The organism is Nocardioides sp. NPDC127514 (assembly GCF_040302125.1).
Taxonomy (GTDB): domain Bacteria; phylum Actinomycetota; class Actinomycetes; order Propionibacteriales; family Nocardioidaceae; genus Nocardioides.
Genome location: NZ_JBEORF010000013.1, coordinates 114,466 through 155,079, shown reverse-complemented (window position 1 = coordinate 155,079; position 40,614 = coordinate 114,466). Strand labels below are relative to the sequence as shown.

At 69.1% G+C, this 40,614-nt stretch carries 34 protein-coding genes (1 of these 34 only partly in view); 14 read left to right on the top strand and 20 right to left on the bottom strand.

Going from position 1 to position 40,614, the window contains the following annotated elements:
- Nucleotides 1–134: 134 nt before the first annotated feature.
- A complete protein-coding gene (locus tag ABTX24_RS12575) occupies nucleotides 135–3,548 on the bottom strand; it encodes a bifunctional proline dehydrogenase/L-glutamate gamma-semialdehyde dehydrogenase (protein WP_350839977.1) in 3,414 nt (1,137 codons plus the stop codon).
- Nucleotides 3,549–3,630: 82 nt separating this feature from the next.
- Here ABTX24_RS12575 and ABTX24_RS12570 point away from each other — a divergent pair, with 82 nt between their 5' ends.
- Complete coding sequence (locus ABTX24_RS12570; protein WP_350839975.1) at nucleotides 3,631–4,548, top strand: LysR family transcriptional regulator; 918 nt, start codon at nucleotides 3,631–3,633, stop codon at nucleotides 4,546–4,548.
- Between the two features lie 6 nt (nucleotides 4,549–4,554).
- On the opposite strand, the gene ABTX24_RS12565 is transcribed toward ABTX24_RS12570, so the two are convergent.
- Together ABTX24_RS12565 and ABTX24_RS12560 are read right to left on the bottom strand one after the other, a co-directional pair.
- A complete protein-coding gene (locus tag ABTX24_RS12565; RefSeq protein WP_160025880.1) occupies nucleotides 4,555–5,223 on the bottom strand; it encodes a TetR/AcrR family transcriptional regulator in 669 nt (222 codons plus the stop codon).
- A gap of 73 nt (nucleotides 5,224–5,296) precedes the next feature.
- Nucleotides 5,297–6,811 carry a flavin-containing monooxygenase gene (locus tag ABTX24_RS12560; RefSeq protein ID WP_350839973.1) on the bottom strand — a complete coding sequence of 505 codons (1,515 nt, stop codon included), beginning with the start codon at nucleotides 6,809–6,811 and terminating at the stop codon, nucleotides 5,297–5,299.
- A gap of 275 nt (nucleotides 6,812–7,086) precedes the next feature.
- Here ABTX24_RS12560 and ABTX24_RS12555 point away from each other — a divergent pair, with 275 nt between their 5' ends.
- Nucleotides 7,087–7,887 (top strand): hypothetical protein, encoded by an 801-nt coding sequence (locus ABTX24_RS12555; RefSeq protein ID WP_350839971.1) that lies wholly within the window; start codon nucleotides 7,087–7,089, stop codon nucleotides 7,885–7,887.
- Between the two features lie 84 nt (nucleotides 7,888–7,971).
- On the opposite strand, the gene ABTX24_RS12550 is transcribed toward ABTX24_RS12555, so the two are convergent.
- Nucleotides 7,972–9,150 carry a CaiB/BaiF CoA transferase family protein gene (locus ABTX24_RS12550; RefSeq protein WP_350839969.1) on the bottom strand — a complete coding sequence of 393 codons (1,179 nt, stop codon included), beginning with the start codon at nucleotides 9,148–9,150 and terminating at the stop codon, nucleotides 7,972–7,974.
- Between the two features lie 159 nt (nucleotides 9,151–9,309).
- On the opposite strand from ABTX24_RS12550, the gene ABTX24_RS12545 reads away from it, so the two are divergent.
- Nucleotides 9,310–10,728, top strand: coding sequence for a serine/threonine-protein kinase (locus ABTX24_RS12545; protein WP_350839967.1), 1,419 nt, complete (start codon nucleotides 9,310–9,312; stop codon nucleotides 10,726–10,728).
- Nucleotides 10,729–10,894: 166 nt separating this feature from the next.
- Nucleotides 10,895–12,343: a glyceraldehyde-3-phosphate dehydrogenase gene (locus tag ABTX24_RS12540; protein ID WP_160025883.1), complete on the top strand. Its 1,449-nt coding sequence runs from the start codon at nucleotides 10,895–10,897 to the stop codon at nucleotides 12,341–12,343.
- A gap of 63 nt (nucleotides 12,344–12,406) precedes the next feature.
- Here the strand turns inward: ABTX24_RS12540 and ABTX24_RS12535 are convergent, their stop codons facing one another.
- The 4 genes from ABTX24_RS12535 to ABTX24_RS12520 form a co-directional block, all read right to left on the bottom strand.
- Entirely contained in the window at nucleotides 12,407–13,657 is a 1,251-nt protein-coding gene (locus ABTX24_RS12535) for an ATP-binding protein (RefSeq protein WP_350839965.1), read from the bottom strand.
- Between the two features lie 145 nt (nucleotides 13,658–13,802).
- Entirely contained in the window at nucleotides 13,803–14,543 is a 741-nt protein-coding gene (locus ABTX24_RS12530; RefSeq protein WP_160025885.1) for an amino acid ABC transporter ATP-binding protein, read from the bottom strand.
- Nucleotides 14,540–15,409 carry an amino acid ABC transporter permease gene (locus ABTX24_RS12525; RefSeq protein WP_350839963.1) on the bottom strand — a complete coding sequence of 290 codons (870 nt, stop codon included), beginning with the start codon at nucleotides 15,407–15,409 and terminating at the stop codon, nucleotides 14,540–14,542. Before ABTX24_RS12525 ends, ABTX24_RS12530 begins: the two co-directional genes overlap by 4 nt.
- A complete protein-coding gene (locus tag ABTX24_RS12520; protein WP_350839961.1) occupies nucleotides 15,409–16,263 on the bottom strand; it encodes an ABC transporter substrate-binding protein in 855 nt (284 codons plus the stop codon). The genes ABTX24_RS12525 and ABTX24_RS12520 overlap by 1 nt, the downstream gene beginning before the upstream one ends.
- Nucleotides 16,264–16,326: 63 nt before the next feature.
- Between ABTX24_RS12520 and ABTX24_RS12515 the strand changes: the two genes are divergently transcribed.
- Both ABTX24_RS12515 and ABTX24_RS12510 read left to right on the top strand, forming a co-directional pair.
- Nucleotides 16,327–18,327 carry an NADPH-dependent 2,4-dienoyl-CoA reductase gene (locus ABTX24_RS12515; protein WP_350839959.1) on the top strand — a complete coding sequence of 667 codons (2,001 nt, stop codon included), beginning with the start codon at nucleotides 16,327–16,329 and terminating at the stop codon, nucleotides 18,325–18,327.
- 17 nt (nucleotides 18,328–18,344) lie between these two features.
- The gene (locus ABTX24_RS12510; RefSeq protein WP_160025889.1) at nucleotides 18,345–18,764 is read left to right on the top strand and encodes an HIT family protein; all 420 of its coding nucleotides are present in this window, start codon (nucleotides 18,345–18,347) and stop codon (nucleotides 18,762–18,764) included.
- Here ABTX24_RS12510 and ABTX24_RS12505 read toward each other — a convergent pair whose 3' ends face one another.
- Complete coding sequence (locus tag ABTX24_RS12505) at nucleotides 18,765–20,015, bottom strand: glycoside hydrolase family 1 protein (RefSeq protein ID WP_350839957.1); 1,251 nt, start codon at nucleotides 20,013–20,015, stop codon at nucleotides 18,765–18,767.
- Nucleotides 20,016–20,030: 15 nt separating this feature from the next.
- Between ABTX24_RS12505 and ABTX24_RS12500 the strand changes: the two genes are divergently transcribed.
- The 3 genes from ABTX24_RS12500 to ABTX24_RS12490 all read left to right on the top strand — a co-directional run bounded on the left by ABTX24_RS12500 (nucleotide 20,031) and on the right by ABTX24_RS12490 (nucleotide 22,877).
- The gene (locus ABTX24_RS12500) at nucleotides 20,031–20,747 is read left to right on the top strand and encodes a pirin family protein (protein ID WP_350839956.1); all 717 of its coding nucleotides are present in this window, start codon (nucleotides 20,031–20,033) and stop codon (nucleotides 20,745–20,747) included.
- Nucleotides 20,748–20,829: 82 nt separating this feature from the next.
- On the top strand, nucleotides 20,830–21,360 hold the full coding sequence (locus tag ABTX24_RS12495; RefSeq protein ID WP_160025892.1) for an NfeD C-terminal domain-containing protein: 531 nt from the start codon (nucleotides 20,830–20,832) through the stop codon (nucleotides 21,358–21,360).
- A gap of 14 nt (nucleotides 21,361–21,374) precedes the next feature.
- On the top strand, nucleotides 21,375–22,877 hold the full coding sequence (locus ABTX24_RS12490) for a flotillin family protein (protein ID WP_160025893.1): 1,503 nt from the start codon (nucleotides 21,375–21,377) through the stop codon (nucleotides 22,875–22,877).
- A gap of 259 nt (nucleotides 22,878–23,136) precedes the next feature.
- Here ABTX24_RS12490 and ABTX24_RS12485 read toward each other — a convergent pair whose 3' ends face one another.
- The 3 genes from ABTX24_RS12485 to ABTX24_RS12475 form a co-directional block, all read right to left on the bottom strand.
- On the bottom strand, nucleotides 23,137–24,936 hold the full coding sequence (locus tag ABTX24_RS12485; RefSeq protein ID WP_350839954.1) for a penicillin-binding transpeptidase domain-containing protein: 1,800 nt from the start codon (nucleotides 24,934–24,936) through the stop codon (nucleotides 23,137–23,139).
- 196 nt (nucleotides 24,937–25,132) lie between these two features.
- Complete coding sequence (locus ABTX24_RS12480; protein WP_350839952.1) at nucleotides 25,133–26,155, bottom strand: SGNH/GDSL hydrolase family protein; 1,023 nt, start codon at nucleotides 26,153–26,155, stop codon at nucleotides 25,133–25,135.
- Between the two features lie 131 nt (nucleotides 26,156–26,286).
- Nucleotides 26,287–28,374, bottom strand: coding sequence for an MMPL family transporter (locus ABTX24_RS12475; protein ID WP_350839950.1), 2,088 nt, complete (start codon nucleotides 28,372–28,374; stop codon nucleotides 26,287–26,289).
- An 87-nt stretch (nucleotides 28,375–28,461) separates the two neighbouring features.
- Here ABTX24_RS12475 and ABTX24_RS12470 point away from each other — a divergent pair, with 87 nt between their 5' ends.
- Nucleotides 28,462–28,782 carry a PadR family transcriptional regulator gene (locus ABTX24_RS12470; RefSeq protein ID WP_160025897.1) on the top strand — a complete coding sequence of 107 codons (321 nt, stop codon included), beginning with the start codon at nucleotides 28,462–28,464 and terminating at the stop codon, nucleotides 28,780–28,782.
- 107 nt (nucleotides 28,783–28,889) lie between these two features.
- Nucleotides 28,890–29,528 carry a permease prefix domain 1-containing protein gene (locus tag ABTX24_RS12465; protein WP_350839948.1) on the top strand — a complete coding sequence of 213 codons (639 nt, stop codon included), beginning with the start codon at nucleotides 28,890–28,892 and terminating at the stop codon, nucleotides 29,526–29,528.
- A gap of 169 nt (nucleotides 29,529–29,697) precedes the next feature.
- Here the strand turns inward: ABTX24_RS12465 and ABTX24_RS12460 are convergent, their stop codons facing one another.
- From ABTX24_RS12460 to ABTX24_RS12445, 4 genes are read right to left on the bottom strand one after another with little or no spacing between them, the layout of a single operon-like run.
- Nucleotides 29,698–31,557: a DEAD/DEAH box helicase gene (locus tag ABTX24_RS12460; RefSeq protein WP_350839946.1), complete on the bottom strand. Its 1,860-nt coding sequence runs from the start codon at nucleotides 31,555–31,557 to the stop codon at nucleotides 29,698–29,700.
- 59 nt (nucleotides 31,558–31,616) lie between these two features.
- Nucleotides 31,617–32,429, bottom strand: a complete 813-nt coding sequence (locus ABTX24_RS12455) for an MOSC domain-containing protein (protein ID WP_350839944.1) — start codon at nucleotides 32,427–32,429, stop codon at nucleotides 31,617–31,619.
- A gap of 23 nt (nucleotides 32,430–32,452) precedes the next feature.
- Complete coding sequence (gene glmS / locus ABTX24_RS12450) at nucleotides 32,453–34,276, bottom strand: glutamine--fructose-6-phosphate transaminase (isomerizing) (protein WP_350839942.1); 1,824 nt, start codon at nucleotides 34,274–34,276, stop codon at nucleotides 32,453–32,455.
- 26 nt (nucleotides 34,277–34,302) lie between these two features.
- The gene (locus ABTX24_RS12445) at nucleotides 34,303–34,566 is read right to left on the bottom strand and encodes a hypothetical protein (protein ID WP_160025902.1); all 264 of its coding nucleotides are present in this window, start codon (nucleotides 34,564–34,566) and stop codon (nucleotides 34,303–34,305) included.
- A 213-nt stretch (nucleotides 34,567–34,779) separates the two neighbouring features.
- Between ABTX24_RS12445 and ABTX24_RS12440 the strand changes: the two genes are divergently transcribed.
- On the top strand, nucleotides 34,780–34,911 hold the full coding sequence (locus tag ABTX24_RS12440) for a hypothetical protein (protein WP_281285070.1): 132 nt from the start codon (nucleotides 34,780–34,782) through the stop codon (nucleotides 34,909–34,911).
- A gap of 188 nt (nucleotides 34,912–35,099) precedes the next feature.
- On the top strand, nucleotides 35,100–35,714 hold the full coding sequence (locus tag ABTX24_RS12435) for a YceI family protein (RefSeq protein ID WP_160025903.1): 615 nt from the start codon (nucleotides 35,100–35,102) through the stop codon (nucleotides 35,712–35,714).
- A gap of 84 nt (nucleotides 35,715–35,798) precedes the next feature.
- Here ABTX24_RS12435 and ABTX24_RS12430 read toward each other — a convergent pair whose 3' ends face one another.
- The 3 genes from ABTX24_RS12430 to ABTX24_RS12420 all read right to left on the bottom strand — a co-directional run bounded on the left by ABTX24_RS12430 (nucleotide 35,799) and on the right by ABTX24_RS12420 (nucleotide 38,720).
- Nucleotides 35,799–36,299, bottom strand: a complete 501-nt coding sequence (locus ABTX24_RS12430; RefSeq protein WP_160025904.1) for a hypothetical protein — start codon at nucleotides 36,297–36,299, stop codon at nucleotides 35,799–35,801.
- A gap of 529 nt (nucleotides 36,300–36,828) precedes the next feature.
- Nucleotides 36,829–38,469, bottom strand: a complete 1,641-nt coding sequence (gene mctP, locus ABTX24_RS12425) for a monocarboxylate uptake permease MctP (RefSeq protein ID WP_350839939.1) — start codon at nucleotides 38,467–38,469, stop codon at nucleotides 36,829–36,831.
- Nucleotides 38,466–38,720, bottom strand: a complete 255-nt coding sequence (locus ABTX24_RS12420) for a DUF3311 domain-containing protein (protein WP_350717928.1) — start codon at nucleotides 38,718–38,720, stop codon at nucleotides 38,466–38,468. The genes mctP and ABTX24_RS12420 overlap by 4 nt, the downstream gene beginning before the upstream one ends.
- Nucleotides 38,721–38,918: 198 nt before the next feature.
- On the opposite strand from ABTX24_RS12420, the gene ABTX24_RS12415 reads away from it, so the two are divergent.
- Nucleotides 38,919–40,232 carry an exo-beta-N-acetylmuramidase NamZ family protein gene (locus ABTX24_RS12415; protein ID WP_350839937.1) on the top strand — a complete coding sequence of 438 codons (1,314 nt, stop codon included), beginning with the start codon at nucleotides 38,919–38,921 and terminating at the stop codon, nucleotides 40,230–40,232.
- A gap of 67 nt (nucleotides 40,233–40,299) precedes the next feature.
- On the opposite strand, the gene eda is transcribed toward ABTX24_RS12415, so the two are convergent.
- Nucleotides 40,300–40,614: the final stretch of a bifunctional 4-hydroxy-2-oxoglutarate aldolase/2-dehydro-3-deoxy-phosphogluconate aldolase gene (eda, locus tag ABTX24_RS12410; protein WP_160025908.1), read on the bottom strand. It continues 315 nt past the right edge of the window; only the last 315 of its 630 coding nucleotides appear in the window; its start codon lies off the right edge, out of view; its stop codon occupies nucleotides 40,300–40,302.

Genomic DNA, 40,614 nt, shown 5'->3' with positions numbered 1-40,614 from the left:
ACCTCGGTGAACATCACCCCACCTGCGCCCGCACGTACTCCGCCAAGGACCCGACGGACTCGAAGACCTCGGTCGAGGCTGCCGCCGCACCGGGAGCAGAACCGGGTCGCCCGGTGCCACTCGACGCTGACTTGTCAGAAGAGGTTGTCCACCAGCGGCGTCGGCGAGCCGAAGCGGTGGGCGGTGACCGAGACAGCCTGCTCGTGCAGGAACGTGAGCAGCTCGATCCGGCCGGCCTCAACGACGGGCTGGGCGTAGAGGGCGATGTCGACGCGGCCCTGGCTCGCCTCCGCGAAGGCCTCGCGCGACCCACCCAAGAGGCGTACGCGGTCGGGTGCATACAGGCCGGAGAGGATCGATGCCCACGCGGCGGCGTCCTCGATGACGTACGTCGCACCGGTAGCCCGCACCAGCGAGGCGGTCTCGTCGTCCAGCGCCTCGGCGACGGAGACCGTCACCGGAGCCCCAGCGGCGACACCGGCGGCAAGGACGCGCAGCAGGTGAACGACCGGCCCACCCTCGTACCGGATCGTGACCGGCACCGGCGAGTAGCGCAGCACGTTGACCTCGGCGGTCAGTCGCGAGACGTCCCGGGCGGCACCGAACTCGCGCTCCCAGGCGAGAGCGTCGGACCCGGCCGCACGCTTGAGCATGTCGATCTCGTCCAGCTGTAGCCGCGCGGCCCAGTCGACGAGCGACCGTACGGCAGGAGCCGGCGTCGCGAGCTCGGTGGCGGGAGCCGGCACCCAGTCGCTGAGACCGACCAGGTAGTTGGGCCCGCCCGCCTTCGTCCCGGCGCCCACTGCGGACTTCTTCCAGCCGCCGAACGGCTGACGGCGCACGATCGCACCGGTGATGCCGCGGTTGACGTAGACGTTGCCCGCCTCCACCGACGAGAGCCACTGCGAGATCTCGGCGCGGTCGAGGCTGTGGATGCCGGCGGTCAGGCCGTAGTCCACCTCGTTCTGGATCTCGAGAGCCTCGTCGAGCGAGGAGGCGGAGATCAGGCCGAGGACGGGACCGAAGTACTCGGTCAGGTGGAACTCGGAGCCACGCTTGACGCCGGTCTTCACACCCGGCGACCAGAGCCGGCCGGTGTCGTCGAGCTGGCGCGGCTTCACCAGCCACGTCTCGCCGGGGGCGAGCGTGGTCAGCGCCTTGAGCAGCTTGCCGGAGGCCGGCTCGATGACCGGGCCGACCTGCACCGTCGGGTCCGTCGGATAACCCACGCGAAGCGAGGTCACCGCGTCGATCAGCTGATCGCGGAAGCGACGCGAGGTCGCGACCGAGCCGACCAGGATGCCCAGCGACGCGGCCGAGCACTTCTGCCCGGCGTGGCCGAAGGCGGAGTAGACGAGGTCCTTGACGGCCAGGTCGAGGTCCGCGTCCGGCGTGACCACCAGCGAGTTCTTGCCGGAGGTCTCGGCCAGCAGCGGCAGGTCCGGGCGGAACGAGCGGAAGAGCTCGGCCGTGTCGAACGCACCGGTCAGCACCAGCCGGTCGACCAGCGGCGAGGCGATCAGCGCGCGACCGACCTCGTTCTCCGGCACGTGGACCAGTCGGAGCACCTCCTTCGGCACCCCCGCGGCCCACAGCGTCTCGACCAGCACCGAGCCGCAGCGCTGCGCCTGCGGAGCCGGCTTGATCACCACGGCCGACCCGGCCGCGAGCGCAGCCGCGACGCCGCCGGTCGGGATGGCGAGCGGGAAGTTCCACGGCGGGGTGACGAGCGTCAACCGCACCGGCACCGCGCGTGCGCCGTCGACGCTGTCGAGCTCCTCGGCCAGGCTCGCGTAGTAGTTGAGGAAGTCGATCGCCTCGGAGACCTCGGGGTCGCCCTGGTCGAGGGTCTTGCCGCACTCGGAGGCGCCGACCTCGAGCCACTCGGACCGGCGCCGCTCGACCTCGACCGCGGCGGCCCGCAGCACGGCGGCCCGCTCGGCACCGGTCTTGCGGCCCCAGTCGCCCTGAGCGCCGACGGCACCCTCCAGCACCGACTCCACGGCCTCCACCGAGGTCAGCGTGTGGTCGGCGACCAGCTGGTCACCCAGCGTCGAGGAGCCCACCCGGGCGATGATCGCCTTGCCCCACTCCCGGTTGCCCGGCAGGTGCGGGTCGGTGTCGGGGGTGTTCTCGAAGACGGTCTGGACGTCATCGGCGACCGGCGAACGGCGGTCCTGGGTCCGGTTGGGCGGCGGCACGGAGTCGTCGACAGCCGCCAGGGAGCGTACGAACCGCTCCTTCTCACGCTTGTAGAGCGCCTCGGAGGAGTTGAGGTCGAAGACGGCCGACATGAAGTTCTCGGTGCTGGCGCCCTCCTCGAGGCGACGCACGAGGTAGGCGATCGCGACGTCGAAGTCCTTCGGGTGCACGACCGGCACGTAGAGCAGCAGGCCACCCACGGTCTCGCGGACCGCCTCGGCCTGGCCCTCGGCCATGCCCAGCAGCATCTCGAACTCGACCGAGTCACGAACCCCACGCTGACCAGCAAGGATCCAGGCGTACGCCACGTCGAATAGGTTGTGACCGGCGACGCCGACGCGCACGTTGGCCATCCGCTCGGGCGTCAGCGCCCAGGAGAGCACCCGCTTGTAGTTGGTGTCGGAGTCCTGCTTCGTCGACCAGGTCGCGACCGGCCAGCCGTGCAGCGACGCCTCGACGTGCTCCATCGGCAGGTTGGCGCCCTTCACCAGTCGCACCTTGATCGCCGCGCCCCCACGCGCGCGCCGAGCAGCCGACCACTCCTGGAGCCGCATCATCGCGGCCATGGCGTCGGGCAGGTACGCCTGCAGGACGATGCCCGCCTCCAGGTCGGCCAGCTCGGGCCGGTCGAGGAGCCGCGTGAAGACGTCGATGGTCATGTCGAGGTCGCGGTACTCCTCCATGTCCAGGTTGATGAACTTCTTCGTCCCGGCGGCGGAGGACGTCGCCGCGTAGGTGTAGAGCGGGAGGAGCCGCTCGACGACGTGCTCGACCGCCTCGTCGTACGCCCAGACCGCGTGCGGCGCGACCGGCGAGGAGACCTTCACCGAGACGTAGTCGACGTCGTCGCGCGCGAGCAGCTTGCGGATCCCGGCCAGGCGACGGTCGGCCTCCTTCTGACCGAGGACGGCCTCGCCGAGGAGGTTGATGTTGAGGTTCACGCCGCGCTCGCGAATCCGCTCGATCTGCTTGCCGAGCCGAGCGTCGGAGGCGTCGATCAGCAGGTGACCCACCATCTGCCGCAGCGCACGGCGCGCCACCGGGATGACGAACCACGGCGCGACCAGCGACATCAGCGCGCCGAGCTTCACGCCGAGCTTCAGGTGCCAGGGCAGGAACGAGGGTACGTTGCCGGCCAGCTCGCGCAGGCTGGCCGCAGCCACGCGTACGTCCTCGGGCCGGATCACGCGGTCGACGAAGCCGACGGTGAAGTCGAGTCCGGCGGGATCCTTGAGTACGTCGGCGAGGCGCTGTGCGGCCGGGGCGGTGGGCTTGGTCGAAGCCTTCGCCAGCCAGCCGCGAACGAGGTGGTCGACCTCGGAGATGAGCGCGTCATTGGTGGTCATAGAGCCGAGTATGCGACCAGAGTCACGTAAGATAAAGCGATGTTTCTTGGGGGTTATTCGTAAGCCAACCTGAAGGGTTGAGATGCTCGACGTCCGCCGACTCCGCCTGCTCGCCGAGCTCGCCGCCCGCGGCACCCTGGCCGAGGTCGCCGAGGCCCTCCACCAGAGCCCGTCATCGGTCTCCCAGCAGCTCGGCCAGCTCGAGCGCGAGGTCGGGGTGCCGCTGCTGCGCAAGGCCGGGCGGCGGGTTCAGCTCACCGCCGCAGCCGAGGTCCTCGTCGAGCACACGACCGAGATCCTGGCGCGGCTCGAGGCGGCCGAGGCCGCGGTCACCTCGCTCGGCGACGAGACCGCCGGCACGGTCCGGGTCGCCGTCTTCCAGTCCGTGGCTCTCGCCTACATGCCGCAGGCGCTCGCCGACCTGACCCGGCGCCATCCACGACTGCGGGTCATGCTGTCCCAACGCGCGCCCGAGCAGGCGCTCAACGACCTGGCCCTGCGCGAGCTCGACCTGGTGGTCGCCGAGCACTATCCCGACCATGGCGCACCGCACTTCGACGGTCTCGACCGGCAGCCGCTGACCACCGACCGGCTCCGGCTCGCCGTCCCACCCGAAGGCTCCGGAGAGATCTGGGACGGCATCACCTCGCTGGCCGACGCGGGTCGCGTCCCGTGGGCGATGGAGCCGCCGGGCACGGCGTCCCGCCACTGGATCGAGGAGCAGTGCCGCCGGGCAGGATTCGAGCCCGAGGTCCGCTACGAGACCGACGACGTCGAGGCACACGTCGCACTGGTCGAGTCCGGCAACGCCGTCGCGCTGCTCTCCGACCTGATGCGCGTACGCCACCGGACGGCCGTGCGGCTCATCGAGCTGCCGGGGGCGCCGCGGCGTACGGTCTTCACGGCCACCCGCACCGCCATCGCCGACTCACCGGGGATCATCGCCTGCCGCGCCGCACTGGGTCGCGTGGTGCCGGCGGACCTGACCCTGCCCGGCTGAGCTCGATCAGCCGAGCAGCTCCTCGAGCGGCTGGTCGTGGTCGATCGAGAGCCCGTACGCCGTCGTGCGGGTGTCGATCATGGCCAGCACGGCCTCCGTGACGACCGAGGTCAGATGCTCGGCGTCGGGGATGCCCTCGCCGAGGTGGACCCAGCGGCGTACGGCACCGAAGACCATCCCGATCAGCCCGTAGATCAGCGGGTCGACGGCCTTCTTGTCGATCTCGGAGACCTCCACGCCGGTCAGCTCGAAGGCGGCCAGGATCAGCTCCTTGATCCGCTCCGCGATCCGGTCGAGGCCCTGCTGGAGCGGACCGGTGCCGTTCGGCGCGGTGTCGACATCGGCCACCTGGTGCAGGAGCGGGTGCTCGAGTGCCCAGTTGACGTACGCCCCCACGGTGCGGGAGATGATCTGCCGGATCGATCCGGTCAGCTCCATCGCCGGAAAGAGCTTGGCCCACAGACCGTCGAGGATGTCGGCCTGGATGGCGAGGTCGAGCTCACGCCGGTCGGCGAAATGGCGGTAGACCACCGAGCGGGAGAGCCCCGCGGCCTGGCCGATCGCCTGCAGGCTGACGTTGACGCCGTCGGTCTCGATCAGACCGATCGCGGCATCGACGATGCGCTTTCGTCGGTCATCGTTGTGACGCTTCCAGCGAACTGCCCTGCCATCCATGGTGGGACCCATCGTAGTCCCACGTACTTCACGCCGGGTCTGGAATGCCTGTCACAGTAATCACAGAGAGGGATCAGGCGAACCGGATCACGCCGTCGGCAACCGGAGACCCGAGCGCCTTCATGTCCACGAGGTAGTTCTGCTTCGCGGTCCACGGCGCCCGGTCGCCGGCCTTCGGCATGAGGTCCAGCGATCGCTGGATGTAACCGGAGGCCAGGTCCATGAACGGCCGCTCCTCGACGCTCGGGTCGCGGGTGACCGCGGCGACGTCGTAGCCGTTCTCCCCCATGAAGTCGAGCAGCCGGATCACGTAGTCGGTGACCAGGTCGGCCTTGAGCGTCCAGGAGGCGTTGGTGTAGCCGATGGTGTAGGCGAAGTTCGGGATCCCGGTGATCATCAGGCCCTTGTACGCCATCTGCTCGGGCAGGCTGACCCGCTCACCGTCGACGGTGTAGTCGAGGCCACCGAAGAGCCTGAGGTTGAGGCCGGTGGCGGAGATGACGATGTCGGCCTCGAGCGTCTCGCCCGACTCGAGCTCGATGCCCTTCGGCACGAACGTCTTGATCCGGTCGGTCACGACCGCGGCGTACCCCTCGCGGATCGACTTCATCATGTCGCCGTCAGGGACGAAGCAGATGCGCTGGTCCCACGGGTTGTAGGGCGGGTTGAAGTGCTTGTCGACGTACGCGATCGCCTCGTCCTTGGTCATGCCGGGACGGCCGCCGCGGGCGGTGAGACCGTTGATCCACTGGTCGCGGATCACCTTCTTGACCACGCCGGGAGCGCGGCGGGCGATCTGGTAGGTGCCGACGGTGAGGGCGATGTTCTCCCAACGAACGGCCTCGTGGCCGATCTTCTCGCGCACGCGCTTGAAGGGGAGCCTGCCGAGCAGCTGGAACGGCGCCGTCTTCAGCAGCGAGGCGATCGCGTCCTGACCCGGGCGGGAGAGGATGTACGTCGGGGTGCGCTGCAGCATCGTCACCTTCTCGGCCCGGTCGCTGCCCTCGCCCGCGAGGTTGGGCAGGAGGGTGACGGCGGTCGCGCCGGAGCCGATGATGACGACCTTCTTGCCCGCGTAGTCGAGGTCCTCGGGCCAGTGCTGCGGGTGGACGAAGGTGCCCTCGTAGTCGTCGAGACCGGCGAACTCCGGCTGGTAACCGTTGGCGTAGTCGTAGTAGCCCGAGCAGTTCCACAGGAAGCCGGCAGTGATCTCGGCCGGGCCTTCGGCGGTCTCGACGGAGACCGTCCACTGCTTGTCCTCGGTGCTCCACGCGGCACCGGTGACCTTGTGGCCGTAACGGATCAGCTTGTCGACGCCGTAGTCCTTCGCCGTCTGACGGAGGTAGTCACGGATCTGGTGACCGTCGGCGAGCGCCTGCGCGCTCTGCCACGGCCGCCACTTGAAGGCGAAGGTGAACATGTCGGAGTCGGAGCGGATGCCCGGATAGCGGAAGAGGTCCCAGGTGCCGCCACTGGCATCGCGCTGCTCGAGGATCGCGATCGTCTTCCCGGGAAGGCGCTCACGGAGCTGTGCGGCCGCTCCGATGCCGGAGACGCCGGCACCGATGATCAGTACGTCGACATGCATGTGGGCCAGGTTACCCGGGAGTACGTGTTTGCGACACCCTGTACCGCGAACTTTTGCAAGCAAATCAGGGGATCACCGATTGAGGAACGGCTCGGTAACACCGACGTGCCCCCCTTACTCGCGCGCACGCGGGGTCACTACGCTGCCGTCTGCAGCTGTGGGGGCGGCATAGCATCCACAGCGATTTCGGGGTCACTCACCCATCGCTTTCGGTGGCTGAGGCTGCATGCGGACCGCATAGTGCGGTCGAATGATCTTCGAAAGGTTTTCGAGTGTTGAGTTTCGTACGCGCCAGCGCGATCGTCGCCGGCGTCACCCTTGCCGGGCTCTCAGCCGCCCCGGCGTTCGCGACTGACCCGGCCGGCAACAACGGCACGGTCAAGGTCATCCAGCACGGCAACATCGACGACGTGCCGGAGAACCAGCCCCACGTGGGCTGCACCCTCGACATCGAGTGGTACGGCTTCGACGAGGGCGAGGAGATCGAATCCACGATCGGCTTCGAGCTGCACTCGCCCACGGACGGCGGCGAGCTGACCGTTGACGGTCCGGACACGGTCTTCGTAGGCGGGGACTCCGCCAGCGGCGCGGGCACCGAGGACGGCCTCGACGCGCGCCAGACCTACACCCTGTCGGCCACCGGCCTCGCCCACCCGAAGCAGGGCTTCCACGCGAAGGTCACCATCCACACCCCGGGCAGCATCGGCAACGACACCAAGACCAAGGTCTTCTGGTTCAAGGACTGCGCGGTCGAGGAGCCCACCCCGACGCCGACGCCCACCCCGTCCGAGGAGCCCACCCCGTCCGAGGAGCCGTCCGAGGAGCCGTCCGAGACGCCGACCGAGGCCACCCCGGTCTCCGACGAGACCGAGCCCGCTGACGAGGAGTCCTCCGAGGCGCCGGTCACCGACTCTGAGGTCCCGACCAACATCGACGCCGGTCTCGCCGGTGAGAGCGACTCCGCCGTACCCGCGATGTGGCCGCTGCTGGCCATGCTCGCCGGCGCTGCCGCTGCCGGCACCGCGCTCGTCGTGGTCCTGCGTCGCCGCGCCGCCGCTCTGGTCAGCAAGGACTGAGCAAGCCCGCGTCACATAGAACGGCGCGGCGTATGACCTTCGGGTCGTACGCCGCGCCGTTTCTCGTAGGCGACCGGGTTGGTCTCAGTCCTGGAACGCGGCGCCCTTCTCGATCAGCGCGTCGGCGTCGTCGATGCCCCAGGCGGCGAGAGCCTCGCGGGTGTGCTGGCCGGCGCTGGCCGCCGGTCCCGCACCCAAGGTGGAGGTGGTCCGGCTGAACCGCGGAGCCGGGGCGGGCTGGGTGACGCCGTGGTGGGTGACGTACGTCTGGCGGGCCCGCAGGTGCGGATGCTCAGCGGCCTCTGAGGGGGTGAGCACGGGGGCGACGCAGGCGTCGGTGCCCTCGAAGATCTCGGCCCACTCGGCCATCGTCTTGGACCCGAAGGTCTTGGCGAAGAGGTCGCGCATCTCGTCGTAGCGCTCCATCTCGTACTGCCCCGGGCAGATCCCGTCGAGCCCGAGCCGGGTGACCATCTCGGCGAAGAACTTGCCCTCCAGCGCGCCGACCGCGACCTGTCGGCCGTCGGAGGTGTCGTAGAGCGCGTAGAACGGCATCGCGCCGTCGAGCAGGTTGCTCTGCCGCTGCTCGTGCCAGGTGCCGGAGGCGAGCATCCCGGAGATCATCGTGGCGAGGTGGGCGGTGCCGTCCACGATCGCGGCGTCGACGACCTGCCCCTGGCCGGTGGTCTTGGCCTCGACGAGCGCGGCCAGAATGCCCATCACCAGGTAGGTCGACCCGCCGCCGAAGTCGCCGAGCAGGTTGAGCGGGAAGTGCGGACGGGCTCGGTCCTGGCCGAGCCCGTTGAGCACGCCGGTGGTGGCGATGTAGGTGAGGTCGTGGCCGGCGGACTGGGCCAGCGGGCCGTCCTGACCCCAGCCGGTCATCCGGCCGTAGACGAGGCGCGGGTTGCGCTCCAGACAGGTGTCGGGCCCCAGGCCTAGGCGATCGGTGACGCCCGGGCGCAGTCCCTCGATGAGCACGTCGGCGGTCTCCACCAGGCGCAGGACGGTCTCGACGGCGTCCGGGTTCTTGAGGTCCAGCGCGATGCTCGGCCGGCCACGGGTGAGCAGGTCGCCGGCGCCGCCGCCGAGGACGTTGCCTCCCGGCCGGTCGACCCGGATCACGTCCGCACCCATGTCCGCGAGGATCGTGCAGGCGTGCGGCCCCGGCCCGATCCCCGCCAGCTCGACGACCTTGACCCCGCGGAGGGGACCGGTGCCCTGGCCCAATGTCACTGTGGATTGCTCCGTCGACTCAGTCATGAACTCGATCCTCCCAGAGTCCGGAACGCTCCGCCCGGCGTGACCTGATCGCGGAGCCGAGTCCGATACGCTCCGAGACACACTCGCCGGTGCACAGGAGCAGAGAAGTTGTCTCGGGAAATCCCCACATCCCCCCAGTCCGCCCCCCAGGCCAGCTCTGTGAGCCCGCTGACGGCGAACGATCCCCGCGAGATGGGTCCGTACGTTCTCATCGGCCGCCTCGGCCACGGCGGCATGGGCGTCGTCTACCTGGGCGAGGACGCGTACGGGATGAAGGCGGCGGTGAAGGCGATCCTTCCCGAGCTCACCTCCGACCCGGGGTTCCGCGCGCGGTTCGAGCGGGAGATCCAGGCAGCCAAGCGGGTCGAGAGCCGGTTCACCGCGAGGGTTCTCGACGCCGACCCCGACGCCGAGCAGCCCTGGATGGCGAGCGAGTACGTCGCCGACCCGCCGCTCAACAAGCTGATCAACTCCGGCCAGCGACTGACCGAGATCGACGTACGCCAGCTGGTCGCCGGCGTCACCGAGGCCCTCGCCGCCGTCCACGCTGCCGGGCTGGTGCACCGCGACATCAAGCCGGGCAACATCCTCTACGGCGCCACCGACCCGTGCGTGATCGACATGGGCATCGCCCGCTCCGTCGACGGCACCGCGCTGACCCAGACCGGCAAGGCGGTCGGCACCTACGGCTACCAGGCGCCCGAGCAGGTCCAGACCGGCACCTTCTCCAGCGCCGTCGACATCTGGGCACTGGGCCTGGTCGCCTTCGTCGCCGCGACCGGCCGCTGGCCGTTCAATGGCGAGATCGGCTCGATGGGGCATCTCCTGAAGGGCGAGTCGCCCAACCTGAGTCTCTGTCCGGTCTACCTACGCCCGCTGGTCGCCGCCTGCCTGGCCGAGGACCCGGCCGGACGCCCCTCTGCCGCGGACATCCTCGCCACCAACGGCGACTGGACCCTGCTGCCGGCCCCGGTCACCTCGGAGGAGGAGACCAGCATCGGCGCGCTGCCGCCGGCACTCACCACGGGCGGGATCGCTCGGCCCCCGCACCCAGGCCCGGCGTCCGCCAACACCGCCGACCTGCCGACGATGGCGCCCACGTTCGCCGATCCCGCCCAGCCTTCCGGCCGGCGCTGGAAGGTCGCGGTCCTGGCCGCGGCGGCCGTGGTCCTGGTCTCGGCCGGCGTGGCCGTCGCCGCCAACCCCGGTCTTCTGCCCGGCCAGGACGACACCCCGAAGGTCGGCGAGGTGACCCCGTCCGTCGAGCCGACCACCGGCGAGAGCAGCACCGCGCCGACCACGCCGGTCGGCGGCTCGGTCGAGACCGGGACGGATCCCGGTCTGAACGAGGAACCCGACGACGAGGGCGCGGAGGGCGACGGCGAGATCGCCCCCAGCAGCGGTACGGAGACCGGCGACGCGACGCCTTCCGAGACGCCGGACGCCAGCGCACCGGCCCCCAGCGACCCGGCCACCGACCCGGTCACCGAGACGCCGACGACCGAGCCGACCGAGACCGCGACGGTCGAGCCGACCGAAGATCCCGTCGAGGATCCGACCGCGACCGCGACTCCCTGAGGGCTCGGCCAGCTCGTTCTGAGGGCGGTTCGTAGGGGCCGAAGAGACCCCCGTCACACCGCGTCCAAGGTTGGATCGATCAAGGTGGCCGGGGGTCTCGTCACGCCGATAATCGAGCCTGGCGGGGTGTGCCGTCCCTTCTTCCCGAGCAACCGAAAGTTGAGCTGTGAGCGACACCGACGAGACCTTCAACGACTGGCAGCACCGCGAGGAGCTCGCGGAGACGATGATCCCGATCATCGGCAAGCTCTACCGCGAGAAGGATGTCACCATCCTGGTCCACAGCCGGTCGCTGGTGAGCAAGTCCGACATCTCGATCCTCAAGGCGCACCGCTTCGCGCGCCAGATCGAGGGCGAGGAGCTCTCGGTCACCGAGACGTTCCCGCTGCTCCAGGCGGTCGCCAAGCTCGACCTCGGTCCCTCGAAGATCGACCTGGGCCTGCTCGCGGTCCAGTACGCCGAGGACGAGCGTGGCCTCTCCGTCGACGACTTCGTCGCCGAGAAGCTGTCCGGCGCCACCGGCGAGAACAAGCTCGAGCGCAACGGCGGCCAGGACGTCGTTCTCTACGGCTTCGGCCGGATCGGCCGGCTCGTCGCCCGGCTCCTCGTGGAGAAGGCCGGCTCGCGCCACGGTCTGCGGCTGAAGGCCGTCGTCGTCCGCAAGGGCGGCGAGGACGACCTCATCAAGCGCGCCTCGCTGCTGCGCCGCGACTCGATCCACGGCCAGTTCGCCGGCACCATCACGGTGGACGAGAAGAACGGCGTGATCATCGCCAACGGCAACCCGATCCAGTTCATCTACTCCAACGACCCGACGACGGTCGACTACACGGCGTACGGCATCAAGGACGCCATCCTCATCGACAACACCGGCAAGTGGCGTGACCGTGAGGGCCTCTCGCAGCACCTGCGTCCGGGCATCAAGAAGGTCCTGCTGACCGCGCCGGGCAAGGGCGACGTCCCCAACATCGTCCACGGCGTCAACCACCAGACCCTGACCGGCGACGAGAAGGTCATCTCCTGCGCCTCCTGCACGACCAACGCGATCGTGCCGCCGCTGAAGCTGATGGAGGACCGCTTCGGCATCGTCCGCGGTCACGTCGAGACGGTGCACTCGTTCACCAACGACCAGAACCTGCTGGACAACTACCACAAGGCAGACCGCCGTGGCCGCTCCGCACCGCTCAACCTGGTGCTCACCGAGACCGGTGCCGCCTCCGCCGTCGCGAAGGCGCTCCCGGACCTGAAGGCGAAGATCACCGGCAACTCGATCCGCATCCCCACTCCGGATGTCTCGATCGCCATCCTGTCGCTCTCGCTCAAGAGCGAGACCTCGAAGGAAGAGGTCGTCGACTACCTCCGCGAGGCCTCGCTCACCGGCGAGCTGCGTCGCCAGGTGGACTTCACCACTGCCCGCGACGCGGTCTCCTCCGACTTCATCGGCTCGCGCGCCGCCTCGATCGTCGACGGCAACGCGACCATCGTCGACGGCGACTCCGCCATCCTCTACGTCTGGTACGACAACGAGTTCGGCTACTCCTGCCAGGTCGTCCGCACCGTGCAGTCGATCTCCGGTGTCGAGTACCCGACCTTCCCTGCCCCGGCTGCTGTCTGAGTCCGATCCTTGCTGCTGCCCCGTCCCGTCCACGAGGCGGGGCAGCACTCGATCACCGAGTTCTCAGTGACCGAGTAATGCAAGTGGAACCACGGCCACACCGTCCGGGCGCCGATACGCGCGAGATCCGGTCGTGAGGACGACGAGGTCGACGACATCGTCTGGGAGACGTTCGCGAAGCCACAGGAGATGGCGTACGTCGGTGTCGTTGACGTTGGCAGCCAGCTTGACCTCGATGCCGACCACCTGGCCGTCCGCCCCTTCGACCACGAGGTCCACCTCATGGTCACCGTTGGTAGTGCGAAGGTGCCCGACCCGAGCCTCGGCGGACTGGGCGGCAACACGAACCGACAGCGTGGCGAGCGACTCGAATAGTGGTCCTGCCAGATGTGCCCCACGTGGGGACCCGAGCGCGTCCGCGGAGAGGTTGTGAAGCCGAGCCGCGAGAGCCGGGTCGGCGAGTTGGTGTTTGGGCGCCTGCTGCAAACGGGAGATCGGACTGCGGCTGGGACTCCACCCGGACACCTCATCGAGAATCCAGATCTTCGAGAGGTGGTCGCGGTAGGCGATGGTGGTGGTCTTCGCCGGCTGACTCCCGTCCCCCGCTGTAGTCGCATCGAGCAGACGTGAGTATGCGGTCGTCGTAGACGACGCAGCTGCGTACGCGGCCAGCCACCGGCGCAGCGTTTCCGGCCGACGCACCGCTAAGCCATGATCGGGGAGGTCGCGGTCGATGATCCGCTGCAGGTACGCGTCGAGAAAGGTTCGGATCAGTCTCGGATCTGCGCCTTGAACGCTGGGAAAGCCACTACCGACGATCTCCTGGAAGTACCGCCCAGCCGTGAACGCGGTCTCGCCCTGGACCTTGCCTGACTCGCCCCGGATGAGCGCCCCGAGACTGACGCTCGGCGTCGCCGACTCGCGCTCATAGAGCGCAAGCGGTCGCATGCGCAGCGAGAGGATCCGCCCCGCACCTGAATGCGTGTCGACGCCAGCTCGTGGGGTTGCACTCCCTGTCAGCAAGAACCGTCCTGGGGGTGCGCCTTCGTCGACGCGACGGCGCACCGAGTCCCAAACGGCCGGGAGACGTTGCCACTCATCGAGGAGAAGGGTTCCTTCCAACGCATCCTCGAATCGGGGATCGGCCTCCACGAGCGACCGCTGATCGGGCTCGTCCAACATCCAGCACGCACGCGCCCGGCGGCTGGCTGTCTCGGTCTTACCGACGCCCTTGGGGCCATCGAGCGCGATCGCTGGGGCCAGCTTCAGCAGCTCGTCAAGCTCCTCGTCGACGGTTCTTCGTAGGTACGGCACGCCACCTACGCTACCTTCAGCAGGACTCGAACACTACCTTTAGCATGACAGGTACGCTACCTTCAGCAGGATGTCGGGCCCGTACGGCGACAATCTCGCATCTTGTGGAAAACTCTGTGGAAAACTCGCCAACCAGGTGCAGCACTCACCGCCGAACCCGGGCGAGGAAGGCGCGGGTGCGCTCCTCGACGGGGTTGCCGAAGAGCTGCTCCGGCGGACCCTGCTCCAGCACTCGCCCACCGTCAAGGAAGCAGACCTTGGTGGCGACCTCGCGAGCGAAGGACATCTCGTGGGTGGCGAGCACGAGGGTCGTACCCGCCTCCGCCTCGGCCCGGACGATCTCCAGCACCTCGCCGACGAGCTCGGGATCGAGGGCCGCGGTGATCTCGTCCAAGAGGAGCAGGCGCGGCCGCGTGCACATCGCGCGCACCAGCGCGACCCGCTGCTGCTGACCTCCCGAGAGAGCGTCGGGGTGGGCGTCGGCCTTGTCGGCAAGGCCGAACCGGGCCAGGAGCGTCCGCGCCCGATCAGCGGCCTCATCAGCTCGGACGCCATGGACGCGCACCTGCGCCAGCGTGCAGTTGTCGAGCACGGAGAGATGCGGGAAGAGGTTGTAGGCCTGGAAGACCATCCCGATCTCGCGGCGCACCGAGCGCGGGTCCACGAGCGGGTCGGAGATCTCCCGGCCGTCGAAGGTGATGACCCCGTCGTCGATCGTCTCGAGCAGATTCAGGCAGCGCAGCAGGGTCGACTTTCCCGACCCCGACGCACCGATCAGGCAGACCACGTCGTGCTCGGCGACGGACAGGTCGAGGTCGTCCAGGACGACCCTCCCGCGGTAGGCCTTCCGCAGCCCCTTGGCCTCCAACAACCCATATCCGGTCATCGGCCCTGCTCCTTCTCGATCTGTCGCCGCATCAGCCAGTCGGTGAGCCGGGTGAGCGGGACCGCCACGATGAGGAAGTACGCAGCCGCGACCAGCAGCGGCGTGCCGTTGAAGTTGTAGCCCTGGTAGTCCTGGGCCGCCCGGAGCGCCTCGAAGACACCCACCGCCGAGATCAGCGCGGTGTCCTTCTGCAGCGAGACGAGGTCGTTCATGAGCGGCGGTACGACGCGGCGTACGGCCTGGGGAAGGACCACGAAGCGCATCGTCTGGGTGTGGGTCAGGGCCAACGCCTCGGCCGAGGCGACCTGAGTCGGATGGATCGCCAGGATCCCGGCACGGAAGACCTCGGCGACGTAGGCGCCGTAGCAGAGCACCAGGGCGAACGTGGTCAGCCAGAACAGCGAGCTGGTGACCCCCGAGAGTCCCAGCGCCGGGATGCCGATGCCGCAGATGACGACGACCAGGATCGACGGCACCCCGCGGAAGAGGTCGGTGTAGCCGGTCGCCAGGAGCCGCAGCGGCGCCAGCCACGGTGAGGTCGTCTGGCGGGCGATGGCGACGAGGGCACCGAGGATGAGTACGCACGGCTCCGCGACCAGGAAGATCCGGATGTTGATCCAGAACCCCTCCGCGATCGCCGCGAACGACTCGCGCGCGTGCGACCAGCTCAGAAAGTAGTCCCGGACCCGGTCCCACCCGGGCGAGGAGAGGACCAGCAGCACCAGCCCGACCGCAACCACGGCGGTCACGACCGTGGCGATGGCCGTCTGCTGGAGCCGCTGCCGGCGACGTACAGCCTGTCTTTCGAGCTCCCGCTCGCTGGGTTTCCAGCTCACGCCGTTGGCCGAGCTTGTCGAGACCCCCATCACTTCAGCACGGGCACCGAGACGACGTCGGACAGCCACTCCTTCTCGAGCGCAGCGAGGGTGCCGTCCTCCTCGAGCGCGGTCAGCGCCTCGTCGAGGCAGGGCGCCAGTCCGCTGTCCTTCTCGGTCAGCAGACCGAACTCCTCCGGCTTCTCGCTGCTCTCGAACTGCCCGGTGATCGTGCTGCCCTCGATCTCGGCGGCGGTGATGTAGAACGCGGTCGGCAGGTCGAAGACGAGCGCGTCGACCTGACCGTTGAGCAGCGCCTGCTTGGCCTGGTCGCTGGTGTCGAAGACCAGCGGGTCCGTGGTCGGCTGCACGTCCTCGCGGATCGCGGTGAGCGACGTGGTCGCGGTCTGGGCGCCGAGCTTGAGGTCCTTCAGGTCGGCCAGCGACCCCGCCGCAGCGGCACCGTCCTCCATGGTCACGACCGCCTGGGACGCCGTGTAGTAGCCCTGCGAGAAGTCGACGACGTTCGCCCGCTCGGGCGTGATCGAGATCTGGTTGATGTCGAAGTCGAACTTCTTCTCGCCCGGCGTGTAGGAGGTGTTGAACGCCTGCTTGACCCAGACGACGTCGTCCTTCGCGAACCCGAGCTGCTCGGCGACGGCGTAGGCGACCGCCGACTCGAAGCCCTTGCCGTTGCTGGGGTCGTTGTCGGAGAACCACGGCTCGTACGCCGGGGAGTCGGTGCCGATGGTCAGCTCGCCGTCCTGCTTCAGCGGCAGGTCGGCGGCCTCGCAGGAGGCCGGTGCGCCGCCCTCGGCGCCGGTCTCGTCCTCGCCTCCGCACGCGGTCAGGGCGGCGGCGAGAGCGAGCGGGGCGACGAGAAGGACAGTAAGGCGAGTGCGCATGTCCGGAATGGTAAATGGAACGGGCACTGGCCGCTTCTTATTACTCGTGAGTAGCATACGGCCATGGCGTACGAATCCCTGCTCTCACCGATCACCATCGGGTCGCTCACGCTGCGCAACCGGGTGGTGATGGGGTCGATGCACACCGGCCTCGAGGACCACGCGTGGGACATCCCGAAGCTGGCGGCCTATTTCGCCGAGCGGGCACGCGGAGGCACCGGGCTGATCATCACCGGCGGCTACGCCCCGAACAAGCGCGGCTGGCTCAAGCCCTTCGCGAGCGAGATGAGCTCCCGGCTGCACGCCGCCCAGCACCGCCCGGTCACCGGCGCGGTGCACGAGGAGGGCGGCGCGATCGCGATGCAGGTGCTGCACGCGGGTCGGTACGCCTACACGCCGTTCTCGGTCAGCGCCTCGGCCGTCCAGGCGCCGATCAACCCGTTCAAGCCCGCGGCCCTCTCCGACAAGGCCGTGGACGCGACCGTGAACGACTTCGCCAAGAGCATCTCGCTGGCGAAGAAGGCGGGGTACGACGCGGTCGAGATCATGGGGTCGGAGGGCTACCTGATCAACCAGTTCCTCGCCGAGCGGACCAACCAGCGCGAGGACCGCTGGGGCGGCACCGCGACCAACCGGATGCGCTTCCCGGTGGAGATCGTGCGGCGCTCGCGCGAGCTGGTCGGTGACGACTTCCCGATCATCTTCCGGCTCTCGATCCTCGACCTGGTCGAGGACGGCCAGACCTGGGAGGAGACGATCGAGCTCGCGTACGCGCTGCAGGACGCCGGCGTCTCGGTCTTCAACACCGGCATCGGCTGGCACGAGGCTCGGGTGCCCACCATCATCACCCAGGTCCCGCGCGGGGCGTGGCTCGACATGACCGCCCGACTCAAGGCCGAGGTGTCGATCCCGGTCTGCGCCTCCAACCGGATCAACACCCCCGAGCTCGCCGAGTCGGCGATCGCCGAGGGCAAGGCCGACCTGGTCTCGATGGCCCGGCCACTGCTGGCCGACCCCGAGTTCGCCAAGAAGACCGCCGAGGGCCGCACCGACGAGATCAACACCTGCATCGCCTGCAACCAGGCGTGCCTGGACCACGCCTTCTCCAACAAGGCCGCCTCCTGCCTGGTCAACCCGCGCGCTGCGCGCGAGACGACGTTGGTGCTCAGGCCGACCAAGCTCAAGCAGACCGTGGCGGTCGTCGGCGCCGGGCCGGCCGGCCTCGCCGCCGCCACCTCGGCCGCCGAGCGCGGCTTCGCGGTGACCCTGTTCGAGAAGTCCTCGCAGGTCGGCGGCCAGTTCCGCCTCGCGATGGCCGTGCCCGGCAAGGAGGACTTCAAGGACACGCTGCGCTACTTCACCCGGCGCCTGGAGGTGCTGGGCGTCGAGGTACGTCTCGACACCGAGGCCACCACCGCCGACCTGGAGCCCTTCGACCACGTCATCGTCTCCACCGGTGTCACGCCGCGGATCCCGCAGATCGCCGGCTCCGAGGACGACCGGGTCGTGACGTACGCCGACGTGCTCGCCGACCGGGTCGTCCCGGGCCGCCGCGTCGCGGTCATCGGTGCCGGCGGCATCGGCGTCGACGTCTCCGCCTGGCTGACCCACCAGCCCGAGACCGTCGAGGAGTGGAAGGCCCGTTGGGGTGTCGGTGACCCGGCGACCTTCCGCGGCGGACTGACCACGCCGGTCCTGGACGCGCCGGCTCGCCAGGTGACCCTGCTGCAGCGCAAGTCCACCCCGATCGGCATCGGCCTCGGCAAGACCTCCGGCTGGGCCCACCGCGCCCACCTGAAGCAGGACGGCGTCAAGCAGGTGCGAGGCGCGACGTACGACAAGATCGAGGCCGGCGACGACTCCCTCACCCTCCACTACGCCGTCGACGGCGAGCCGCGCACGCTCGAAGTCGACCACGTGATCCTCTGCGCCGGCCAGGAGTCGGTGCGCGATCTGTGGACCGAGAAGCCGAACTGGCACCTGATCGGTGGCGCCGACGTCGCAGCCGAGCTCGACGCCAAGCGTGCGATCCAGCAGGGCACCGAGGTCGCCGCGGGCCTGTGACCCGATAGCCTCGGGGCATGAGCGATCCCGACTGCCTGTTCTGCAACATCGTCGCGGGCAACATCCCCTCGACGAAGGTCTATGAGGACGAGGAGACGTACGCCTTCACCGACATCGCCCCGGCGGCCGAAGGCCACACGGTGGTGGTGCCGAAGACGCACACCAAGGACGTCCTCGAGGCTGACCCGGCGGTCTTCGCCGCGACCGCGAAGACCGCCCAGGCGGTCGCGAAGCGGGCGGTCGACGTCCTGCAGGCAGACGGGGTCAACGTACTCAACAACTGCGGGCCGGCGGCGTGGCAGACGGTGTTCCACCTGCACTTCCACGTGATCCCGCGCTACACCGACAAGACCAGGGACTCGCTCACGCTCCCCTGGGTGCCGCACCCGGGCGACATGGACGCGATCAAGGCGATCGGCGAGAAGCTCGCCTTCTAGTCACCCCGTCGGGGCTCCCTCGGCGTGGGCGGCGACCATGTCGGCGTACCAGCCGAAGGAGCGTTTGGGCGTACGCACCCCGGCAGCGTCGACGTGCACCAGGCCGTACTTCCCGCCCACGCCGTCCTCCCAGTCCTTGCCGGTGAACGGCGCTTCCCAACCGTCACGGTCGAGCAGGGTGTAGGCGTAGAAGCCACGTACGTCGACGCCGCGCTCGATCGCGGCCGAGACCGCCTCCAGGTGTGCCTCGAGGTAGTCGATCCGCGCCTGGTCGTCGACCTCACCGTCGACCAACGGAGCGTCGTACGCAGCACCGCACTCGGTCACCACGATCGGCGGCATCGCGGCGCGATAGCGGGACCGGGTGATGATCAGCCACTCCCGCAGGGCGGTGGGCACCACGCCCCAGCCGGTGTCGGTGGCGGGATAGCCGACGAGCGGCACCATCCGGAACGGGATGTCGTCGCCCTCAGCGGAGGCGCCGATGCGCTGTGGTGCGAAGAAGTTGACCCCGTAGAAGTCGAGCGGTGAACGGATGACGGCCATGTCGCCCGGCATCGTGACCTCGTCGGCGAGACCGGCGATGTCACGGGGGTAGCGGCCCATCAGCATCGCCTCGAGAGGCACCGCGTTCCAGGCCAGGTCGATGAGCTTGGCCGCGCCGACGTCGGCGGGATCCTCCGAGAGCGGCCAGATCGGCTCGTGGTGGTTGGCACACCCGACCGACTCGACCCCGGCGGCTCGCAGCACCTGCACGCCGCGGCCGTGGGCCAGGAGCAGGTGGTGCATCGCCGCGACGACTCCCCAGCCCGCGCGACGGCCGGGCGCGATCGTGCCGAGCCCGTAGCCGAGGTAGCCGGCCACGTTGGGGTCCTGGACCGGCACCCACTCCGGGATCCGGTCGCCGATCAGGTCCACGACCGTCTCGGCGTAGTCGCCGAACGCGTCGACCGTGGCGCGGTTGAGCCAGCCGCCGTCGGCGGCCAGCGGCTCCGGCAGCTCGCCGGCGTAGAGCGTGGCCGACGGGCGCAGACCAGCCTCGAGCAGCTCGTCGACCAGACGGTCGTAACGAGCGCGGGCATCGGGATCGAAGACACCGCGCCCACCCGGCTGAAGCTCACGCCAGGAGACCGCGAACCGGTATCCCGGCGCACCGAGACGTTGAAGCAGCGCAACATCCTGCTCGCCCCCCGGCCGGGTGGCGTCTGCAGTGCCGAACACGAAGCCAGTCGGGAACTTGGGAAACGCCACGGCACAATCATGACTGTGACTGCCCAGATCCGCCGAGGAAACGCCCGATTCACGGAACGTCCCCCCGGCCTCCGGCCAGGAAAAATTACCTGGCACACCTACTCATTCGGTTCCCACTACGACCCCGAGCGCGTCGGCTTCGGACCGATCGTGACCTACGACGAGCACCTGCTGCGCAACGGTGAGGGCTTCGAGACCCATCACCACGCCGGCGTCACGATCGTGACCTGGCCGCTGTCCGGCGAGGTGACCCACACCGACTCGACCGGCGCCACCGGGACCGTCGCCCCCGGCCAGGTCGGTGTATTCACCACCGGCGACGGGGTCGACCACTCCGAGTTCGCCTCGGCCCCCGGCACCCGGTTCATCCAGGTGTGGATCGCCGGCAGCACCGGCACGCCGGCGTACGCCGTCCACGACGTCGCCGCGGTCGAGGGCGAGTGGAACGAGGCGGTCCGCCTGGACCAGGGGACACTGCGGGTCGGCCACGTCGGCACCGCCGGCCCTGCCGAGATCACCCTCCCGGAGGCGAGGCTCCGCCATCTCCACGTCGCCTCCGGCGCCCTCCTGCGCAGCGGAATGGCCGAGCCGCTCACCGCCGGCGACGCCTTCGAGGTGACCGCCGGCGACGACCTGCCGCCGGAATTCACGGTCAGTGCGGGCGTACCGACCGAGCTTCTGCTCTGGACCTTCGACCAGGCCGATCAACAGGCTGATCAACAGGCCGATTAAAGCGCGGACAGGCAGCATCAGACACGGATAGGGTCCGCCTAAGACTGCTGCTCAGTGTGGAGACTCTGCCGAAGGATTTGGTGTGACGACGTTCCTGATCATCGGAGCCGTCGGGCTGGGCCTCCTCCTGGTGTCGCTGGTGATCGGTGACCTCCTCGACGGCTTCCTCGGCGGCCTGCTGGACTGGCTGGCGAGTGACTCCTACTCCACCGCCGCGCTGGCCGGGTTCGTGTCGGCGTTCGGGTTCGGCGGTGCCATCGCCCACGGGCCGCTGGACCTCGGCCTGCTGCCGTCCATCCTGATCGGCTCCGTCGTCGGAGCACTCTTCGCCTGGTTCACGTTGTGGCTGACCCGCCTGCTGAAGGAGGACCAGACCGACGCGGCGCCCTCGGGGGAGGCCGCCGTCGGCCTGGACGCTGCCGTGATCACCACGATCCCGGCGGACGGGTTCGGCGTGGTGCGGGTCGCCCTCGGGGGCCACACGGTGACCTACAACGCCAAGGCGCCCGACTCCGATGAGGCGATCACGCCCGGCACCGCCGTGCACGTGACCGGAGTCCTCTCACCGACAGCAGTCACCGTCGCGCCGACGTGGCGCGAGATCACATCCTGACTGAAGGAATCCTCATGGAACTGCTGGTGCCGATCGCCGGCCTTGTCGTACTGCTCATCCTGCTTCTGCTGCTGGTCACCAGCCGCTACAAGGTCGCCGGTCCCAACCAGGCCTTCATCGTCACCGGCCGGAAGGGCAAGGCGGTGCTCAACCCCGAGACCGGCCAGCTCACCACCGACCTGTCGGGCCAGAAGGTCGTTCTCGGCGGCGGCGTCTTCGTGGTGCCGTTCGTCCAGAAGCTGGCCACGATGGACCTCTCCTCGCGCCGGATCTCGGTCCAGATCCGCGGCGCGGTCTCCGGGCAGGGCATCAAGCTCAACCTCGAGGGTGTCGCGATCGTGAAGGTGGGCGGCAACGCCGACCAGATCCGGCTGTCCGCACAGCGCTTCCTCTCCCAGCAGGAGGAGATCGAGCCGTTCACGCAGGAGGTGCTCGCCGGCGCGCTGCGTTCGATCGTCGGCGGTCTGACCGTCGAGCAGATCATCCGTGACCGGGCCGCGTTCGCGCAGCGGGTCGCCGACGAGTCCGAGTCGTCGCTCACCGGCCAGGGCCTGATCCTGGACACCTTCCAGATCCAGGACGTCACCGACGACGGCTCCTACCTGACGAACCTGGGCCGCCCCGAGGCCGCCCGCATCACCCAGGCCGCCTCGATCGCCGAGGCCGAGGCCCGTCGTGCCGCCGAGCAGGCCCGGATCAAGGCCGAGGAGGAGATCGCGATCGCCCAGCGCGCGCTCGCGCTCAAGCAGGCCGAGATCAAGGCGGAGACCGACGCGGCCGCCGCCAACGCCGCCGCCTCCGGCCCGCTCGCCCAGGCCGACCGCGACCAGGCCATCCTCACCGAGCAGGAGAAGGTCGCCGTACGCCAGGCGGCGCTGACCGAGCGCCAGCTGGAGACGCAGGTGCGCAAGCCCGCCGACGCCGAGCGCTACCGCGTCGAGCAGGAGGCGGAGGGTCGCCGCAGCTCCGAGATCGCCGCCGCAGAGGCCCGCAAGGCAGCCACCATCGCCGCCGCCGAGGCCGACGCCGAGCAGGCCCGGCTCTCCGGCGAGGCCGAGAAGGCCCGCCGTGCCGCTCTGGCCGAGGCCGAGGCCATCGAGGGCGCCCGGCGCGGTGACGCGCAGAAGTCGCTGCGTCTGGCCGGCGCCGAGGCCACCCGGGCCGAGGGTGAGGCGAGCGCTGCCGCCACCCTGGCCGTCGGTCACGCCGAGGCCGAGGCGATGGAGAAGCGCGCCGCGGCGTTCGCGTCCTACAACGACGCCGCCGTGCTGCAGATGCTCATCGAGGTACTGCCCCAGGTCGCCAGGGAGGTCGCCGCACCGATCAGCGCCATCGACAACCTCACCGTGCTCTCCACCGAGGGGGCCGGCGCCATTCCGAAGCAGGTCAACGACAACGTCATCCAGACCCTCAACATGCTCAAGACCACGACCGGTGTCGACCTCGGCGCGATGCTCCGCAAGGCCGCCGACTCCACTCCGGCGAACGGCACCGTGGAGATCCCGGCCGGGCAGTGACCGATCCACACATTGCTAACACCCGGTCACATATCCGGTAGAAAACCGACATAGACGTGACAGCCAGGAACAAGTCTGGTTATGTATCCACGTCGACGTAGGGAGGGAGCACTCCAAACCTCGACCGGGCCTCGCGGCCGAAAGGCCGCCAGGCTCGCCCCTCGAGCTTCTCTACTGTTCCCCCCGTCGGTAGAGAAACACTGAGGGAAATCGAATGTGGCCCGGCCTCACGGCCGGGCCACATCCTATTTGGCGGTCCTCAGCGCTCGTTGACCATCCGCAGGAACGCCTCGACGAGCGGGCCGGAGGTGGCGGCACCGTTCTCGCCCTCGTCGACGTAGACGGCCACGGCCAGGTCGCCCTGCGCCGCGATCATCCAGGTGTGGGTGAGGCGCTTGCCGTTGCGGTCGAACTCCGCCGTGCCGGTCTTCGCGATCACCGGCTTGCCCGGTACATCGCGCAGCCCGCTGCCGGTGCCGTCGGTGACCACACCCCGGAAGATCGTACGCAGCTGCTCGGCCTCGTCGGCGGCGAGCGGCTCGACGCCCGACGGCTTGGCGACCTGGCCCTCGACGAGGGTCGGGACCACGGTGTGACCGGCCTGGATGGAACCGATGACAGTGGCCATCACGAGCGGCGACGCGAGCACCTTGCCCTGTCCGATCAGGTCGGCGGCGTGCTCGGTCTCGCCCGCCGGCTCGGGGATCTGGCCGAAGTAGGAGGTGAAGCCGGCGTCGCGGTCGATGCCGAAGCCCAGCGAGGCGGCGGCGGAGGCGATCTCGGCGTGGCCGACCTCGCCGGCGACACCGACCATGGCGGTGTTGCAGGACTCGGCGACGGCGTGGGCGAGGGTGATCTCGCCGAGGGCCGACTTCGGGTACCAGGAGTCGTTCTTGAAGGTCTTGCCGTCGACGGTGGTCTTCGCCGGGCACTTGACCTGGCTCGTGGCGTTGAGACCCTTGCGCAGCAGGGCCAGCGTGGTCGCGGCCTTGAAGGTCGAGCCCGGAGCCGCCTGGCCGTAGGTGGCCAGGTTCATCTTGTTGTCCTCGCCGTTGGCGGCGACCAGCACGGCACCGTCGCTGGGCCGGATCGCGACCAGGGCGCTCTCGGGCTTGACGCGCTTCAGGATCTTCTCCGCACCCTTCTGCAGCCGCTCGTCGAGGGTGACGGTGAGCGACTTCCCGTCGATCGGGTCGGTGCTGTAGAGCCGCTTGAGCACCTCGCCCTCGTCACCGAGCACCGCGACCTGGAGCCCGGGCTTCCCGCGCAGCTGCTCGTCATAGCGCGCCTGCAGGCCGGAGAGACCGGCGAGATCACCCGGGAGGTAGGTGCCGGGCTTCTTCTTCATCATCTCCGCCGTGACCTCACCGACGATGCCGACGACCGGCGAGGCGAACTCCTTGGTCGGGCCGAGCGGGAGGGTCCGGTTGAGCATCGCGGCGCCCTTGATCTTGGCGATCTTCGCGGCTTTGGCCTTCGTCATCATCGGCTTGCGGATCGAGAGCGCCTCGACGAACGCCTTGTCACCGGCCGCCTTGACGCGCTTGGCGTAGCGCTTCGGGTTGATGCCGACGATCGCGGCGATGTCGCGGGCGGCCGCGGGAGCCGCCACCGGATCGATCAGGGTCTTGTCGATGCCGACCGAGACGACCGGTCGATCCGCGACCAGGGTCGCTCCGGACGTACTCAGGATCTCGCCGCGCTGCTGCTGGACGGTCTCGACGTGGAGGCTGCGTCCTTCGGCGAGCGTCGGGGCGACGACCGTCGGCTCCCAGACGAACTCCCACTTCTCGTCGGTCTTGCGGAGCTCGACCTCCGACTCGTAGGTCCATCGGCCGCCCGGCAGTCCCCACGCCCAGGTGAGGGTCGACTTCGCGCTGTCGGTGCCGTGGCCGGAGAAGACCGGCTTGGTCGCGGACACGTCGGGCGCGCCCAGCTTCCCGAACAGGTTGCCGGTCAGATTGCTGTAGTCGGTGGCGACGACGGCGGGATCGGTCTTCGCCACGAAGTCGACCTTTGTGAAGGTGCCGGTCTCCAGCGCCGTGGTCAGGGTCGACATGCTCGGACCCGGTTCCTTGGCCCCACCACATGCGGCAAGCAGCGGTAGGGCAACAGCAAGGGCCGCTATGCCCCGGGAGACTCGCATGGAACGGTTCTATCAGCCTTGCCCCCAAGATTGGGTTACACCCGTCCAACGCGGAGGTTGTGAAGCCGAGCGCGCCTGGTGGACACGCCCGGCTTCACCACGACCTGGATCAGTGCGTCGCCAGCCAGGCGTCCAGGTCGACGCCGCGCTGGTCAGCGAGCTTCTCCAGACGCTCACGGGTCGGCGGCTGGAACACCTTCGGCTCGATGTGGCGGTCGAGAGCGGCGTACTTCCTCTGCTTGGCGGCCTGCGCGGGACCGGTCGCCTCGGCCGCGGCCACCACGGCGGGGCTCGCGGTGACGGCGGCGCCGGTGAGCGGCGAGCTCACCAGAGGGGTGTAGCCGTCACGATGGCCGGCGGCGTTGGCGTGGTAGGACTCCTCGATCGGGTTGGAGAGCCCGTTGATCCACTCGACGTCGTCGCAGACCGCGTGTCCGGTGAACCGGCTGATCGGGTTGACGTAGCTGAACCCGGCGGCGCTCGCCCGCGAGGCCGTGGTGTTGTTGAGGAGCACGGCGGTGTCGTTGAGGATCGCCTCGTCCGACGGGCTGAACCAGGTGGCCGCGTTGCAGTCCTCGCCCATGAACAGCTTCGGATAGCCCACGACCACCACCTTCGCGCTGGGCGCGGCCGACCGGATCCTCGAGTAGAGCGTGCCGAGGCTGGCCGGAAGCGTGTTGCGGATGTAGTTCTGCGCGCCCGCGACGGCTCCTGCGCAGTCGCTCGCCCAGGCGGGGAGAGCGCACTCGGTGATCACGTCGGCGAAGCCGGCGTCGTTGCCACCGACGGAGATGGTCACATAGCGGGTCGAGCTGGACAGGGCGCTGAGCTGGCTGTTGGTGACGTCGGCGACGACCGCGCCCGAGCAGGCGCGGAAGTTGAGGCTGTAGCCCTTCGCCGCGGCGACCAGGCTCGGGTACGCCAGGGTCGACCGCATGCAGTTGCTGCCGTCGTTGATGTAGCTGCGGGTGCCGACTCCGGATGAGTAGGAGTCACCGAGCGCGACGTAAGGCTCCCCGGCCGCATTGGCCGGGGAGCCTGGGGCGACGGCGAGGCCGGCCCCGAGAAGGGCGATGGAGGTGAGGGAGACCGCGAGGCGGACTTTGGACAGGCGGAAGGTCGAACCGTTCATGGCAACTCCCGAAAGCCAGGGACCGCTTGGGGGTGCGGTCCTTCCCTTCGGTTGTACGCGCCCTTACGGCCGCCCGCAGGAAATTTGTTGCACGTCCAAGTAACTGTCCGGAACCCGCTTACCCAGGTTCATCAGACGTTCTGCAGACGCGGCAGGAGCCGATCGAGCCACTTCGGCAGCCACCAGGCGCGGGCGCCGAGCAGCCGCATCACCGCCGGCACGATGAGGCACCGCACCACGACCGCGTCGAGCAGCACCGCCACCGCCATCACGAAGCCCATCTCCTGCAGCATCCGGTCCGGGCTGAACCAGAAGGCCCCGAAGACCACGACCATGATCGCGGCCGCCGCGGTGATGACGCCGCCGGTGTGCGCCAGCCCCTCCCGGACCGCCTCCTGGGCATCGCCGCTGCGCAGCCACTCCTCGCGCATCCGCGAGATCAGGAAGACCTCGTAGTCCATCGAGAGCCCGAAGACGATCGCAAAGGTCATCACCGGAAGGAACGCCTCGATCGGACCGGGCTCGACCCCGAGCAGCCCTTCCTGGAAGACGTACGTCATCGCGCCCATCGAGGCGCCGATCGAGAGGACGTTGAGGATCGCCGCCTTGATCGCCACCGCCACGGACCGGAAGACGCACATCAGCAGCAGCGCGGAGAGCCCGACGACGAGCCCGATGAAGAGCGGCAGCTTCTCCCCGACCGCGTCGGAGTAGTCGATCAGCGCCGCGGTCGATCCGCCGACGAGGACGTCCTCGCCGAGATCCTCCCGGAGGTCCTTCACCAGCTCGGTGGTCTCGGCGTCCTGCGGGCCCGTCTCCGGGAAGGCGATGGAGGTGTACACCGCGCCGTCGGCCGACGGCTGCGGCGGGGTCACGGAGGCCACACCGTCGTACCCGGTGACCATCTCGTACGCCGCGACCGCCTGCTCCTGGGAGCCTTCGGTCATGATGACGAGCGGGCCGTTGGCACCGGGGCCGAACTTGTCGCTGACCAGGTCGTACGCCTTCCGCGTGGTCGAGGACGGATCGTCGTTGCCGGCGTCGGCGAAGCCGAGCTGGAGGCCGAGGACCGGGGTGGCCAGCGCGCCGAGCGCGACCAGGGAGACGATCAGCGCGGCCCACGGGTGCCGCTGGACGCCGGAGGCCCAGGCGCGCCAGCGCTGGCCGGGCTCACGCCGCGACCGGGCGGCGTGCTTGCGTACGGACTTCTCCAGGCGCTTGCCGAACAGCGTCAGCAGCGACGGCAGCAGGGTGACCGCGGCGATCATGGTCATCAGGACGGTGAGGGCGACGCCGAGCACGACCCCTTGGATCGAGGTCAGCTGCAGCACATAGAGGCCACAGAGCGCGAGGATCACGCTGACGCCGGCGAAGAGGACCGAGCGGCCGGCCGTGTCGATCGCGGTCGCCGTGGCATGCTCGCGGGTGGCGCCGCCGAGCAGCTCGCTGCGGTAGCGCGAGAAGACCAGCAGCGCGTAGTCGATGCCCACACCGAGCCCGACGATCATCAGCATCGGCGCGGTGTAGTCCGGGATCGTGGTCAGGTGCGAGAGCAACGTGACCACGCCGAAGGTCGTACCGACCGCGAAGATCGCAGTGATCAGCGGCAGGCTCGCCGCCAGGAACGAGCCGAACATGAACAGCATGATCACCAGTGCGGCGAGCATGCCCATCCCTTCGGAGCTGCCGCCCTCGCCCTCGTTCACCTCGCGCATCGAGTCGCCGGCCATCTCGACCTGGAGGTCGTCGGTCGACGTCTCGTCCGCCAACTCGAGGAACGGCTCATAGGCGCTCACCGGGAGCTCGCCGGCCTCGGCGTCCATCACGACGGTGACCAGCGCGGTCGTACCGTCCTCGCTCACCGACCCGCGCTGCGGATCCGCCGCTTCAACGGTCTCGACGTGCGGGACCTCGGCGAGGTCGGCGAGCAGCTGGTCCACGGCCTGCTGGTCGGTGTTCCAGCCGCGCTCGTCGTGGATGACCGCCCGCACCTGGTCACCTGCCGACCCGCCGTGCTCGGCCTGGAGGTCGGCCATCTCCTGCGACTGGGTGCCAGGGATGTCGAAGGAGTTGCGGTAGTCGTCGCCGATGCTCTGCGCCGCCGCCGTCACACCCACCAGGACGACCACCCACAGCAGCAGCGCGGTCCAGTGATGGCGTTGGGAGAAGGACGCGAGCCGCCGCAGCGGACTGGGTCTCGTGATCGCCTGTGTGGTCATCATGTCTCCTGTCGTGTCTCGCCTGGCTATAGGTAGCCTGGCAACATGTATGAAGACAATGTACGACGGACTGTGTAGGCTGTCTACATGAAAGCCGACGCTCTCCGTGGCCACCTCGACTCGCTGATCCTGGCCGTCGTCGAGAAGCAGCCCCTTCACGGCTACGCGATCATCGAGGCCCTGAGCGCCCGCAGCGGCGGCGAGCTCGACCTCCCCACCGGCACCATCTACCCCGCGCTACGCCGGCTGGAGAAGGCGGGCTACCTCGACAGCTCCTGGTCCGAGGTCGGCGGCCGCAAGCGCCGCACCTACGAGCTCTCCTCAGCCGGCCGCAGCGCCCTCGCCGCTCACCGCCAGGAGTGGCGTACCTTCGCCAAGGTCGTCTCCGGCGTACTCGGCGAAGCCTGACCCCCAGCCGAGACGGCACTTCCGTCGGCCGAGACGGCACTTTCTGGCGAGTCATTCAGGGAGTTCCCTGATGTGCGCGACAGCGCCGAGGACGGAGGATTGACCGCATGAGCGCCGTCGACGTCTACCTTGCGGACCTGCGCGCCGCGATCCCCGGCCCGAGCTGGACCCGGCGCGACCTGCTGCGCGAGGCCGGCGACCACCTCGAGGACGCGACCGATGCCTACACGGCCGCGGGTTACACACCCACCGAGGCCGAGGCGCTCGCCCTCCGCGACTTCGGCTCGGTCGACGACGTCGCCCCCGGCTTCCGCGACACCGTCGCGATCGGCGCCGCCCGACGTACGGCCATCCTGCTCGTCCTCGTCATGCTCCCCCAGGCCTTCCTGTGGGACGGCGGGATCGAGCTCGGCGCGAGCGCCCACTCAGCCGCTCCGGAGAGCGGCCTCTTCCACGTCCTCGACATCGTCATCGGGTACGTCGGCACAGCAGGCGCCCTCGGCGCCCTGGTTGCCCTGGCGGTGACCGCGATCGGTCAGCGTTGGCTCCGGGTCGGGCGCCGTACGGCCCGGCTGACCGCCGCCTGGTCCCTGGCGACGGCCATGATCGTGCCGATCATCGGCTTCACCATGCTGATCCTGACCGGCGGCCTCACCGTGTTCCTGGCCCTCAGCGCCCTGGCCCTGATGGCCGCACCGTTCGCCCTGGTCGCCCTCTCGGCGCAGCGCACCCTCGCCGCCTGCTGAATCACGAGTGCCGCCCAGGCAGCGGTCGGTGAGTTCACGGTCGTCCTGGGCCGCCAGCGGGCCGTCCCTCTCGCCACTTCAGTCACAGCGTTCAGGCAATGCCTGCACTTCTCAGGCATTGCAATGCCTGAGAAGTGCAGGGATACCCGGTTAACCGGGTATCCCAACGTCAGTCGAACCTGCGCTTCTGCCGCGGCTTGCGGGGGCGGTCGCCGAAGTCGGAGCTGCCCGGTCGGCCGCCCTTGTCGAAGCGACCACCGGAACGACGCACGGGGCCGCCGCCGGAGTCCTCGGAGAGCTCGATGAGCTTGCCGGAGATGCGGGTCGACTCGAGGGCCTTCCAGGTCTCCGGAGCCAGGTCCGCGGGGAGCTCGACGAGCGAGAAGTCGTTGCGGATGGAGATGTTGCCGAAGTCGGCGCGGCGCAGGCCACCCTCGTTGGCGATGGCGCCGACGATCTGGCGCGGCTCGACGCGGTGGCGCTTGCCGACCTGGATCTTGTAGGTGGCCAGCGGCTGCCCGGTGTGACGCGACGTACCGGTCTCGCGGCGGGGGCCACGGTCGCTGCCGCGGTCGTCGCGGTCGCGACGTCCGCGCCGGTCCTCGTAGGCGGGCTTCTCGGGCTCGGGGTCGAGGAGCAGCGGCTCCTCGCCGTGGAGCACCGCAGCCAGAGCGGCCGCGACGTCGACCTCGGGGACGTCGTGCTCCTCGACGTAGTGACGCACCACGTCGCGGAAGAACTCGATGCGCTCACCCTCCTGCAGCGCTGCGGTGATGCCGTCGTCGAAGCGGGAGAGGCGGGTCGCGTTGACCTCGTCGACCGAGGGCAGCTGCATCTGCACCGGCTGGGCCTTGGTGTGCTTCTCGATCGCGCGCAGCAGCCACCGCTCACGCGGGGTGACGAACGAGATCGCGTCGCCGGTGCGGCCGGCACGCCCGGTGCGGCCGATGCGGTGGACGTACGCCTCGACATCGGTCGGCAGGTCGTAGTTGACCACGTGCGAGATCCGCTCGACGTCGAGACCACGAGCCGCGACGTCGGTCGCGACCAGGATGTCCAGCGAGCCGTCCTTGAGCTGGTTGACGGTCTTCTCGCGCTGGGCCTGGGCGATGTCGCCGTTGATCGCGGTCGCGGCGAAGCCACGCGCGCGCAGCTTCTCGGCCAGCGACTCGGTCTCGGACTTGGTGCGGGTGAAGACGATCATGCCCTCGAAGTTCTCGACCTCGAGGATGCGGGTGAGCGCGTCGACCTTCTGGGGGTAGGACACCATCAGGTAGCGCTGGGTGATGTTGGTGGCGGTCTGGGTCTTCGCCTTGACCGAGATCTCCTTCGCGTCGCGAAGGTACTTCTTCGACAGCCGGCGGATCTGCGCGGGCATCGTCGCCGAGAAGAGCGCGACCTGCTTGTCCTCGGGGGTGTCGGCGAGGATGGTCTCGACGTCCTCCGCGAAGCCCATGTTGAGCATCTCGTCGGCCTCGTCGAGCACCAGGAAGCGCAGCTGCGAGAGGTCGAGCGTGCCCTTCTCCAGGTGGTCCATGATCCGGCCCGGGGTTCCGACGACGACGTGGACGCCACGACGCAGTGCGGTCAGCTGCGGGCCGTAGCCCTGGCCGCCGTAGACCGGCAGGATGCGTACGCCGTCGAGGTTGGACGCGTAACGCTCGAACGCCTCGCACACCTGGAGGGCCAGCTCGCGCGTCGGCGCGAGCACCAGCGCCTGGGGCGCGTTCTGGTAGACGTCGAGGTTCGAGAGCACCGGCAGCGCGAATGCGGCGGTCTTACCGGTGCCGGTCTGCGCGAGACCGACGACGTCGCGGCCCTCGAGCAGCGACGGGATGGTCGCCGCCTGGATCGCCGAAGGCGTCTCGTACCCGAGCGCCTTCACGGCCTCGAGGACGCCTGCGGAGAGGCCGAGTGAGTCGAACGTCGGACCCTGCTCAGCCTCCACGCTGGACCCACCGCTGGGCGCACTCGGCTCCTCGGGCGCGGTAGTGGTGGATACGGCAGATTCAGGGTCGGTGCTCACCATCCAACGGTAGGCCCTTATAGCACGATCTCGGCATTCCTCGGCGCGGTGGCCCCGGTCACTCAGGAGACGATGACCTCGTCGCCGACCGCGATCTCGCCGGGATGGGCGACGGCGAGATGCACCGCCGCCCAGACCTTGCCGTCCCAGCGGCGGTGCTTGGCGAGAGCCCGGAGCGGGTCCTTGCCCGACTCCAGCGTGTCGGCGTCGATGGTCGTCATCACGCACCGGTCGATCGGGGCTGCGACCCGGAACCGAGCGCCACCGATCGCGACCTCCCGCCAGCCGTCCTCGGCGAACGCCTCCGGGGCGCCCTCGATCAGCAGGTTGGCACGGAAGCGCTGCGCAGGGACGTCGCCCTCGGCCCACGCGTCGATCTGGTCGGCCGAGGCGTCGGTGAGCAGCGACACCGGCGAGGAGTCGTGGAACGCGGCGAACTCACCGGGCCGATACTTGTCCGGGTTCATCGCCCGTTTCGTCGGGTCGGCACACCACATCAGCCTCAGGTCGTCGCGGCCGAGCGCCTTCCTCAGCCACGCGTCTGCAGGCTCCCCGACGGCCTGCGCAGTGAGCGACTTCGAAAAGAAGCGTACGCCGACGGCCGGCGCCTCTTGTTCGGGCACCGCCACCTCCAGCGGCTCCATCTCGGGAGCGTTGAGCAGCAGGTCCACGCCTGCCGGCCCGCCGGTCGACGGCGTGTCCGCCACGACCGTGAACAGCTCCCTCACCTCACGAGCCGTCACCAGCTTGCCGCTGCCGTCGACGACCAGCCACTCGCGGTCGCCCACGATGCCGGCCCTGCCGACGTACGCCTCCTCGACCGGGCGGATCGCCGTCGACTTCACCGGATGGATGTTGATCCCTGCGAGGCGCATGGGGCCCATTGAAGCGGACACCGCTACTCGACCGTGACCGATTTAGCGAGGTTCCGGGGCTTGTCGACGTCGTGGCCGAGGGCTTTGGCGGCGTGGAAGGCGATCAGCTGGAGCGGGATCGTCAGCAGGATGGGATCGAGCTCGACCTCGTTCTTCGGTACGTCCACGCGCAGCGCGTCGAGCTCGCCGAGGTCGACGTCGGGGTGGGTGACGACGACCAGCGGCCCGCGGCGGGCACTGATCTCGTGCAGGGCCGCGACGTTACGGTCGGTCAGCTCGTCCTGCGGCACGATCGCCACGGTCGGCACGGACTCCGAGATCAGCGCGAGCGGACCGTGCTTGAGCTCGGAGGTCTGATAGGCCTCGGCATGCCGGTAGGAGATCTCCTTCAGCTTCTGGGCGCCCTCGCGGGCGACCGGATAGCCGCGTACGCGACCGACGAAGAACATCGACTCGGCCTCGGCCAGCCGGGCCGCGACCTCCTCGAGGTGGGACTCGCTCTTGAGGATCTCCTCGATCTGGGTCGGCAGCGCCTGCAGGCCGGCGATGAGCCGCTTGCCGTCGGCGATCGAGAGGTCACGTACGCGGCCCAGCTGGAGCGCCAGCAGCGAGAAGGCGACGAACATGTTGGTGAGCGCCTTGGTCGAGGCGACCGCGATCTCCGGGCCGGCGTGCAGGTAGATGCCGCCGTCGACCGCGCGCGCGATCGCCGAGCCGACGACGTTGACGACACCGAGCACGCGCCCGCCCTTGCGCTTGATCTCCTGCACGGCGAGCAGCGTGTCGATCGTCTCGCCGGACTGGGACACCGCGACGTAGAGGGTGTCGGGCTCGATGATCGGGTTCCGGTAGCGGAACTCCGACGCCGCCTCGGCGTCGGCGGGGACCCGGGCGAGCTCCTCGATCAGTCCTGCGCCCATCTGGCCGACGTAGTAGGCCGAGCCGCAGCCCAGGATCTTCACCCGGCGGATCGCGCGCAGCTCGCGCGGATCGAGGTTGAGCCCGCCGAGGTGCGCCGTGCCGAACCGCTCGTCGAGCCGGCCACGGAGCGCCCGCTCGACCGAGGACGGCTGCTCCAGGATCTCGGTGAACATCCGCGGCTCGTCGGCGAGCTCGCCGTACTCGTACGCCGACGGATCCACATCGACCTCGCGAGCCGTGGTGGTGGTCGTGGTCAGGTCCTGACGGAAGGTCGTGAACCCGGTCGCGGTGATGGTCGCGAGCTCGCCGTCGTCGAGGTGGGCGACGGTGGTGGTGTGGCGTACGACCGCGGCCAGGTCCGAGGCGACGTACATCTCCCCGTCACCGACGCCGACGATCAGCGGCGAGCCGTTGCGGGCGACGACCATGCGGTCCGGGAAGTCGGCGTGCACGACGGCCAGGCCCCAGGTGCCCTCGACCTGGGAGAGCGCGTCGACGACCTTGGCCTCGAGCGTGTCGGCGGTCGACGCTCCGATGAGGTGGGCGAAGACCTCGGTGTCGGTGTCGCTGACCAGCTCGACGCCCGCTTCGGTGAGCCGCTCCCGCAGCGAGGCGGCGTTGTCGACGATCCCGTTGTGGACGACCGCCACCCGACCATCGGCGGAGACGTGCGGGTGGGCGTTGGTGTCGTTGGCCGGGCCATGGGTGGCCCACCGGGTGTGGCCGATGCCGACCTTGCCGGAGAACCGCTTCGGCAGGGCGTCGACCAGATCGCGTACGCGGCCGGCCTTCTTCACCACCTGCAGCCTGCTGCCCAGCACCGCGACGCCCGCCGAGTCATAGCCGCGGTGCTCCAGCCGGGCCAGCCCCTCGGTGAGCAGGCCGGCGGCCTGCTGGGGTCCGATGTAGCCAACGATTCCGCACATGTGTCCCGTCCAATCCGTTCGTCGTTCTATCCGTAGATGAGCCGTCGCAGCTGCCGTTCGGTCAGCTGCGGCGCGGCAACGACCCGCGCCCGAAGCTCCTCGGAGAGCTGCGCGAAGATCGCGTCGTTCTTCGCGCCGTAGGTCTTCAGCTGTGCATGCCGGCGGCGTACGTAGGCCTCGACCGGTTCGTCGAAGTACGCCACGACGTCCTCGATCACGCGCGCCGCCTCTGCGGGCCGGAGCCCGGTGGTGGCGACCAGGTGGTCGATCAGCGCTTGCTCGGCCTTCACTCCACCAACTGTGAGCCACCCAGGGGGCAACGTTCAAATTTCTGCCCGATTTCGGGCAGAACTCGGCTTTTCGGCTCAAGTGGGGCGCCACACACCGCATCACACCTTTCGGTGTCTCGAAGTGGAGCGCCGCACGTCATCTTGTCGACTGCTTGGACATCGGAGTGGGGGTGCGGTACCTTAGGTGAACACAAGGTGAACAGGAGGTGTCTGATGAACGGAAACAAAGTGACTGGCAAGCTCGAGCTCCGCTGGCTCCCCGTCGTCGACCGCCGCGGCCGTAAGCACATGGAGGCCCGCTGGGTCGAAGTCAGTGCGCCCGCGACCACTCGTCACGCTGCCTGACAACCGCTCAACGCTCTCGAGGCCCGCTCCCGACAGGGGAGCGGGCCTCGTGCGTTTAGGGATAGCGTTGTCACTGCAACCAATTTTCCCTCGTCGTCAGGAAAGGCCACGCGAGCGGGAACATTGGGAGAGATTCCCCCGTTATGATGCTTGCAGTTTCAACCAATTCTTCCAGGAGCACATTCGCTATGGGCATTTTCAGCAAGAAGGACACGGCACCCGCCGAGACCGAGTTCGACACCCCGACCGCCGCCATCGAGGACATCGCGGGTGACTACACCCTCGACGTCGCCCACACCCGCCTGGGCTTCTCGGCTCGCCACGCGATGGTGACCACCGTCCGTGGCTCGTTCAAGGAGTTCGAGGGCACCGCGACGATCGACACCGCCGAGCCGGCCAAGTCCAAGGTCTCGCTGACGATCAAGGCTGCCTCCGTCGACACCGGCAACGCCGACCGCGACGGCCACCTGCTCTCGGGCGACTTCTTCGAGAACGAGGCCCACCCCAACATCACCTTCGAGTCGACCGAGGTCGAGTTCGACGGCGAGACCTGGAACATCACCGGCGACCTGACCATCAAGGGCGTCACCAAGTCGGTCACCGTTCCGTTCGAGCAGACCGGCTCCGCCAAGGACCCGTTCGGCAACACCCGCGTCGGCTTCGAGGGTGCCGTCGCGATCAACCGCACCGACTGGGGCCTCTCCTTCAACGCGGCCCTCGAGACCGGCGGCGTCCTCGTCTCCGAGAAGATCAAGCTCGAGTTCGACATCTCCGCGATCAAGAACGCGGACGACGCGGCCTGATCCTGAGGTCGATCTGACCCACGAATGCGTCGGGGCCACCGGGAGATCTCCCGGTGGCCCCGACGCATGTCATCCGCGGATCGCTCAGGGCGCGTCCTGGATGTAGTAGTGCTTCTCCGCCCCGACCCGACCGGTGCCGACGACGTCCACGGACGAGGAGTCACCGGTCGCTCCTCCGGCGAAGCCGACCTGGTCCGTGCCGAGATCGACACCGCGACCGCCGCCCAGCGGCGAGCCGGTGTCATCGTCATGGTGGACGACCCCACCACCGGCGGCGTTGTCGACGGGAGACGTGACGGGAGACTCGAGGTGCGCGCGACCGCTGATCACGACCGTGGTCCCATCGGTCGTCACGGTCACCGCCGCGTCGCTTCCGGCTGCCGCTCCTGAGACCGTCACCGGACCCGCGGGTCCGCGATCCGGAGCCTTGATCGGTTGCTGGGCCGCCGGGGCCGCCCGGCTGTCCGACTGCTCAACTGACTGCGAGTCGGCGTAGGTGACCGCGGCACCGGCGACCAGCAGGCCACCTGCCACAAGGGTCACCGCCACCGATCGCCGAAGCCCCCGGAGGACCTTCGAGTTCATCGCGTTCTCCTGACGTGTTCGGGTGATGAGGGAATGCGGGACCCCGTCAGCGCCTGCACCCGGCGCCCGAGCGCACGGGGATCGCGGCTGGCGCGGACGGGGTCCCGCCGAGCAGGGCGAGCGAGGTCCTGGTCACGCTCATAGCCCCACCCATCGGACCGGACGGATCAGCAGTCTGAGACGACTGGCCAGCTTCACGCCCGGTGGTAGATCCATGCAGGGCGACGCCCCCCGGCGTCCAATCGCCCACATGGATCCGTTGCTCGGTTCGATGTTCGGCCGTCACGGCGCGTCCGGCGCCACGAGCCATCGCGGCGCGGCGTACACCGTGGCCTCGACTGCTCGTCGAGGCCGTCACAGCCTCATTGCTCACCATGGACACTCCCGAGTTAGGTCCGAATCAGAGCCTTCAGTACTTGTTACGTACATCAATGCTCTGATGTTGCGGTTCTCCGAGAAAAGGGGAAAAAGTCCCGCAAACACGTCATTGAGACATGTTTGCGGGACTTTGTGTCCGACTCAGTAGGGCTCAGCGCACCTCCGTCGTCGAGCTCAGCTCCTCGACGACGCCCTCGTCGCCGGCGTCGACCGAGTAGTCCGAGGCCGAGGTGGCGTCCTCCCCGTCCGGCACGTTGAGCGCCCTCAGGATCGGGGTCAGGACGACGACCACGATGAGGTTGAGCAGGAACGCGGTGAGCGCGATGTAGATCGGCGTCTCCGTGCCCGGGAACGGCGCCAACGGTCCACCGAAGTGCTCCTGCGTGGGCGAGGAGACGCCGTACGCGACGATCGTCCCGTACGCCATCCCGACCGCCCAGCCGGCCAGGACCGCCCAGCGGTGGAACCACCGGGTGTAGAGGCCGACGACGATCGCCGGCAGAGTCTGCAGGATCCAGACGCCTCCGAGGAGCTGCAGGTTGATGGCGTACGACTTCGAGAGCGCCAGCACGAAGATCAGCGCCCCGAACTTCACGACCAGGGACACGATCTTGGCCTGCTTGGCCTCGTCCTGCGGGGTCGCGTCGGGCTTCAGGTACGCCTTGTAGATGTTGCGCGTCCACAGGTTCGCGGCCGCGATCGACATGATCGCCGCCGGCACCAGCGCACCGATGATGACAGCCGCGTACGCGACGCCCGCGAACCACGCCGGGAACTGGTCCTCGAAGAGCTGGGGGATCGCCAGCTGCGGGTTGGGCGGGTCGCCGACCATCACCCCGGCCGCGAGGGCCACGAACCCGAGCAGCGCCAGGAGCCCGAGCAGGAACGAGTACGCCGGCAGCAGCGAGGCGTTGCGGCGGATCACGTTGCGGCTTCGGGTGGAGAGGACGCCGGTGATCGAGTGGGGGTACATGAACAGCGCCAGCGCCGAGCCGAGGGCCAGAGAGGCGTAGGCCCACTGGCCGGCCGCCTGGGTCGGGAACAGCGCCTTCGGGGCGGCGTCTCCGGCGGCGATCGCGTCGGCGTTCTCGGTGTTGAACGTGTCGAAGCTGTTCTGCACCGTGTCGAAGATGTTGCCCCAGCCACCGAGCTGCGACGGGATGTAGATGATCGCCACGATGATCACGATGTAGATCAGCGAGTCCTTCACGAACGCGATCAGCGCCGGCGCCCGCAACCCGGAGGAGTACGTGTAGGCGGCGAGCACCGCGAACGCGATGAAGAGCGGCAGGTCACGGATGAACCAGTTCGAGGAGTCGCTCTGCAGACCCATCACCTCGAGCACGACCTCCATGCCCACCAGCTGCAGTGCGATGTAGGGCATGGTGGCCAGCAGGCCGGTGACCGCGACGGCGAGGCCCAGGGATCTGGACCCGTAGCGGCCGACGACGAAGTCGGCCGGGGTGACGTAGCCGTGCTTGTGCGAGACCGACCACAGCTTCGGCAGGAACGCGAAGATCAGCGGGTAGACGAGGATCGTGTAGGGCACCGCGAAGAACCCGACCGCCGAGCCGGCGAACAGCGTCGCGGGCACCGCGATGAAGGTGTACGCCGTGTAGAGGTCGCCTCCGATGAGGAACCAGGCCACGAACGTACCGAAGCCGCGGCCGCCCAGACCCCACTCGTCGAGGTTGTCCATCGACTTCGCTCGGCGCCAGCGCGCGGCGGAGAAGCCGAGGATCGTGACCAGCAGGAAGAGGAAGGCAAAGACGGAGACTGCTACCGCGCTCACTGGCCACCCTCCTTCCACGGGCGCCCGGCAGCGGCACGGTCACGCCGGAACGCGGCCTTGGCGACGAAGTAGGCGATGGTCGTGAACAGGACCGAGCAGGGGATGAGGACGAGCTGGAACCAGAAGTAGAACGGGAATCCGGCGAACGTCGGATCCTCCTTCGCGTACAGCGGCACCGCGAGTGACGGCGCTGCTGCCGCGAACAGGAGGACCCCGACAAGGATCCACGAGCCCTTGGACGAGGACGGCATGGGTCACCTCCGAGATCTGTCGAAGTGGGGTTGGACGACCTGTGACCTTGGTCACATCCAGGGATCCTGTCCAGCCCCATCCGACCCACACGACGACGAACGGTCGATCTGCCGGGACGAACGGTCGAATCACCTGCCATGCACCGTCTTCAGGGCTAGCCTGCAAGGTGATCCTCCCCCTCGGTACAGGAGCGCCCCATGAGCACTGAAGTCCCCCGGATCGACCGCCGCCGTCTGCTCGGCGCTGCCGCGGCCGGCGCCGTGGCGGCGCCGCTTCTCACCGGTTCGGCGGGAGCCTCGACCGAGCAGGTCTCACCGCTGGGCGGTGGCGAGGCGGTCAGGACCGGCGCCGAGCGAGCCGCCGGCGACGGCTGGTCGGTGCTGTCGGGCGATCGGGTCGGCATCATCACCAACCCCACCGGCGTGCTCCGCAACCTGCGCAACATCGTCGACGAGATGCACGAGTCCGGCGCGGTCCAGATCGCCGGTGTCTTCGGGCCGGAGCACGGCTTCCGCGGCACCGCTCAGGCGGGCGGCTCCGAGGGCACCTTCGTCGACGAGCGCACCGGACTGACCGTCTATGACGCCTACGGCGCCAACGTGGCGAAGATGACCGAGCTGTTCACGACCGCCGCCGTCGAGACCGTCGTCTTCGACATCCAGGACGTCGGCTCCCGGTTCTACACCTACATCTGGACGATGTGGACGGCGATGCAGGCGGCCGTCGCGACCGAGAAGCGCTTCGTGGTCCTCGACCGCCCCAACCCCGTGGGCGGAACCGCCCGCGGACCGATGATGACCGCGGCGTACACCTCGGGCGTCGGCGCCCGCGAGATCGTCCAGCAGCACGGGATGTCGGTCGGCGAGCTGGCCCGGTTCTTCGACGGGGAGTTCCTCGAGGAGCACGCCGGCGGGCGGCTGGCCCAGCTCGACGTCGTCCAGGTCTCCGGATGGCGGAGAAGGACGTTGTACGCCGACACCGGGCTCGACTTCGTCCTGCCGAGCCCCAACATGCCGACCCCCGACACCGCGCTTGCCTACCCCGGCACCTGCATGTTCGAGGGCACCAACCTCTCCGAGGGGCGCGGCACCACCAAGCCGTTCGAGCTGATCGGGGCACCGTTCGTCGATCACCGCTGGGCCGCGGCGCTGGAGGAGGCGAACCTGCCTGGCGTGACGTTCCGGGAGGCGTACTTCAACCCCTCGGTCAACAAGTTCGCCGGCCAGGTCTGCGGCGGAGTGCAGGTCACGATCCAGGACCGCGACCGCTTCGACCCCGTCCGCACCGGCGTCGAGATGCTGGTCACCGCCAAGGCGCTCTACCCGCAGTTCGCCTGGCGCCAGGACTCTTGGGACACCGCCCGGCCGTTCTGGATCGACAAGCTCACCGGATCGACGAGGCTGCGTACGCAGATCGACGCCGGCGCCACCGGCGACGAGGTCGAGGCGGCCTGGCGAGACGAGCTGGCCGCCTTCGACGCGACCCGCCGCCAGTACCTCCTCTACCGCTGATCCGGCGCGTTCTGACCGAAACCCACGCCGAGTCGGCGCGTTCGAACGCGCCGACTCGACGGTCGGGTCAGCGGAGGGCGGCGGTGGCGGCTGCGAGCGCGGTCACGCGGTCCCAGTCGCCGGAGGCGAGCGCGTCGCCGGGGGTGAGCCAGGAACCGCCGACGCAGCCGACGTTGGCCAGAGCCAGATAGCTGGGAGCGGTGGCGAGCGAGATGCCGCCGGTGGGGCAGAAGCGTACGTCCGGCAGTACCGACGGCAGCGAGCCCAGGAACTTCACGCCACCGGACGCCTCCGCCGGGAAGAACTTCATCGCGGTGTGGCCGGTCTCGAGCACCGCGAGGGCCTCGGAGACGGTGGCGGTGCCGGGCAGGAACGGGAGGCC

Bases quoted from the DNA above. Each gene is read 5' to 3' on its own strand.
- ABTX24_RS12575 (WP_350839977.1), bottom strand. From the start codon at position 3,548: ATGACCACCAATGACGCGCTCATCTCCGAGGTCGACCACCTCGTTCGC.
- ABTX24_RS12570 (WP_350839975.1), top strand. From the start codon at position 3,631: ATGCTCGACGTCCGCCGACTCCGCCTGCTCGCCGAGCTCGCCGCCCGC.
- ABTX24_RS12565 (WP_160025880.1), bottom strand. From the start codon at position 5,223: ATGGATGGCAGGGCAGTTCGCTGGAAGCGTCACAACGATGACCGACGA.
- ABTX24_RS12560 (WP_350839973.1), bottom strand. From the start codon at position 6,811: ATGCATGTCGACGTACTGATCATCGGTGCCGGCGTCTCCGGCATCGGA.
- ABTX24_RS12550 (WP_350839969.1), bottom strand. From the start codon at position 9,150: ATGACTGAGTCGACGGAGCAATCCACAGTGACATTGGGCCAGGGCACC.
- ABTX24_RS12530 (WP_160025885.1), bottom strand. From the start codon at position 14,543: ATGACCGGATATGGGTTGTTGGAGGCCAAGGGGCTGCGGAAGGCCTAC.
- ABTX24_RS12525 (WP_350839963.1), bottom strand. From the start codon at position 15,409: ATGGGGGTCTCGACAAGCTCGGCCAACGGCGTGAGCTGGAAACCCAGC.
- ABTX24_RS12520 (WP_350839961.1), bottom strand. From the start codon at position 16,263: ATGCGCACTCGCCTTACTGTCCTTCTCGTCGCCCCGCTCGCTCTCGCC.
- ABTX24_RS12515 (WP_350839959.1), top strand. From the start codon at position 16,327: ATGGCGTACGAATCCCTGCTCTCACCGATCACCATCGGGTCGCTCACG.
- ABTX24_RS12510 (WP_160025889.1), top strand. From the start codon at position 18,345: ATGAGCGATCCCGACTGCCTGTTCTGCAACATCGTCGCGGGCAACATC.
- ABTX24_RS12490 (WP_160025893.1), top strand. From the start codon at position 21,375: ATGGAACTGCTGGTGCCGATCGCCGGCCTTGTCGTACTGCTCATCCTG.
- ABTX24_RS12485 (WP_350839954.1), bottom strand. From the start codon at position 24,936: ATGTCGACCCTGACCACGGCGCTGGAGACCGGCACCTTCACAAAGGTC.
- ABTX24_RS12480 (WP_350839952.1), bottom strand. From the start codon at position 26,155: ATGAACGGTTCGACCTTCCGCCTGTCCAAAGTCCGCCTCGCGGTCTCC.
- ABTX24_RS12475 (WP_350839950.1), bottom strand. From the start codon at position 28,374: ATGACCACACAGGCGATCACGAGACCCAGTCCGCTGCGGCGGCTCGCG.
- ABTX24_RS12470 (WP_160025897.1), top strand. From the start codon at position 28,462: ATGAAAGCCGACGCTCTCCGTGGCCACCTCGACTCGCTGATCCTGGCC.
- ABTX24_RS12465 (WP_350839948.1), top strand. From the start codon at position 28,890: ATGAGCGCCGTCGACGTCTACCTTGCGGACCTGCGCGCCGCGATCCCC.
- ABTX24_RS12460 (WP_350839946.1), bottom strand. From the start codon at position 31,557: ATGGTGAGCACCGACCCTGAATCTGCCGTATCCACCACTACCGCGCCC.
- ABTX24_RS12455 (WP_350839944.1), bottom strand. From the start codon at position 32,429: ATGCGCCTCGCAGGGATCAACATCCATCCGGTGAAGTCGACGGCGATC.
- glmS (WP_350839942.1), bottom strand. From the start codon at position 34,276: ATGTGCGGAATCGTTGGCTACATCGGACCCCAGCAGGCCGCCGGCCTG.
- ABTX24_RS12440 (WP_281285070.1), top strand. From the start codon at position 34,780: ATGAACGGAAACAAAGTGACTGGCAAGCTCGAGCTCCGCTGGCTCCCC.
- ABTX24_RS12435 (WP_160025903.1), top strand. From the start codon at position 35,100: ATGGGCATTTTCAGCAAGAAGGACACGGCACCCGCCGAGACCGAGTTC.
- ABTX24_RS12430 (WP_160025904.1), bottom strand. From the start codon at position 36,299: ATGAACTCGAAGGTCCTCCGGGGGCTTCGGCGATCGGTGGCGGTGACC.
- ABTX24_RS12420 (WP_350717928.1), bottom strand. From the start codon at position 38,720: ATGCCGTCCTCGTCCAAGGGCTCGTGGATCCTTGTCGGGGTCCTCCTG.
- ABTX24_RS12415 (WP_350839937.1), top strand. From the start codon at position 38,919: ATGAGCACTGAAGTCCCCCGGATCGACCGCCGCCGTCTGCTCGGCGCT.